56 protein-coding genes (2 of these 56 cut by a window edge) are annotated in these 54,637 nt (G+C 65.5%); 27 read left to right on the top strand and 29 right to left on the bottom strand.

The window, feature by feature from the left end; genetic code table 11:
* The 6 genes from C2862_RS13955 to C2862_RS13930 all read right to left on the bottom strand — a co-directional run.
* Positions 1-1,189, bottom strand: partial view of an oxygenase MpaB family protein gene (locus C2862_RS13955; RefSeq protein WP_229467428.1) — the 5' portion only. 239 nt of this gene lie to the left of the window's left edge; only the first 1,189 of its 1,428 coding nucleotides appear in the window; the start codon lies at positions 1,187-1,189; the stop codon falls past the left edge of the window.
* Complete coding sequence (locus C2862_RS13950; protein ID WP_136220734.1) at positions 1,189-1,995, bottom strand: carotenoid biosynthesis protein; 807 nt, start codon at positions 1,993-1,995, stop codon at positions 1,189-1,191. The genes C2862_RS13955 and C2862_RS13950 overlap by 1 nt, the downstream gene beginning before the upstream one ends.
* A gap of 13 nt (positions 1,996-2,008) precedes the next feature.
* Positions 2,009-4,264 carry a TonB-dependent receptor gene (locus tag C2862_RS13945; RefSeq protein ID WP_136220733.1) on the bottom strand — a complete coding sequence of 752 codons (2,256 nt, stop codon included), beginning with the start codon at positions 4,262-4,264 and terminating at the stop codon, positions 2,009-2,011.
* Between the two features lie 220 nt (positions 4,265-4,484).
* Positions 4,485-5,252, bottom strand: coding sequence for an alpha/beta hydrolase (locus C2862_RS13940; protein ID WP_229467427.1), 768 nt, complete (start codon positions 5,250-5,252; stop codon positions 4,485-4,487).
* A gap of 27 nt (positions 5,253-5,279) precedes the next feature.
* Entirely contained in the window at positions 5,280-5,756 is a 477-nt protein-coding gene (gene rfaE2, locus C2862_RS13935) for a D-glycero-beta-D-manno-heptose 1-phosphate adenylyltransferase (RefSeq protein WP_136220731.1), read from the bottom strand.
* A gap of 15 nt (positions 5,757-5,771) precedes the next feature.
* Positions 5,772-6,956: a PilT/PilU family type 4a pilus ATPase gene (locus tag C2862_RS13930; protein WP_136220730.1), complete on the bottom strand. Its 1,185-nt coding sequence runs from the start codon at positions 6,954-6,956 to the stop codon at positions 5,772-5,774.
* 157 nt (positions 6,957-7,113) lie between these two features.
* Here C2862_RS13930 and C2862_RS13925 point away from each other — a divergent pair, with 157 nt between their 5' ends.
* The 5 genes from C2862_RS13925 (at position 7,114) to C2862_RS13905 (ending at position 10,176) form a co-directional block, all read left to right on the top strand.
* Entirely contained in the window at positions 7,114-8,055 is a 942-nt protein-coding gene (locus C2862_RS13925) for a hydrogen peroxide-inducible genes activator (protein WP_136220729.1), read from the top strand.
* Positions 8,056-8,215: 160 nt separating this feature from the next.
* Positions 8,216-9,070 carry a 4-hydroxybenzoate octaprenyltransferase gene (ubiA, locus tag C2862_RS13920; protein WP_136220728.1) on the top strand — a complete coding sequence of 285 codons (855 nt, stop codon included), beginning with the start codon at positions 8,216-8,218 and terminating at the stop codon, positions 9,068-9,070.
* 71 nt (positions 9,071-9,141) lie between these two features.
* Positions 9,142-9,456, top strand: coding sequence for a YqjD family protein (locus C2862_RS13915; RefSeq protein ID WP_136220727.1), 315 nt, complete (start codon positions 9,142-9,144; stop codon positions 9,454-9,456).
* A gap of 2 nt (positions 9,457-9,458) precedes the next feature.
* Positions 9,459-9,836: a phage holin family protein gene (locus tag C2862_RS13910; RefSeq protein ID WP_229467433.1), complete on the top strand. Its 378-nt coding sequence runs from the start codon at positions 9,459-9,461 to the stop codon at positions 9,834-9,836.
* Positions 9,826-10,176: a YqjK family protein gene (locus tag C2862_RS13905; protein ID WP_136220726.1), complete on the top strand. Its 351-nt coding sequence runs from the start codon at positions 9,826-9,828 to the stop codon at positions 10,174-10,176. Before C2862_RS13910 ends, C2862_RS13905 begins: the two co-directional genes overlap by 11 nt.
* A 48-nt stretch (positions 10,177-10,224) precedes the next feature.
* Here C2862_RS13905 and proC read toward each other — a convergent pair whose 3' ends face one another.
* Positions 10,225-11,034 carry a pyrroline-5-carboxylate reductase gene (gene proC / locus C2862_RS13900; RefSeq protein ID WP_136220725.1) on the bottom strand — a complete coding sequence of 270 codons (810 nt, stop codon included), beginning with the start codon at positions 11,032-11,034 and terminating at the stop codon, positions 10,225-10,227.
* A gap of 9 nt (positions 11,035-11,043) precedes the next feature.
* The gene (locus C2862_RS13895) at positions 11,044-11,745 is read right to left on the bottom strand and encodes a YggS family pyridoxal phosphate-dependent enzyme (RefSeq protein ID WP_136220724.1); all 702 of its coding nucleotides are present in this window, start codon (positions 11,743-11,745) and stop codon (positions 11,044-11,046) included.
* A gap of 67 nt (positions 11,746-11,812) precedes the next feature.
* Between C2862_RS13895 and C2862_RS13890 the strand changes: the two genes are divergently transcribed.
* The 3 genes from C2862_RS13890 to C2862_RS13880 are packed head-to-tail and all read left to right on the top strand — an operon-like array spanning position 11,813 to position 14,511.
* Complete coding sequence (locus C2862_RS13890) at positions 11,813-12,856, top strand: type IV pilus twitching motility protein PilT (RefSeq protein WP_136220723.1); 1,044 nt, start codon at positions 11,813-11,815, stop codon at positions 12,854-12,856.
* Positions 12,857-12,869: 13 nt separating this feature from the next.
* Positions 12,870-14,006, top strand: coding sequence for a PilT/PilU family type 4a pilus ATPase (locus C2862_RS13885; RefSeq protein WP_136220722.1), 1,137 nt, complete (start codon positions 12,870-12,872; stop codon positions 14,004-14,006).
* A 25-nt stretch (positions 14,007-14,031) separates the two neighbouring features.
* Positions 14,032-14,511 (top strand): glutathione peroxidase, encoded by a 480-nt coding sequence (locus tag C2862_RS13880; protein WP_136220721.1) that lies wholly within the window; start codon positions 14,032-14,034, stop codon positions 14,509-14,511.
* A gap of 57 nt (positions 14,512-14,568) precedes the next feature.
* Here C2862_RS13880 and C2862_RS13875 read toward each other — a convergent pair whose 3' ends face one another.
* From C2862_RS13875 to C2862_RS13865, 3 genes are all read right to left on the bottom strand, one after another.
* Entirely contained in the window at positions 14,569-15,153 is a 585-nt protein-coding gene (locus C2862_RS13875) for a hypothetical protein (protein WP_136220720.1), read from the bottom strand.
* Positions 15,154-15,237: 84 nt separating this feature from the next.
* The gene (locus C2862_RS13870; protein ID WP_136220719.1) at positions 15,238-15,597 is read right to left on the bottom strand and encodes a hypothetical protein; all 360 of its coding nucleotides are present in this window, start codon (positions 15,595-15,597) and stop codon (positions 15,238-15,240) included.
* Between the two features lie 204 nt (positions 15,598-15,801).
* The gene (locus tag C2862_RS13865; RefSeq protein ID WP_136220718.1) at positions 15,802-17,436 is read right to left on the bottom strand and encodes a methyl-accepting chemotaxis protein; all 1,635 of its coding nucleotides are present in this window, start codon (positions 17,434-17,436) and stop codon (positions 15,802-15,804) included.
* Between the two features lie 186 nt (positions 17,437-17,622).
* Here C2862_RS13865 and C2862_RS13860 point away from each other — a divergent pair, with 186 nt between their 5' ends.
* On the top strand, positions 17,623-18,081 hold the full coding sequence (locus C2862_RS13860; protein ID WP_136220717.1) for a cache domain-containing protein: 459 nt from the start codon (positions 17,623-17,625) through the stop codon (positions 18,079-18,081).
* Between the two features lie 51 nt (positions 18,082-18,132).
* On the opposite strand, the gene C2862_RS13855 is transcribed toward C2862_RS13860, so the two are convergent.
* The 5 genes from C2862_RS13855 to C2862_RS13835 form a co-directional block, all read right to left on the bottom strand.
* Positions 18,133-18,819, bottom strand: a complete 687-nt coding sequence (locus C2862_RS13855) for a pentapeptide repeat-containing protein (RefSeq protein ID WP_136220716.1) — start codon at positions 18,817-18,819, stop codon at positions 18,133-18,135.
* Positions 18,819-19,133 (bottom strand): hypothetical protein, encoded by a 315-nt coding sequence (locus C2862_RS13850; protein ID WP_136220715.1) that lies wholly within the window; start codon positions 19,131-19,133, stop codon positions 18,819-18,821. Before C2862_RS13850 ends, C2862_RS13855 begins: the two co-directional genes overlap by 1 nt.
* Before the next feature lie 189 nt (positions 19,134-19,322).
* Positions 19,323-20,552, bottom strand: coding sequence for a glycolate oxidase subunit GlcF (glcF, locus tag C2862_RS13845; protein ID WP_136220714.1), 1,230 nt, complete (start codon positions 20,550-20,552; stop codon positions 19,323-19,325).
* A 2-nt stretch (positions 20,553-20,554) separates the two neighbouring features.
* A complete protein-coding gene (glcE, locus tag C2862_RS13840) occupies positions 20,555-21,598 on the bottom strand; it encodes a glycolate oxidase subunit GlcE (protein WP_136220713.1) in 1,044 nt (347 codons plus the stop codon).
* 3 nt (positions 21,599-21,601) lie between these two features.
* Positions 21,602-23,083, bottom strand: a complete 1,482-nt coding sequence (locus C2862_RS13835) for an FAD-linked oxidase C-terminal domain-containing protein (RefSeq protein ID WP_136220712.1) — start codon at positions 23,081-23,083, stop codon at positions 21,602-21,604.
* 75 nt (positions 23,084-23,158) lie between these two features.
* Between C2862_RS13835 and C2862_RS13830 the strand changes: the two genes are divergently transcribed.
* Together C2862_RS13830 and C2862_RS13825 are read left to right on the top strand one after the other, a co-directional pair.
* Positions 23,159-23,713, top strand: a complete 555-nt coding sequence (locus tag C2862_RS13830) for a cob(I)yrinic acid a,c-diamide adenosyltransferase (protein ID WP_136220711.1) — start codon at positions 23,159-23,161, stop codon at positions 23,711-23,713.
* Positions 23,714-23,722: 9 nt separating this feature from the next.
* Positions 23,723-24,766 (top strand): rhomboid family intramembrane serine protease, encoded by a 1,044-nt coding sequence (locus C2862_RS13825; protein ID WP_136220710.1) that lies wholly within the window; start codon positions 23,723-23,725, stop codon positions 24,764-24,766.
* Between the two features lie 67 nt (positions 24,767-24,833).
* Here C2862_RS13825 and pepA read toward each other — a convergent pair whose 3' ends face one another.
* Positions 24,834-25,703: a flocculation-associated PEP-CTERM protein PepA gene (pepA, locus tag C2862_RS13820; RefSeq protein WP_136220709.1), complete on the bottom strand. Its 870-nt coding sequence runs from the start codon at positions 25,701-25,703 to the stop codon at positions 24,834-24,836.
* Between the two features lie 377 nt (positions 25,704-26,080).
* Between pepA and C2862_RS13815 the strand changes: the two genes are divergently transcribed.
* From C2862_RS13815 to C2862_RS13800, 4 genes are all read left to right on the top strand, one after another.
* A complete protein-coding gene (locus C2862_RS13815) occupies positions 26,081-26,773 on the top strand; it encodes a hydrolase (protein WP_136220708.1) in 693 nt (230 codons plus the stop codon).
* Between the two features lie 64 nt (positions 26,774-26,837).
* A complete protein-coding gene (locus tag C2862_RS13810; protein ID WP_136220707.1) occupies positions 26,838-28,706 on the top strand; it encodes an amidohydrolase in 1,869 nt (622 codons plus the stop codon).
* Positions 28,707-28,708: 2 nt separating this feature from the next.
* On the top strand, positions 28,709-29,389 hold the full coding sequence (locus C2862_RS13805) for a YoaK family protein (RefSeq protein ID WP_136220706.1): 681 nt from the start codon (positions 28,709-28,711) through the stop codon (positions 29,387-29,389).
* Entirely contained in the window at positions 29,386-29,994 is a 609-nt protein-coding gene (locus C2862_RS13800; protein WP_136220705.1) for a TMEM175 family protein, read from the top strand. The genes C2862_RS13805 and C2862_RS13800 overlap by 4 nt, the downstream gene beginning before the upstream one ends.
* 60 nt (positions 29,995-30,054) lie before the next feature.
* Here the strand turns inward: C2862_RS13800 and C2862_RS13795 are convergent, their stop codons facing one another.
* The 3 genes from C2862_RS13795 to C2862_RS13785 form a co-directional block, all read right to left on the bottom strand.
* Positions 30,055-32,475 carry a TonB-dependent siderophore receptor gene (locus tag C2862_RS13795; RefSeq protein WP_168710061.1) on the bottom strand — a complete coding sequence of 807 codons (2,421 nt, stop codon included), beginning with the start codon at positions 32,473-32,475 and terminating at the stop codon, positions 30,055-30,057.
* A 106-nt stretch (positions 32,476-32,581) separates the two neighbouring features.
* Positions 32,582-33,469, bottom strand: a complete 888-nt coding sequence (locus tag C2862_RS13790; protein ID WP_229467426.1) for a DMT family transporter — start codon at positions 33,467-33,469, stop codon at positions 32,582-32,584.
* Positions 33,466-34,374 (bottom strand): LysR family transcriptional regulator, encoded by a 909-nt coding sequence (locus C2862_RS13785; RefSeq protein ID WP_136220704.1) that lies wholly within the window; start codon positions 34,372-34,374, stop codon positions 33,466-33,468. Before C2862_RS13785 ends, C2862_RS13790 begins: the two co-directional genes overlap by 4 nt.
* A 240-nt stretch (positions 34,375-34,614) precedes the next feature.
* Between C2862_RS13785 and C2862_RS13780 the strand changes: the two genes are divergently transcribed.
* The 9 genes from C2862_RS13780 (at position 34,615) to C2862_RS13740 (ending at position 43,450) form a co-directional block, all read left to right on the top strand.
* Positions 34,615-35,319, top strand: coding sequence for an RraA family protein (locus C2862_RS13780; RefSeq protein ID WP_136220703.1), 705 nt, complete (start codon positions 34,615-34,617; stop codon positions 35,317-35,319).
* Entirely contained in the window at positions 35,307-36,248 is a 942-nt protein-coding gene (locus C2862_RS13775) for a hydroxyacid dehydrogenase (protein WP_136220702.1), read from the top strand. Before C2862_RS13780 ends, C2862_RS13775 begins: the two co-directional genes overlap by 13 nt.
* A 62-nt stretch (positions 36,249-36,310) precedes the next feature.
* On the top strand, positions 36,311-37,282 hold the full coding sequence (locus C2862_RS13770) for a tripartite tricarboxylate transporter substrate binding protein (RefSeq protein WP_136220701.1): 972 nt from the start codon (positions 36,311-36,313) through the stop codon (positions 37,280-37,282).
* A 141-nt stretch (positions 37,283-37,423) separates the two neighbouring features.
* Positions 37,424-38,476: a porin gene (locus C2862_RS13765; RefSeq protein WP_136220700.1), complete on the top strand. Its 1,053-nt coding sequence runs from the start codon at positions 37,424-37,426 to the stop codon at positions 38,474-38,476.
* Between the two features lie 7 nt (positions 38,477-38,483).
* On the top strand, positions 38,484-38,945 hold the full coding sequence (locus tag C2862_RS13760) for a tripartite tricarboxylate transporter TctB family protein (RefSeq protein ID WP_136220699.1): 462 nt from the start codon (positions 38,484-38,486) through the stop codon (positions 38,943-38,945).
* Between the two features lie 10 nt (positions 38,946-38,955).
* The gene (locus tag C2862_RS13755; RefSeq protein ID WP_136220698.1) at positions 38,956-40,500 is read left to right on the top strand and encodes a tripartite tricarboxylate transporter permease; all 1,545 of its coding nucleotides are present in this window, start codon (positions 38,956-38,958) and stop codon (positions 40,498-40,500) included.
* Positions 40,501-40,541: 41 nt separating this feature from the next.
* The gene (locus C2862_RS13750; protein ID WP_136220697.1) at positions 40,542-42,143 is read left to right on the top strand and encodes an MFS transporter; all 1,602 of its coding nucleotides are present in this window, start codon (positions 40,542-40,544) and stop codon (positions 42,141-42,143) included.
* Between the two features lie 321 nt (positions 42,144-42,464).
* On the top strand, positions 42,465-43,103 hold the full coding sequence (locus C2862_RS13745; RefSeq protein ID WP_210735982.1) for a PEP-CTERM sorting domain-containing protein: 639 nt from the start codon (positions 42,465-42,467) through the stop codon (positions 43,101-43,103).
* A 113-nt stretch (positions 43,104-43,216) separates the two neighbouring features.
* Positions 43,217-43,450 (top strand): hypothetical protein, encoded by a 234-nt coding sequence (locus C2862_RS13740; protein ID WP_136220695.1) that lies wholly within the window; start codon positions 43,217-43,219, stop codon positions 43,448-43,450.
* A gap of 22 nt (positions 43,451-43,472) precedes the next feature.
* On the opposite strand, the gene C2862_RS13735 is transcribed toward C2862_RS13740, so the two are convergent.
* Positions 43,473-44,153: a FadR/GntR family transcriptional regulator gene (locus C2862_RS13735; protein ID WP_136220694.1), complete on the bottom strand. Its 681-nt coding sequence runs from the start codon at positions 44,151-44,153 to the stop codon at positions 43,473-43,475.
* Between the two features lie 119 nt (positions 44,154-44,272).
* On the opposite strand from C2862_RS13735, the gene C2862_RS13730 reads away from it, so the two are divergent.
* Positions 44,273-45,142 carry a fumarylacetoacetate hydrolase family protein gene (locus tag C2862_RS13730; protein WP_136220693.1) on the top strand — a complete coding sequence of 290 codons (870 nt, stop codon included), beginning with the start codon at positions 44,273-44,275 and terminating at the stop codon, positions 45,140-45,142.
* A 52-nt stretch (positions 45,143-45,194) separates the two neighbouring features.
* Positions 45,195-46,178: a tripartite tricarboxylate transporter substrate binding protein gene (locus C2862_RS13725; RefSeq protein ID WP_136220692.1), complete on the top strand. Its 984-nt coding sequence runs from the start codon at positions 45,195-45,197 to the stop codon at positions 46,176-46,178.
* A gap of 114 nt (positions 46,179-46,292) precedes the next feature.
* On the opposite strand, the gene C2862_RS13720 is transcribed toward C2862_RS13725, so the two are convergent.
* The 8 genes from C2862_RS13720 to C2862_RS13685 are packed head-to-tail and all read right to left on the bottom strand — an operon-like array spanning position 46,293 to position 54,152.
* Positions 46,293-47,219 (bottom strand): cytochrome c oxidase assembly protein, encoded by a 927-nt coding sequence (locus tag C2862_RS13720; protein ID WP_307723543.1) that lies wholly within the window; start codon positions 47,217-47,219, stop codon positions 46,293-46,295.
* Positions 47,207-47,539, bottom strand: a complete 333-nt coding sequence (locus tag C2862_RS13715; RefSeq protein ID WP_136220690.1) for a hypothetical protein — start codon at positions 47,537-47,539, stop codon at positions 47,207-47,209. Before C2862_RS13715 ends, C2862_RS13720 begins: the two co-directional genes overlap by 13 nt.
* A 16-nt stretch (positions 47,540-47,555) precedes the next feature.
* Positions 47,556-48,164, bottom strand: a complete 609-nt coding sequence (locus C2862_RS13710; protein WP_136220689.1) for a cytochrome c oxidase subunit 3 — start codon at positions 48,162-48,164, stop codon at positions 47,556-47,558.
* Entirely contained in the window at positions 48,161-50,053 is a 1,893-nt protein-coding gene (gene ctaD / locus C2862_RS13705) for a cytochrome c oxidase subunit I (protein ID WP_136220688.1), read from the bottom strand. The genes C2862_RS13710 and ctaD overlap by 4 nt, the downstream gene beginning before the upstream one ends.
* Entirely contained in the window at positions 50,050-51,072 is a 1,023-nt protein-coding gene (gene coxB / locus C2862_RS13700; RefSeq protein ID WP_136220687.1) for a cytochrome c oxidase subunit II, read from the bottom strand. Before coxB ends, ctaD begins: the two co-directional genes overlap by 4 nt.
* On the bottom strand, positions 51,069-51,611 hold the full coding sequence (locus tag C2862_RS13695; RefSeq protein WP_136220686.1) for a c-type cytochrome: 543 nt from the start codon (positions 51,609-51,611) through the stop codon (positions 51,069-51,071). Before C2862_RS13695 ends, coxB begins: the two co-directional genes overlap by 4 nt.
* Positions 51,608-52,414: a substrate-binding domain-containing protein gene (locus C2862_RS13690; RefSeq protein WP_136220685.1), complete on the bottom strand. Its 807-nt coding sequence runs from the start codon at positions 52,412-52,414 to the stop codon at positions 51,608-51,610. The genes C2862_RS13695 and C2862_RS13690 overlap by 4 nt, the downstream gene beginning before the upstream one ends.
* Complete coding sequence (locus C2862_RS13685; protein ID WP_136220684.1) at positions 52,395-54,152, bottom strand: methanol/ethanol family PQQ-dependent dehydrogenase; 1,758 nt, start codon at positions 54,150-54,152, stop codon at positions 52,395-52,397. The genes C2862_RS13690 and C2862_RS13685 overlap by 20 nt, the downstream gene beginning before the upstream one ends.
* A 380-nt stretch (positions 54,153-54,532) precedes the next feature.
* Here C2862_RS13685 and C2862_RS13680 point away from each other — a divergent pair, with 380 nt between their 5' ends.
* Positions 54,533-54,637 carry the start of a multicopper oxidase family protein gene (locus C2862_RS13680; RefSeq protein ID WP_229467425.1) on the top strand. It continues 1,569 nt past the right edge of the window, so only the first 105 of its 1,674 coding nucleotides appear in the window; it begins with the start codon at positions 54,533-54,535; its stop codon lies off the right edge, out of view.

Here is a 54,637-nt window from a genome sequence, read left to right as displayed (position 1 = left end):
GCCGCGCGGCCGTATCGACGGCGCGCGTGACGCCCATGCCGAGCGCGAACAGCACGCGTGAGAATAGTGAGACGCGCTTGTCCAGCCCGAGGTCGCGCGCAGTCTCGCGGCCGCACAGGCGGCGCGTCAGCAGCACCGGAAAGGCTTTCAATGCACGCAGCGGAATCTCCGCCTGCATCGCCCGCATCAGGGCATCGGCCAGGGCCGGACGCGGGTCAGGCTGGCCGCGGGCTGCGCCACCCTTGCGTGCCGCAGCGGCATAGCGGTTGGCGGCGATGGCGCGGCCCTCCTTCTGCAGGCGCGCGAACAGGGTCTCGGCCTCGCCCATGGTCTGCACCAGCAGGTCCTGCTCGATGCCGAGCAGGTGGCCGACCACGTTCCAGGCGTGCAGGTAGGCCCCCTCTTCCTCCTTGCTCAGGCCCAGGCCAAGACGGCGCAGGCCGCGCAGGAAGACGTAGTGGAAGGTCAGCAGCGTATAGGCCAGTTCTTCCTGGTTGACGGGCAGGCCGTTGGCGTTCACGTCCCAGCCGCGCGCGAACAGGGTCTGATACAAGCCGCGGCCCTCGGCCAGCAGGGGTTGAACCGTGGCGCCGTGGTCCAGCGCCTCGCCCGGATTGCCGCGCACGATCAGGTGGCGGATGGTCGCGTGGATCAGGCGCACTTTCAATACCTGCGCCACCCCGCCGCCGCTGGCGTCCAGCAGGCCGCCACGCAGCATGACGGGGAAGATCATCGCCGCAGTCGAGCGCACCCGGTAGTCGGTATGCTGCTCGAGCTGGCCGGCCACGTGCAGTACGTTGGCGAGATCGGCCGGCACGTAGCACTCGGGCAGGCTGGCGCAGAACAGCAGCGTGCACGACAACATGCTCATGTCGACGAAGACGGATTCGGCGCAACCGACCTTGCCCGCATCGACCCAGTCCGGCAGCTGGCGTGCACGCGCCACGTAATCTTCCAGTGCGGCGGCGATCGGTGCCGGCGTGCCGGGGCTGGCGCGCCAGTCCGCAAGTACGCCGTTGGTCTGCCAGCCGGCCAGCTCGCGGTTCACGACCGCGATCGCGTCCCAGCGAGAAAGCGCCGGCGTGCCGTCGTCCCACGTGCCGAGCACGCGCGCAATGGTGTCGTCGGCCAGCGGATCGGCGCGCAGGCGCGGATCGGCCGCTGCCAGCGGTTCGGACATGTTCGCCATCAGGCGCTCCCCGCCAGGGCTGCCGGCGTCGTTTTCCAGCGGCTCCAGCCGCACAGGGCGGCCAACAGCGGAATGCCCATCGCGAAGATGGCGATCGCCCGGGTTTCGACGGGCACGCCCAGCAGTGCCTGGAACAGCAGGTTGCCGGCATAGATTGCCAGCGGCACGGCGATGTCGCGCGGCGCGACCGGCGCACCCGGCACCGGCGGCCGGCTCTTCAGGCCGAGGCGGAACAGGAAGACGATGACGAAGGAGACGAACATCCAGCCGGCGAAGCCCTGCAGGGTCTCGCCGAACCAGCCGCCGTCAGTCTTGGTCATGATCCAGGCCTTCAACTTGAACACCATGTAGGGATCGGCGCCGAGGTCGTAGGCGGTGACGATCATCGCCGCCAGCAGCGACTGCACCAGCGTCTGCCCGAGCGGGGCCGCGCCGTCGCTCGGCACCTGCCAGACCATCAGGTTGGCGATCACGTAGCCGATGTAGGTCAGCGCGAACCACATCAGGGGAATCACGAAAGGCACGCTGCCGACGCGCGGGCCGAGCACCTCGGTGTAGGTGTAGGAGCCGAAGAACCAGCCATAACGCGATCCCATTTCCTCCGCGGCCCAGCCGAGGACGACGGCGATCAAGGCAAAGCGCAGCGCGGCGCGCGCGCCCAGCACGTGGGCGGCGCTGCTCAGGCAGCAGGCGAACATCGCGATCGACCCGGCGATCAGGAGACCGGTGGTGTCGCCCAGGCCGCGCACGAGCAAAATCCCGGCCGCCAGCGCCAGCAGGACGAAGGTGATGCGGGAGAGCGTCATCGTGAGTACCGCCTTAGAACCGGTAATCGACGCGCAGGGCCACCGCGCGCGGCTCGCTCGGCACCGTCATGCCGAAGCTGTCGATGTTCACCGGCTCGACCTTGTTCTCGAGGTTCTTCACGCGCAGCAGGACGCTCCAGGGAGAATTGCCTGGCTGGTAGCCCAGGCGCAGGTCGGTCGCGGTGCGGGCCGGAATCCGGTAGCGCAGCAGCTGGCTCGGCACGCCGATGGTCCACTCGCTGCTGCGGCGCGCGAACACGCCGGCGGTCAACAGGCCGTCGCGCAGGGCAAAGCCATGCTCGTAGCCGAGCGTGAGCACGGCGCGCGGCGCGCGGTCGAGTTTATAGCCGGCCCAGGAATGGATGCCGTCCGGGCTGTAGGCGACATAATGCGCGTCGGTCAGCGCCAGCGTGGTGCTCAGGCGTCCTTGCGGCACGGGTTTTACGGCCCCTTCCACTTCCAGGCCCTTGACGCTGGCTTCGCCCGCATTCGCCGTGACGAAGCGCGGCACGCCCTGCACCATCGCCACGCCCGACAATTGCAGGTTGTCGTAGGCATAGCGGTAGGCGCTGAGATTCAGGCTGGCGCGGTTGGCCCAGAAGCGGGTTTTCAGGCCCAGCTCATAGGCGGTGAGCGTCTCGGGCTGGTAGACCAGGGTCGATTCGGGCACGGCGATGAAGGCCGGGCAGGTGGCGCCGGCCGCGCAGCCGTCGTTGAAGCCGCCGGCCTTGTAGCCGGTCGAGACAGTGGCATAGGCCATGGTCGAGGGGTTGATGTCGACGTCGACACCGACGCGCCAGGTGGTCTTGCTCGTTGCCAGGCTGGCCGCGTTGGGCAAGGCGATGTCGGTGGCGGGATTGAACGTCGCTTCCTGCTGCAGGTTGGTCGAGCCGTAGCGCGACTTGCGGTCCTCGGTGCGGCGCGCGCCGAGGGTCAGGCGCAGGCGCTCGCTGGCGCTCCAGGTCACCTGGCCGAACAGGCCGCGGCTGTAGGAGGCCACCGGATCCGATGGGAACACGTAGTAGGGCGGCAGGCCGATCGGTTCCAGGTCGCGGAACGTGGCCAGCTGCGCCATCTGTTCGCGGAACCAGTAGAAACCGCCCTGGGCTGTAACCGGACCGCGGCCATTGGTGGCCAGGCGCAGCTCGTGCGAATCCTGCTCGAAGCTGCCTTCGTATTCCTGGCGCACGCCGAGGGCGAAGCCGGGCATGATGCGATAGTAGTAGTTGACCAGGAAGTCGTGGTCGAAGCGGCGATGCGAACCGAGGTAGTGCAGCGTGGCCGGGCCGAGATCCCAGGAGAATTCGGCGCCGAATCCCGTGCTGGCGCGGCGGCTGTGGCCCTGCTCCGGCATCGTGTTCAGGGGCACGAAGGCATTCGTCAGGCGCTGGGCCGTGCCGGCGTCGAAGGGCGTCGGGTTGCCGGTCTCGATGCCCTCATAAAAATTCGTGTCGGGGACGATGACGTCGTTGTTGTCGCGCTGGACCGTGCGGTCCAGGCGCAGCAGCAGCGACGCCGCCGGGCCGAGCGCGAACTTCGCCGACAGGCGGGCGGCATCGGCGTCGCGGTCCTGGCCGAGCGTGTGCGGCGTGCCCTGCTCGTTGCGCAGCAGGCTGTCGCGCCGGTTCGTCGACACGGCCGCGCGCAGCGCGATGCCGTCGGTGACGGGCACGTTGATCATCGCATTCGCCTTGCGGCTGCCATGGTTGCCCATCTCGGCGCCGGCTGCGCCTTCGAAGCGCGCGGTCGGCGCCTTCGAGATGACGTTCACCACGCCGGCCGTCGTATTGCGGCCGTATAGCGTGCCTTGCGGGCCGCGCAGTACCTCGACGCGCTCGACGTCGAGGAAATCCAGATTCTGGCCGTGCGGACGGGCGATGTAGACGCCGTCGAGCAGGAAGGCGGCCGAAGGCTCGCCCTTCTCGGTGGCGTCGGCGTTGGACACGCCGCGGATCGTGATGCGCAGGCCGTCGGCCGCGCCATCGATGGCCACGCCCGGCAGGCGTGCGCCGATATCGGATGGACGATCGAGACCGGCGCCGACGAGCGTTTCTCCGCTGAGGACCGACATCGCGACCGGCGTTTTCGATTCAGCGCTGGCGTTGCGCTGGGCGGTAACCACCACTTCCTGGATCTGGCCTTCGGCCTGACTTGCCGTGGCCCTTTGCGCTACCTGCGCTTCCTGTGCTGCCGCGGCAGCGCCCCAGACGCAACCCGCGACGGCGAGCGCCAGCGGCGTAAGGTTCGAACGAACCTGACGGTTGGACATGCATTCCCCTAGTTTTGTATTTAGACGCTGACGCCGCTTTTGCGCGGCGCCCGCTCACCTCGTGTGTTTGATTTAAATCAACACATCTTTTGGTTGAGCTGAATTCGAGCAGTCTATCAGTTAGTGCAACGAGGAAACAGAGCCTTGAGCGATAGCGTGGACGGGTAACAACTGTTCAGTTCGCTGAATGTGAAAGTGACAAGGGCCGGTCACGACCCTGTCATCGCGCGCCGGCAGGATGGCCAGGCGGCACCCGCAGGTAAGCCACATAGTCGGGACTGCCGGAGATCGCGTTGTGCCCCGCTCCGTCGATGACCCGCATCGACGCCACGCCTTCCCTGAAACGCGACAGCAGCAAGCGCGTACTCTGCGCGGGAACGATTTCATCCTGCCCCGCCGCGATCAAGAGCGTGGGTGCCTTGACGGCCGGGGCGTATTTTCCCGATTCGTATTTGTCGCGCAGCAGCCAACGCACCGGAAAATACGGGAACTGGCGCGCGCCGAGCGCGGCCAGGCTGTCGAAGGGCGTGACCAGTACCAGCCGGCTCACGGGGCGCTTGGCTGCGACCTGGATCGCCACGCCGCTGCCCAGGCTGCGCCCTATGACGACGATGTCTAGGTGCTCAAGCGCCGCCCGGTCGAACAGCGCCAGCGCATCGGCCACCAGCGCCTGCTCCGTCGGCTTGCCGGAACTGCCCAGGTAGCCGCGGTAATGCATGAGATACAGGGCGTGCGCGGGAAAGGCCTCGTCCAGCAGCGGCAGGCTGGCCGTCACATCCTCGGCATTGCCACCGAAGTAGAGAACGGCTTGCGGGCCCTGGCGCGGCCGCTCCGACACCCTGACCTCGGCGCCGGGCAGCGCCAGCGTCGTGGTCCTGGGCGCCGTCACCATAGGCACGGGCGGTGGAAAATAAATGTAGGAACGCTGGAACGCGAACAAGGCCAGGCAGGCGGCCAGGTAGCCGGCCAGGGCGATCAGGAGCAGCATGCGCAGCGCCTTCCGCATCGGCGGCCCTCAGCCGGCGCGCACCTTGGTCAGCAGCTTGGTCGTCGAGCGGTCATGCTCGAAGTCGATCGCGACCGCTTTGCCGCCGTAGGCCAGCACCGCCTGCCCTTCCGGAATCGCATCCATCTGATAGTCGCCGCCCTTGGCGTAGATGTCGGGCCGCGCTTCGAGCACCGTTTCCAGGGCCGTGTCCTCGTCGAATTCGACCACCAGGCTGACCGATTCCAGCGCCGCCAGCACCGCCATGCGGTCCGCCAGCGTGTTCAGGGGACGGTCGTCGCCCTTCCCCAGGCGCTTCACGGATGCGTCGGTATTCGCCGCGACGACCAGCGAGGCGCCCAGTTCGCGCGCCTGCGCCAGGTAGGTGACATGGCCGCGGTGCAGGATGTCGAACACGCCGTTGGTCAGCACGACGGGTTTTGGCAGGGCGGCGACACGCGCCTTGAGCTCGGCGCGCGAGCAGATCTTGTTCTCGAAATTCGGCATGGAGTTCAACTGGGATTAACTTGGATTGGCAGGGTCTTGCGGTTCTTCTTCGAGCATCATGGACAGCGGCGAGCTCTTGCCGCCGCCCTCCTCGCCTTCGCGCCGTTCGCCCGACAGTTTGATCTGCAGGCGCAGGCCGTTGGCCGAGTCGGCATTGCGGATCGCTTCGTCGTAGCTGATGTAGCCCTTGTTGTAGAGCTCGAACAGCGCCTGGTCGAAGGTGCACATGCCCAGTTCGCGCGACTTGTGCATGATCTCCTTGATGCTATGAAAATTCCCCTTCAGGATCATCTCGCCGATGGTCGGCGTGTTCAGCAGGATCTCGATGGCGGCTTTGCGGCCCTTGCCGTCCTCGGTGCGCACCAGGCGTTGCGAGACGATCGCACGCAGGTTGGCGGACAGGTCCATCAATAACTGGTTGCGGCGCTCTTCCGGGAAGAAGTTGATGATGCGGTCCATCGTCTGGTTCGCATTGTTCGCGTGCAGGGTACCCAGGCACAGGTGACCCGTTTCGGCGAAGGCGATCGCGTGTTCCATCGTCTCGGTGTCGCGGATTTCTCCGATCAGGATCACGTCCGGCGCCTGGCGCAGCGTGTTCTTGAGGGCGTTGTGCCAGGAGTGGGTATCGACACCGACCTCGCGGTGCGTGACCAGGCAGTTCTTGTTCTTGTGGACGTATTCGACCGGATCTTCCACCGTGATGATGTGGCCGGCCGAGTTGCTGTTACGGTAGTCGATCATCGCGGCGAGCGTGGTCGACTTGCCGGAACCCGTGCCGCCGACGACCAGCACCAGGCCGCGCTTGGTCATGACCACGTCCTTCAGCACTTCCGGCAGGTCGAGCTTTTCGAAATTCGGGATTTCCGAGGCGATGGTACGCACCACCATGCCCACGCTCTGCTGCTGCACGAAGACATTCACGCGGAAGCGGCAGACGTTCGGCAGCGAGATCGCGAAATTGCACTCCATCTCGGCTTCGAACTCGGCGCGCTGGCGCTCGTTCATCAGCGACAGGGCCAGCGCACGCGTGACTTCGCCGCTCAGGCGCTGCTGGCTCATCGGCTTCATCGCGCCCTGGTGCTTCATGCTGGGCGGGAAATCGGCGGAAATGAAGAGGTCGGAACCGCCCTGCTGGTGCATGACGGTCAGCAGCTTCTGGATATAGGCGAGGGCTTCGGCCGGGCCAAAGGTGGAGGACATGCGTGCCTTTCTAAGAGGTCGGGCGATGAATCTGCATCGATCTCACCCAGAGGGCATTATATCGACTAAGATTCTGGTTAAATTACTATTCTGGCTGACCACGCCGGGCCATGGCAGGATTATTATTGCACCACTGCAATTCGACTGACCATACTCTATGACACTCACCGAGCTGAAATACATCGTCGCCGTTGCGCGTGCCAAACACTTCGGCCATGCCGCCGAGTCCTGTTTCGTGGCGCAGCCCACCCTCTCGGTCGCCATCAAGAAACTTGAAGACGAGCTCGGCGTTACCCTGTTCGAGCGCGGCGGTTCGGAAGTGTCGGTCACGCCGGTCGGCGCCCAGATCGTGGCGCAGGCCGAGCGCGTGCTGGAACAGACCGCCGCCATCAAGGAGCTGGCCAAGCAGAACAAGGACCCGCTGGCCGGCCCGCTGCGACTGGGCGTGATCTACACGATCGGCCCTTATTTGCTGCCGCCGCTGGTGAAAAACCTGATCGACAACGTGCCGCAGATGCCGCTCGTGCTGCAGGAAAATTTTACGGTCAAGCTGCTGGAGCTGCTGCGCCAGGGCGAACTCGACGCCGCCATCATGGCTCTGCCCCTGCCCGACCACGGCATGCTGATGCAGACCCTGTACGACGAACCCTTCGTCGTCGCCACGCCGCGCACCCATCCCTGGTCGAAGCGCCGCGAGATCCCGGCCGACGATTTGAAAGCGGAAACCATGCTGCTGCTGGGCAGCGGCCACTGCTTCCGCGACCAGGTGCTGGAAGTCTGCCCGGAGATGGCGCGCTTCTCTTCGCCCGGCAACGGCATGCAGCGCACCTTCGAGGGTTCGTCGCTGGAGACGATCCGCCACATGGTGGCCAGCGGCATCGGCCTCACGGTGCTGCCGCGCGCTTCGGTGCGCGACATGGAAGATCCGAACGGCATGCTCTCCTTCGTTCCCTTTGCCAACCCGGCACCATCGCGCCGCGTAGTCATCGTCTGGCGCAAGAGTTTTACGCGGCGCGCGGCGATCGAGGCGGTGTGCAATGCGGTGGCGCAGTGCGATTTGCCGGGGGTCGACATGCTGGCGCTGGAAAAGGCGGCCTGAACTTTCGTCACGCGGCTGAGCGGTGGGCACGGGGCGCCCACCCTACACCCGTCGATGCCGTTGCCACATAGTAGGGTGGGCGCCCCGTGCCCACCAAACCGGCAATCCGGTAAAATCGCTGTCTTGTACACAATATTCTTGCGCGACAAGAAGCGAATCCATGAACAAGCTGGCGCTCTACTTCCGGCTGGTCCGCGCTGACAAGCCGATCGGCATCCTCCTCCTGCTGTGGCCCACGCTGTGGGCATTGTGGATGGCGTCCGGCGGCAAACCCGATCCGATGGTGGTCGTGATCTTCGTGCTCGGTACGGCACTGATGCGCTCGGCCGGCTGCGCGATCAACGACTATGCCGACCGCGATTTCGACAAGCACGTCAAGCGCACCGTCGACCGCCCGCTGACCTCGGGCCGCATCAAGGGCTGGGAAGCCGTGATGGTGGCGGCCGTGCTGGCGATTATTTCCTTCCTGCTGATCCTGCCGCTGAACACGCTGACCAAGCAGCTGTCGGTGGTGGCCGTGATCGTCGCCGGCTCCTACCCCTATTTCAAGCGCTTCTTCGCGATCCCGCAGGCCTATCTCGGCATCGCCTTCGGCTTCGGCATCCCGATGGCCTTTGCCGCCGTGCTGGGCAGCGTGCCTGCGGTGGCCTGGTGGCTGCTGCTGGCAAACATTTTCTGGGCCGTGGCCTACGACACCGAATATGCGATGGTCGACCGCGACGACGATTTGAAGATCGGCATCCGCACCTCGGCCATTACCTTCGGCCGCTTCGACGTCGCCGCCGTGATGCTGTGCTATGGCGTGGCGCTCGCCATCGACCTGGTCTGCGGCTGGATGCTGGGCCTGCGCTGGTGGTTCGTGGCCGGCGTCGTGGTCGCGGCAGGCATCGCGCTCTACCACTACACCCTGATCCGTGACCGCGACCGCATGCGCTGCTTTGCGGCCTTCCGGCACAACAATTGGTTGGGTGCGGCACTTTTCATCGGTGTCGCGTTAGACTATGCATTAGGATAATATTGTCCGAAATGCACCAACCGTTGCGATCATCGGATCGCAACCCACATTCCGATGAAGAGGACCTCCCCATGATGGAAAAAATCCCGACCCAGACCGGCGCCCGCGATCAACTGCTGGCCGACCTGAAGACCGTCATCCAGGACGCCGAAGCCTGGCTGCGCCACGGCAGCTCGCTGACCGGCGAGGAACTGACCAAGGCCAAAGCCAAGTTCGAAGGCGCCATCGCCGGCGCCAAGGAAAGCCTGGTGAACCTGGAAGTGGTCGAGAAGTCGAAAGCCGCTGCCAAGGCCACCGACACCTACGTCAAGGACAATCCCTGGAAGGCAGTCGGCATCGGCGCCGCGGTCGGCGTCGTGCTGGGCATGCTGATCAATCGTCGTTGATCGTGTTTACCGAGACGGTCGGCCGCATCGGGTCGACACTCGTATCCATGGCGCGCACGCGCCTGGAACTGGCCGCCGTCGAGGCGCAGGAGGAAGCACAGTCGCTGCTGGGCTACGCGGCCTGGACGCTGCTGGCCGCCTTCCTCGGCGCCTTCGCCTTCATGCTGGTCGCCCTGTTCGTCATCGTGCTGTTCTGGGACGAGCACCGGCTGCTCGCGATCGGCGTCATGGCCGGCGTGTTCGCGCTGGCCGCGGTGCTGATCCTGGCCAGGGTGCGCGCCGGCTTCGCCGCACGCGGGCCGATGCTGGCCGCGACGCGTGCGGAACTGGGCAAGGACATTGCCTTCATCAAGGGCACGGGGGTGGCGCATGAACAGTGAACAGACGCCGCTGGCGGTGCGCCGCGCGCACCTGGTCGCCGAATGCGCACGCCAGCGCGGCGACATGGCGCACCAGCTGAATTTGCTGAAGGCTCCTGTGGAACGTGTCCAGGGCGCGGCGGGATTCATCGGCGAGCATCGCAAGACCCTGCTGGCGGGTGCCGGCGTGGCCGTCGGCATGATGATCGCGCGGCCCAAGCCGGTGCTGGCCGTGATCGCGGCGGGCGCGTCCTTGTGGCAGCTTGCGCAGCGCGTGGTGCCGGTCGTGCAGAGGATGCTGCCGACGGTGCAGCGGGTGCTGCCGATCGTGCGCGCGCGAATTGGCGGGCATCTCGAATAAGAGACTGGTGGGGTCATTGAGGCCATTGGCCTCAATGACCCCACCGTTTTAATCCTTCCCTAATTCCTCACCCAACTCGCGCCCACGCGCGGCCGCAGCCTTCATTGCCGCGACAATCGCTTCCTTCACGCCTGCCGCTTCCATGCTCGTGATCGCCGCATGCGTCGTGCCGCCCTTCGAGGTCACGCGCTGACGGAGAACCTCCAGGGATTCATCCGACTGCGCGGCCAGTTGCGTCGCGCCGCTGAAGGTCGCCAGCGCCAGTGCCCTGCCCTGCTCGCTGCTCAAGCCCATCTCCTGGGCCGCCGCGACCATCGCTTCCAGGAAGTAGAAAACGTAGGCCGGTCCGCTGCCCGACACCGCCGTCACCGGATCGATCAGGGCTTCGTCGTCCAGCCACACGGTCTGGCCGACCGCGCGCATGACCTGGTCCGCCGCCGCACGCTGTGCCTCGCTCACGCCTTGCAAGGCTACCAGCCCGGTGATGCCCTGCTTGATCAGCGCCGGTGTATTCGGCATCGTGCGCACGATGGCGCTGTAGCCGCCCAGCCAGCGCGACAAATCGGCGCCACGGATGCCTGCCGCGATCGACAACACCAGCGGACCGCCTGTCAGATGTGGCGCCAGTGCGCCGGCGACTTCGCGCATCTGCTGCGGCTTCACGGCCAGCACGATCACATCGCCCGATGCCACCATGGCATCGACGCTGCCCGCGGTGGTCACGCCGTACTGCGCCGCCAGCTGCGCCAGGGCTTCCGGCTTGGGGTCGACGACGTGCACCTGCACGCCCGGTCCTTTTACCAGGCCGGCGATAAGCGCGGTGGCCATATTCCCGCCACCGATAAAACTGATCTTCATATGTGTCCTTTAATCGTAATGGCGTGAGCCGAAAATGGCGCTGCCCACGCGCACGATGGTTGCGCCCTCCAGAATCGCGGACGCCATGTCGCCCGACATGCCCATCGACAGCGTATCGAGAGCGAGGCCACCGGCGCGCAGGCTGTCGGCCAGCTGGCGCAGCCTGGCAAAGGCGGCGCGCTGCAGCGCCGGGTCGGCCTGCGCTTCGGGAATCGCCATCAGGCCGCGCAGCTTCAAATTCGGCAAGGCCGCCACCTGGCGCGCCAGCTCGGGCAGTTCGGCGGGCGTGGCGCCGCTCTTGGTGGCCTCGCCGCTGATGTTCACCTGCAGGCAGATGTTGAGAGGACCAAGTTCAGGTGGACGCTGTTCCGACAGGCGCTGGGCGATCTTCAGGCGTTCGACGGTGTGCACCCAGGCGAAGTTGGCCGCGATCGGGCGCGTCTTGTTGCTTTGGATCGGACCGATGAAATGCCACTCGAGCGGCGTATCCGGTTGCGCCGATGCCACGGCCGCGATCTTTTCGACGCCCTCTTGCAAGTAGTTTTCACCGAAGGCGCGCTGCCCTGCGGCCACCGCTTCGAGCACGGCTTCCATCGGAAAAGTCTTCGATACGGCCAGCAGCTGGACGCTGGAAGCGGGCCGGTTGGCGGCTTGCGCGGCGCTGGCGATTGTCGCTTCGACAGCTTGCAAGTTGGCGGCGATTGTGGACATAATTGTTTTCTATGGGAAATTTTCGAGCGGTTTGCCGGAGCTCCCCTTCACTGCACAGGGATTATAAATGGACATCTCAGAACTCCTCGCCTTCTCGGTGAAGAACAAGGCTTCCGACCTGCACCTCTCGGCCGGCCTGCCGCCGATGATCCGCGTGCATGGCGACGTGCGCCGCATTAACCTGCCGCCGCTCGAGCACAAGGACGTGCACGCCATGATCTATGACATCATGAACGACGGCCAGCGCAAGCAGTACGAGGAAGTGCTGGAGTGCGACTTCTCGTTCGCGATCCCCGGCCTGGCCCGTTTCCGCGTGAATGCCTTCAACCAGGAACGCGGCGCCGCCGCCGTGCTGCGTACCATCCCCTCGAAAATCCTGACGCTGGAAGAACTCAACGCGCCGAAGATCTTCGGCGAACTGGCCCTGAAGCCGCGCGGCCTGGTGCTGGTCACCGGCCCGACCGGCTCCGGTAAATCGACCACGCTGGCGGCGATGATCAACCACCTGAACGAAACCGAGTACGGCCACATCCTGACGATCGAAGACCCGATCGAATTCGTGCACGACTCGAAGAAGTGCCTGATCAACCAGCGCGAAGTCGGCCCGCACACGCTCTCCTTCAGCAACTCGCTGCGCTCGGCGCTGCGCGAAGACCCGGACGCCATTCTGGTCGGCGAACTGCGCGACCTCGAGACCATCCGTCTTGCCTTGTCGGCCGCCGAAACCGGTCACCTCGTGTTCGGCACCCTGCACACCTCCTCGGCCGCGAAGACCATCGACCGTATCGTCGACGTCTTCCCGGCCGAAGAAAAAGAGATGGTGCGCGCGATGCTGTCGGAATCGCTGCAGGCCGTGATCTCGCAGACGCTCCTCAAAACGAAGGACGGCTCGGGCCGCGTCGCCGCGCACGAGATCATGATCGGCACCCCGGCGATCCGTAACCTGATCCGCGAAGCGAAGATCGCGCAGATGTATTCAAGCATCCAGACGGGCAGCAACGTCGGCATGCAGACCCTGGACCAGAACCTGACGGACCTGGTGCGCCGCAACGTGATCTCCAGCGCGGCCGCACGCTCCGCTGCGAAAATCCCTGAAAACTTCCCGGGTTAAGGACAAAAAGAAAATGGAACGCGACCAGGCATCCAAATTCATGTTCGACCTGCTGCGCCTGATGGTCAGCAAGGGCGGCTCGGACCTCTTCATCACCGCCGGCTTCCCGCCCGCGATCAAGATCGACGGCAAGATGACGCCGGTCTCGAGCCAGCCGCTGACCGCCGCGCACACGGCGGATCTCGCGCGTTCGATCATGAACGACAAGCAGACCGCCGGCTTCGAACTGACGAAGGAGGCGAACTTCGCGATCAGCCCGGGCGACCTGGGCCGTTTCCGCGTCTCCGCCTTCGTCCAGATGAGCAGCGTCGGCATGGTGCTGCGCACGATCACGACCCAGATCCCGAAGTTCGAGGACCTCGCGCTGCCGAACGTGCTGAAGGACGTGATCATGTCCAAGCGCGGCCTGGTGATCATGGTCGGCGCGACCGGCTCGGGTAAATCGACGACCCTCGCCGCGATGGTCGGCTACCGCAACGAAAACAGCTACGGCCACATCATCACGATCGAGGACCCGGTCGAATTCGTCCACCCGCATAAAAACTGCGTGATCACCCAGCGCGAAGTCGGCGTCGACACCGACAGCTTCGAAGCGGCCCTGAAGAACTCCCTGCGCCAAGCCCCGGACGTGATCCAGATCGGAGAAATCCGCGACCGCGAGACCATGGAACACGCGATCGCGTTTGCCGAAACCGGTCACCTGTGCCTGGCCACCCTGCACGCCAACAGCGCCAACCAGGCCCTGGACCGCATCATCAACTTCTTCCCCGAAGAGCGCCGCCAGCAGTTGCTGATGGATCTTTCCCTGAACCTGCGCGGCCTGATCTCGCAGCGCCTGGTGCCGAAGAAGGAAGACAAGGGCCGCGTGGTGGCGATGGAAATCATGCTCAATTCCCCGCTGATCTCGGACCTGATCTTCAAGGGCGAAGTCCACGAGATCAAGGAGATCATGAAGAAGTCGCGCGAGCTCGGCATGCAGACCTTCGACCAGGCCCTGTTCGACCTCTACGAGCTTGACAAGATCTCGTACGAAGACGCGCTGCGCAACGCCGACTCGGTGAACGACCTGCGCCTGAACATCAAGCTCAACAGCAAGAATTCGAAAGACCGCGATTTCTCGGCCGGGACCGAGCACCTCGGCCTCGTCTGACAATTGGCGGGTGTATGATCCCGCCATGAACGTTTTCGACTTCGACGCGGTCGCCCTCGACGGCACCCCTACCGACCTGTCGCGCTACCGCGGCAAGGTGCTCCTGATCGTCAACACCGCCAGCGCCTGCGGCTTCACGCCCCAGTACAAGGGGCTGGAAAGCGTGTATCGCCAGTTCCAGCAACGCGGCGTCGAAGTGCTGGGCTTCCCCTGCAACCAGTTCGGCAAGCAGGAATCCGGCAGCGAAGCCGAGATCGGCGCCTTCTGCGAAAAGAACTACGGAGTCACTTTCCCCCTGTTCGCCAAGGTCGAGGTCAACGGGCCGAACGCCCATCCGCTGTTCCGGCACCTGAAGCGCGAAGCGCGCGGCGCGCTGGGCACGCAGGCCATCAAATGGAACTTCACCAAGTTCCTCGTCGCTCCGGATGGCAGGGTCGTCAAGCGCTACGGTCCCGCGACGAAGCCGGAACAGATCCTCGGCGATATCGAAGCTCTGCTCAAGTAAGACAACGCAAAAACAAAAAGCCCGCATCTGCGGGCTTTTTGTTTTGTGCGACCGAGCTTACTTCTGGATCGGCGCGACCGGGACGCTGGCCGGAGTCGGCGACGCGGCTGGCGCCACGCCGGCATCGACTTGCGGCGCGACCGGCGTGGTGGCCGGGGTCGTGGTCAGGGTCGGTGCTGCGGCGCTGCCGGCATCGGTCGCTGCGCCCGACTGGACCGGGGCTGCCGTGGTGCCGGTCGTGGCCTGCACGTCGGCCGAGGTCGCGGTCGTGCCCGACGCTGCGCTCGAACCCGAGGTCGTCGTCGAGGTCGAAGTCGATGCCGATGCGTCAGTGGACTCCGTCTTCGCAGGCTCCTTGCTTTCCTTGTGCTTGGCCTTGGTCTTGGCCGTATGCTTGGCCTTGGCAGTGTCCTTCTTGACTGCAGGCTTGGCATCCGCCTTGGTGTCCGCCTGGGCCGAAGCGGCAGCGGCAGGCGCGGCAGATGCGGTGCTCACGGTCGACTTGACGTCCTTGTTGTCGACCAGGACGGCCGTTTTCGAATCCATCTTGCCGGTATTGGCTTTGGCGACAGGCGCCGGGCTTTGGGCAAAAGCGGCGCTTGCGAACAGGCCGGCGATCAGGGTGGCGGTGATTTTCTTCATGGTGTGGCTCCTTGGTATGGCCGTCGCCCGTGCGACAGGCAAGGGAAGCCCGCGCTGACGCGGGCTCGGTCGACTGAGGGGTGCTTACTTGGTTTTTGCGGTGGCCGAGACATCGGCGCCATGGGTGCCGGTGTGGCCGGTGGCGCTCACTTCTGCTGGCGGGTGAATGCTCGACTTGCCGGCGGTGGTCTTGGCGTCCTTGGCATCGGCCTTGATGGCTGCCTTGGCGTCCTTGGTGTCGGCCTTGATGGTGTCCTTGGCTTGCTTGGTATCGGCCTTCAGCGTGGCCTTGGCGTCCTTGGCGTCGGCCTTCACCTCGGCTTTCGCTTCCTTGGTGTCGGCCTTGACTTCCGCCTTGGTCGGCGCCGGCGCAGTCGTGGTGGTCTGCGCGAAGGCGGCAGTGGCGAACAGGCCGGCGATCAGGGTAGCGGTGATTTTCTTCATGGTCGAGCTCCTTGTTGGTTGTCTTGTCAGTGCATGTATTGCATGTCACTGAGCTATCAACGGGGCGTGGTCGACCGTTGTTGACGAACTTAACAATCCCTTACATTCGTGGCATTTGCTTACATCTCATGCAACAAGCCTTACCTCACGGGCGAAAAAAGGGCTGCACTTGGCAGCCCTTAGTTTCGGCAACATGTTGGGGGATCAGACCTCGGCCCACTCCTCGCCGCCTAGCAGCGGCTCGCGCACATTCCTGGTCGCAACGCGTGCCGGCATGGCGGGCGCCGTCAGCGCCGTGCCCAGTTTGAACACCGACACCAGGCGAGCCAGGCCGGCTGCCTGATCCTGCAGCGACTCGGCCGAGGCGGCCGCCTCTTCCACCAGCGCGGCGTTCTGCTGCGTGGCCTGGTCCATCTGGCTAATGGCCTGGTTGATCTCTTCAATGCCGGCGCTCTGCTCGGCGCTGGCAGAGCGGATCTCGGCGATGATGGCCGACACGCGCTGCACGCTCGAGACGATGTCGTCCATCGTCTTGCCCGCTTCGGCCACCAGGGTGGTGCCGACGCCGACCTTCGACACCGAATCGTCGATCAGCGCCTTGATTTCCTTCGCCGCGCCGGCCGAGCGCTGGGCCAGGCTGCGCACTTCCGATGCCACGACGGCGAAGCCGCGGCCCTGTTCGCCGGCACGCGCCGCTTCCACGGCGGCATTCAGCGCCAGGATATTGGTCTGGAAGGCGATGCCGTCGATGACCCCGATGATGTCGACGATCTTCTTGGACGAGGCGTCGATCGAATCCATGGTGCTCACCACCTGCGCCACCACCTCGCCGCCGCGGCGCGCCACGCTTGACGCCGATTCGGCCAGCGCGTTGGCCTGCTGCGCGTTGTCGGCGTTCTGGCGCACGGTCGCGGTCAGCTCTTCCATCGAGGACGCGGTTTCCTCGAGCGAGCCGGCCTGCTGTTCGGTACGGCTGGACAGATCGAGGTTGCCCGCGGCGATCTCGCGCGAAGCGGTGCCGATGCTGTCGGTACCACTGCGCACGTTGCCGACCATGGTGGCCAGGCTGTCGTTCATCTTGCGCAGGGCGGCATACAGGCGGGTGACTTCGTCGCGGCCGCTGGCCTCGATCTGCGAGGTCAGGTCGCCGCCGGCCACGCGCTCGGCCACGGCCACTGCTTCGTGCAAGGGACCGGCGATGGAGCGGGTGATCAGCCAGGCGAACAGTGCGCCGGCGGCGATCGCCAGGCCGCTGACCAGGAAGGTGATCTGTTTCAGCTGGCGGTCGTGGCCGGCCGCGGTCGTCATCACGGCGGCGGTGGCCGCGTTCGCCTGCTCGACCAGTTTATCCATTTCGGCCAGGGCGGCCTGGTTCAGCGGATCGATCTGCGTCACGATGGTCTTGATCGCGCCTTCGCCGTCGAAGGCCAGTGCCTGGCCCAGCGCTTCCTTGAAGGGTTTTTCCAGGGCGGCATCGAGGCGGGCGATCTCGGCCAGGCGCTGCTTCTCGCCGACGTCCAGGTCCAGCGCCAGCAAGGTTTCACGTGCCTTACTGTAGCGTTGGCGCAACTCCTTGATGCGCTGCTCTTCTTTTTGCATTGCAGCAACGTCGCTTTGCAAGCCAATGTTACGGATCGCGATGCCGCTTTGCAGCTGCACGCTCTTCATCGTGTCCACCAGCACCGTCTTCTGGCTGGCCGCCTCGATACCGGCGGTGAGACGATCCCGGTTGGCATTACTCAATACGGTATTAATCAATACGACGACGGCAAGCAAGAGCAGCAGCGTGCCGAAACCGGCCGCGAGACGCGTGCCGATCCGTAGATTGCGCAAGTTCATTTTGTTTTGCCTCAAAGAAAATTTAAATGTATTCTAGCTTGGCGAAGCGGTAAAATCACAACTGCCGTCGAGCAGCCTAAATTATCTAAAAGAAGTGTTGCGATTCGGCGACTTGCCCTTCAGCAACAGCGATCCGTGCCGATAGACACTACACGCGATGACGCGTGACATTTACTGAGGATGAGTATGAAAGCATTATTCCGTACGCTGACCGTGTCGGCAGCGCTGATCATGGCGGCACCAAGCTTCGCAGCCGAGAACGGCACCCAGGAAGAGGCCAGTGCCATGGTCAAGAAGGCCGTCGCCTACCTGAAGGCCAACGGCAAGGACAAGACCCTGGCCGAAGTCTCGAACAACAAGGGCCAGTTCGTCGACCGCGACCTGTACATCTCCGTGTACGACATGAACGGCAACGTGCTGGCACACGGAACCAACGCCAAGCTGATCGGCAAGGACGTCTCGGCCCTGAAGGATGCCGACGGCAAGGAATTCATCAAGGACATCCTGGGCAAGGCCAAGGCGGCCGGCAAGGGCACGTCCGACTACAAGTGGCCGAACCCGACCACCAAGGAAATCCAGGCGAAAACCGTTTACTTCGAAAAGGCTAACGACATGGTCTTCTCGAGCGGCTACTACAAGAAGTAATCCTGTTGGCGGGATAAGCAAAGGGCGGCATGCGTGCCGCCCTTTTTCTTTTTACGCGACGTTCAGGCCCATCGCGCGCACCAGCTCCGCCGCCTGGCGCGGCGAGATGGTCGCGCCGGCAAACAACTTGGCATTCACCAGCTTCAGTCCGCCGAGGTCCGCCTCGCGCAAGTCGGCGCCATCGAAGCGCGTGTCCTTGATATGGGCGTCGCGCAGGCTGCCGCCCTCAAGAACGGCATCGCGGAAATCGCAGCCCGACAGATCGGCATCGGCGAAGTCGAGGCCGACCAGGGTCTGCTTGCGGAAAGACATGCGGCGCAGGTCGGCGCCGATCAGCAGGCTGTCCTCGAAGGACAGGCCGAGGTAGCTCACTTCCTCGAAGGCGGCGCCGGTCAGCTTGCAGCTGCGGAAGCTGCAGGAGGCCAGCTTGGCGCGGCGCCAGCTCGTGTTGTTCAGGTCACTGGATTCGAAACGCGCGTCGACCAGGTCACCCGACTCGAAGTCGGCATGCCCTGCCCGGCAGCGCTGCCAGCGCGTGCGCGCCAGGTTGGCGGCGTAGAACGAGGTGTCGAGCAGCGCGCAGTTGCGCAACACGCTGTCCTGCAGGTTCAGGCGCGACAGGTCGGCGCCTGAAAGATCGCAGTCGTCGAAGACGAGCAGCGCGTCTTCCTGCAGCAGCTGTTCGATGCGGGTGCGGTCGAGCGATTCGCCGCTGACGGTGATGGTGGAACGCGGCATCAGCGGCTCTGGATCTCGGCCGAGCCGTGGATCACGCAGCCGCGGTTGACGTTTTCCAGGAAGCGGATCGCTTCGCCCATCGAGGCGGACGATGGCACCAGGCGGTTCAGTCCGGGTTCGCTGGAGACGCGGTCGAGGCCATAGGCGATCGCACGCGAGACGTCGCGGGCGCGCTTGCCGTCGCTGTTGTAGAGGGCATCGTAGACGCCGACTTCTTCCCACAGAGGGACGAAGCCGGGGGTGGTGGAATCCTCGAAGACGACGACGGGTTCAAGGCCTCCTTCGTCGCGCACGAGGCGGAATACGGAACTCATGGGGTACTCGTGTGGTGATTGGGAGGGAATGCTAGCATGGGTGCGGCTACGGTGTCGGCCGGGTATTCACGGGCACGAAAACGCGTGGGCATGCCCACCCTACGTTACGCGACGGCCACGTACCCTTGCATGGGCGTAGGGTGGGCATGCCCACGCGTTTTTCGTACCGCGGCCTGCCCGATCCTTAATTCACGCCTGTAACGCCCGATCCACCAACTCGATCCAATGCGTCACCGGGGTGTCGGTCCCCGACTGCAAATGCGTCATGCACCCAATATTTGCCGAGACGATCTCCTTCGCCCCGGTTGCTTCCAGGTTGGCCAGCTTGCGGTCGCGCAGTTCGTGGGCGATCTCGGGGTGCAGCACCGAATAGGTACCGGCCGAGCCGCAGCACAGGTGGCTGTCGGCGCACAGGACGACGTCGACGCCGGCCGCGCGCAGCACGCCTTCGACCTTGCCGCGGATTTGCTGGCCGTGCTGCAGTGTGCACGGCGGGTGGAAAGCGACGCGTTCCTTGATCTTCCCGCGCATGGCGACTGCCAGTTCTTCCTCGAAGGCCGGCATGATCTCGGAGAGGTCGCGCGTGAGCATCGAGATGCGCCCCGCTTTCGCCGCGTAGTCCGGATCGTGCGCCAGCAGGTGGCCATATTCCTTGACCGTCACGCCGCAGCCGGAGGCCGTCATCACGATCGCCTCGACCTGTTCGTTCTCGACATAGGGCCACCAGGCGTCGATGTTGCGGCGCATGTCGTCCAGCCCCGCTTCCTGGTCGTTCAGGTGGTAGCGTACGGCGCCGCAGCAGCCGGCCTTTGGCGCCACGACCAGCTGCACGCCCAGCGCATCGAGCACCCGCGCGGTGGCGGCGTTGATGTTCGGCGCCATCGCCGGCTGCACGCAGCCATCGAGCACCAGCATCTTGCGCGCGTGGGCGCGGGTCGGCCAATGACCGGCGCTGCGCGGACGCTGCACCTTGTCCTGCAGTTCCTTGGATAACAGCGGGCGCAGCGCCGTGCCGACGCCATACGCCGGCTTGAACAGGCTCGTTCGCGGCAGGAATTCCTTGAGCATGGTGCGCTTGACGCGGTCCTTCGGCGGACGCGGCACGCGTTCCTCGACCACGCGGCGGCCGATGTCGACCAGGCGGCCGTACTTGACGCCCGACGGACAGGTCGATTCGCAGTTGCGGCAGGTGAGGCAGCGGTCCAGGTGCAATTGCGTCTTGCGCGTCGGTTCCGCGCCTTCCAGCACCTGCTTGATCAGGTAAATGCGTCCGCGCGGACCATCGAGCTCGTCGCCCAGCACCTGGTAAGTGGGGCAGGTGGCGGTACAGAAGCCGCAGTGCACGCAGGCGCGCAGGATGGCTTCGGCTTCGTTGCCTTCCGCGGTGCCCTTGATGAAGTCGGCCAGGTTCGTTTGCATGCTTAAAACATCCGTCCAGGATTGAAAATGTGCGATGGGTCGAAGGCGGCCTTGAGGCGCTCGTGGATGCGCGCAACGGCTGGCGCCAGCGGCTGGAACACGCCGGCGCTTTTATCGCCGCCGCGGAACAGGGTCGCGTGGCCGCCAACGGCGCGCACCGCGCTGCGGATCGTCTCCGCCGCGTTCGACGAGGCGCGCAGCCAGCGCTGCGCCCCGCCCCACTCGATCAGCTGTTCGCCGTCCAGCACGATCGCGCCCGTGGTCGAGGGCACCGACAAACGCCACAACGGCGCTTCGCCCGTAAAGAAGGCGTGGCGCTGTTCGCGCAGGTCATTCCAGAAGCCGTCGGCATCCGGCACCACCTGCCCGCCCAGCGATTTGACGGCCGCGTCCACCGCCGCCTGCGCGCCCGCCAGACGCAGCATCAGCACGCCCTGGTACCAGCAGCTGGCGGACAGCGGCAGCGGCTGGCCGCCCCACACGTTGAGCATGCGGATCGCTTCGATCTCGCTCGTCTCGAAGCGCAGCGTGGCATCCAGCAAGGCACGCGGCAGCACTTTGACGGACAACTCCGTGATCAGCCCGAGCGTGCCGAGCGAGCCCGCCAGCAGGCGCGAGACGTCGTAGCCGGCCACGTTCTTCATGACCTGGCCACCGAAGTTGAGCAGCTCGCCCTTCCCGTCCATCAGCTGGGCACCCAGCACGAAGTCGCGCACGGCGCCGCTGTTGGCGCGGCGCGGGCCGGAGAGGCCGGCGGCAATCGCACCGCCGAAGGTCGCGCCTTCGCCGAAATGCGGCGGCTCGAAGGCCAGCATCTGGTTCTGCTGCGCCAGCACGGCTTCGATCTCGGCGAGCGGCGTGCCGCAGCGCGCCGTGATCACCAGTTCCGTCGGCTCGTAGTCGACGATGCCGCTAAAGCCGCGCGTGTCGAGGATCTCGCCCGCCAGCGCGCCGCCATACCAGTCCTTGGTGCCGCCGCCGCGTATGCGCAGTACCCGTTGCTGAGCTGCGGCCGCGCGTATCTGTTCCTTGAATTGTTCAATCATTTTCTAAAAGCGCGGGAGGTCTGGGAAAGGCACTTCGCCGTGGTGCACGTGCAGCTTGCCGAATTCGGCGCAGCGGTGCGGTGTCGGGATGGCCTTGTCCGGGTTGAGCAGCATCGGCACGTCGAAAGCGCGCTTGACGGCGAAGAAGGCGTCGAGCTCGGCGCGTTCGAACTGCACGCACATCGAATTGATCTTCTCCATGCCGACGCCGTGTTCGCCCGTGATGGTGCCGCCCACTTCCACGCACAGCGCGAGAATGGCGGCGCCGAAGGCTTCGGCACGCTCGAATTCGCCCGGCTGGTTCGCATCGAACAGGATCAGCGGATGCATGTTGCCGTCGCCCGCATGGAACACGTTCGCGCAGCGCAGCCCGTAGGTGGTTTCCATCTGCTCGATGCTGCTGAGTACATGGGCCAGCTGCTTGCGCGGGATGGTGCCGTCCATGCAGTAGTAATCCGGCGAGATGCGTCCCGCCGCCGGGAAGGCATTCTTGCGGCCGGACCAGAACTTCATCCGCTCCGCTTCGTTTTGCGAGACCGCGATCGCGCTGGCGCCCGCGCGCTCGAGCACGTCGGCCATGCGTGCGATTTCCTCGGCCACCTCCAGCGGCGTGCCGTCGGCCTCGCACAGCAGGATGGCGGCGGCGTCGGTGTCGTAGCCGGCGTGTACAAAGGGCTCGACCATGCGCGCCGAGGTGCGGTCCATCATTTCCAGGCCCGCCGGGATGATGCCGGCCGCGATCACGCTGGCTACGGCATTGCCGCCGGTGACGACGTCGTCGAAGGACGCCATGATCACCTGGGCCGCGATCGGCTTCGGCACCAGTTTTACCGTCACCTCGGTGACGATGCCGAGCATGCCTTCCGAACCGATGAAGACGGCGAGCAGATCCAGGCCCGGAGCGTCCAGCGCCTCGCTGCCCAGTTCGATGATCTCGCCGTCGATGGTGGCCACGCGCACGCGCAGCACGTTGTGGACGGTGAGGCCGTATTTCAGGCAGTGCACGCCGCCCGAATTCTCGGCCACGTTGCCGCCGATGGTGCAGGCGATCTGCGAGGACGGGTCCGGCGCGTAGTACAGGCCGTATTGCGCTGCCGCCTCGGAAATGGCGAGATTGCGCACGCCCGGCTGGACCACGGCGGTGCGCGCATACTCGTCGACGCGCACGATGCGATTCAAGCGCGCCGTGGACAGCACCACGCCGTCATGGATCGGCAGCGCCCCGCCCGACAGGCCGGTACCGGCGCCGCGCGGCACGATCGGCACGTTCAGCTCGCGGCAGACGTTCAGGATCGCCAGTACCTGCTCTTCGTTGGCTGGCAGGGTGACGATCATCGGCAGCTCGCGGTAAGCGGCCAGGCCGTCGCATTCGTAGGGCCGGGTGTCTTCCGGATCGGAGAGGACGGCGCCATCGGGGAGCCTTGCCTTCAGGGCTGCTGCAACCTGCTGGCGGCGTTCGAGAGAGACTTGGAGAGAGGCGGACATGCCTTCGATTGTAGCCACAATCGCATCGTTTTGTCGTATGCTCGGGCTATCTTTTTTTAGGGGCAGGACATCATCATGGGTAATCGACTTTCCAAAATCGCCACACGCACCGGGGACGACGGCAGCACCGGCCTCGGCGACGGCAGCCGCACCGGCAAGGACAGCGCCCGCATCCACGCCCTGGGCGAAGTCGACGAGCTCAATTCCTTCGTCGGCCTGCTGCTGTGCGAAGACATGCCGCCCGAGATGCGCGACGAGCTGGTCTCGATCCAGCACGACCTGTTCGACCTGGGCGGCGAGCTGTGCATCCCCGGCTACCAGATGATCAAGGACGAGCACGTGGCGCGCCTGGACGGCCTGCTCGAGAAATACAATGCCGACCTGCCGATCCTGAAGGAATTCATCCTGCCGGCCGGCTCGCGCGCGGCCTCCACCGCCCACGTCTGCCGCACCGTCTGCCGCCGCGCCGAGCGCGCCATCGTTGCCTTGTCCAAGACGGACACGCTTAACCCGCAGCCGCGCCAGTACGTGAACCGTTTATCCGACCTGATGTTCGTGCTGGCGCGCGTGCTGAATCGCTACGCCGGCGGCAGCGACGTGCTCTGGAATCACGAGCGCAAGCGCGGTTAAGAGGTGTCGATGGCCGGCAGTACGCTGTTCGACGTCCGTTTCTACACGGCCGGGGCCAACTGGCCGAGCAATCCCTACCGCCTGCGCGGCAAGGGGACGCTCGAAGTCCAGGACGATTTCGTGATCGTGCGCGGCACCAGCCAGCGCTCCTTCCGCATGCCCAAGCGCGAGGAACACCGCCTGCGCCGGGTCGACATCGTCAACGCCTGGGCCAACGGCCAGGACGTGCGCTTCGACGTACTCGGCGTGAAGGGCGACGTGACGGTCGGTTTCAGCGTGGCCGACCGCGAAACGGCCGCGCGCATCGTCGCCCTGCTCCCCACCCGCCAGACCGAGCAGTTCGTGCAGGAGCACGAGGAAAACGCCGTCTTCCACGACCGCATCGACTACTGGAGTCCGTCGACGCCGGTGATCTGGGGCCTGCTGACGGCGAACATCGGCATCTTCGTCCTGATGTGGCTGGCGCGCCAGACCTACCAGAACGCCCTGGAGGGACCGCTGCGCCAGCTGTTCGCGCTGAACCCGAACGTTTCCGCCCTGCTGCACGCCCAGCAGCTGGTGGAATGGGGGTCGAACGTGGGCCGCCTGACCTTGAACGGACAATGGTGGCGCCTGGTCAGCTCGATGTTCCTGCATGGGAGCATCTGGCACCTGGGCTTCAATATGCTGGCGCTGTGGCAGGTCGGACGACTCACCGAACGCATCTTCGGCAGCAGCCGTTTCGTGGCCCTCTACCTGCTGGCCGGACTCTCCGGCAGCCTCGCCAGCGTACTGTGGAACCCGCACGTGAACAGCGTCGGCGCCTCGGGTGCGATCTTCGGCATCATCGGCGGCCTGTTCGCCTTCCTCAGCCGTTCGAACAGCGGCGTGCCGCCGACCGTGGTGAGCGAGCTGCGCTCTTCCCTCCTGCCCTTCCTGCTGTTCAGCCTATGGATGGGCTTCGTGTACCCGCACACCGATAACGCCGCGCATATCGGCGGGCTGGTCGGGGGCTGGCTGGCCGGCTTCCTGCTGGCGCGTTCGATTCATCTGCCGGAGCAAAAGCAGGTGTAAGCAGGCGCCTTACGGACGAAAAAAGAGCGGGCATGTGCCCGCTCTTTTGCATTGCGGCGAACCGCGCTTACACCTTGGCGGCGCGCTTGCGAACAACGACGCCGGCGCCCAGCATCGCGATGCCGAACAGGGCCAGCGAACCTGGCTCAGGCACTTCGTTCAGTTTGAACTGGCCATTGTTCGAAATGAAGAGGTGCTCGCCGGCCACGTTTGCATACGCGTCACCGTTGCAGCCAACGCCGGTGAAGCCGGCAAACTGGCAGGCGACTTCGTCGACCAGGGTCTCGTCAGGGTCGGAAACCGTATTGGCATTGGTAAAGGCGAACGCCATGATCGACTCGGTCGACAGATCCTGGCCGTTTTCACGGAAGAAGTAGCCCGCGTCCAGACTGCCGGCAGCGGCCGAGGCGAACACCGTCACTTGACCATTGGACACAGGGTTACCGCTGGCATCGACGCTGCCGCCACCGCCCGCCATGACAGTGAACTCGGCGATCTGGTTGCCGAGGTTGGCACCGTAGAAGCCTTCCGTCGAAGCGTATTGGCCATTGACCGGATTCTGGTACATGCGGATGGTGCCACCGCTGAAGGTAAAGTTGCCACTGAAATTACCGGTCCCAGTCCCTTCGAACGTGGCAGTGATATTGCCGCCTGGGAAGTTTACCGGGAACAGCCTGCCATTGCTGTCAGCCTGGACAATGTTGAACACTGCGTGCTCGGTGAACGAGAAACTGGTGCCGCCCGTTGACGTGAGATCGATGAACGCATTGCCGTTTACGTCGAGATACTCGTTGATCGTCTGGCCGCCGGCGAAACCGCCGCCGGACGGGTTGAAGACCCAGTTATTCAACACGGTGGCAGCGTTTGCGCCTCCCGCGAGCGACATTGCAACTGCAGAAGCACAAGCCAATTTCTTAAGAAATTTCATGATCGTCATCCTCTGTTCGTGGTTGATCGGGCAATGGCACAGCACTTCACTACTAGCAACCACCGTACCAGCGTACGGACGACCTTACAGATCAATCACTTACATACTTTCGTTATCTCATCAATAAGAAAATTGTAAAAAAATCCGACGAATAAGTTGCAGATATTTAATGATTCTGGGAAGGATTTATTTCCAGTATTCCACTCCAATAATGTTCGAAAAAATCGATTAAATATCCGCAAATATTCCGTTTTTCACATCATCGCTGGCCGCGCATAATGGCTCCATCGCAGCGAACATGAGGCGAAACGCAGCAAAGAACGGCAGAGCCAGGCATCGAAGCCTTCGATGCTTAGGCCGCGACCAATCACACTGAGGAGAACACCATGAACAGCCCAAAACTCGAAGTCCTGACCCCACATAACTCGCAGCTGATCATCATCGATCACCAGCCACAGATGGCCTTCGGCGTGCAGTCGATCGACCGCCAGACCCTGAAGAACAACGTGGTGGGCCTGGCCAAGGCGGCAAAAGCCTTCGGCATCCCGACCATCATCACCACCGTCGAGACGGATTCCTTCTCCGGCAAGACCTACCCCGAAATCCTGGACGTGTTCCCGGACCACGTCATCCTCGAGCGCACCTCGATGAATTCCTGGGATGACCAGAAAGTGCGCGATGCCCTGGCAAAGAACGGCAAGAAGAAAATCATCGTCGCCGGCCTCTGGACCGAAGTGTGCAACACCACCTTCGCCCTGTCCGCCATGCTGGAAGGCGACTACGAGATCTACATGGTGGCCGACGCTTCCGGCGGCACCTCGAAGGATGCCCACGACTTCGCCATGCAGCGCATGGTGCAGGCCGGGGTGGTGCCGGTGACCTGGCAGCAGGTGCTGCTGGAGTGGCAGCGCGACTGGAAGAACCGCGACACCTATGATGCGGTCATGAAGATCGTGACCGAACACTCGGGCGCCTACGGCATGGGCGTCGACTACGCCTACACGATGGTGCACAAGGCGCAAGCCCGCAACCAGAGCCACAACGAGGTGCTGGCGCCCGTCGCTGCGCCAGTCCGCTAAACGTACTTACGGTCCGCCGCGGCGGACCGCTTACCATCACAGCGCATCATTCGGGAGACAGACCATGCAGGCACAGGCCAACGCGAGCGCGACGCTCATCCTCACCAACGGCGTCTTCGCCACCCTCGACCGCGAGAACCCGCAAGCCAGCGCGGTCGCCATCCGCGACGGCCGCTTCCTCGCCGTCGGCGACGCCGAACAGGTCATGCGCCACCGCGGCGCCGCTACCTGCGTCATCGACCTGGACGGCCGCACCGTGATCCCCGGCCTGAATGATTCGCACATCCACCTGATCCGCGGTGGCCTGAACTACAACCTGGAACTGCGCTGGGAAGGCGTGCCTTCGCTGGCCGACGCGCTGCGCATGTTGAAGAACCAGGCCGACCGCACCCCCCACCCGCAGTGGGTGCGCGTGGTCGGCGGCTGGAGCGAATTCCAGTTCGCCGAAAAGCGCATGCCGACGCTCGAGGAGATCAACGCCGCCGCGCCCGATACCCCCGTCTTCATCCTGCACCTGTACGACCGCGCCCTGCTCAACCGCGCCGCACTGCGCGCCGTCGGCTATACCAGGGACACGCCGAATCCGCCGGGCGGCGAAATCCAGCGCGATGCCGCGGGCAATCCGACCGGCATGCTGATCGCCCGCCCGAATGCAATGATCCTGTACGCCACCCTGGCCAAGGGCCCGACGCTGCCCTACGACCTGCAGGTGAACTCCACGCGCCAGTTCATGCGCGAACTGAACCGCCTGGGCCTCACCAGCGCGATCGACGCCGGCGGCGGCTTCCAGAACTACCCGGACGACTATGCCGTCATCGAGGAACTCGATCGCAACAAGCAGCTCACCATTCGCATCGCCTATAACCTGTTCACCCAGAACAAGGGCCAGGAACTGGAAGACTTCCAGCGCTGGACCGGCATGGTCAAACCGGGCGAAGGCAGCGACTACTACCGCCACAACGGCGCCGGCGAGATGCTGGTGTTCTCGGCGGCCGACTTCGAAGACTTCCTGGAGCCGCGCCCGGAGCTGGCGGCCGGCATGGAAGACGAACTGGAAAAGGTCGTGCGCCACCTGGTCGAGAACCGCTGGCCGTTCCGCCTGCACGCGACCTACGACGAATCGATCACGCGCATGCTGGACGTCTTCGAGAAGGTCAACCGCGACATCCCCTTCAACGGCCTGCACTGGATGTTCGACCATTGCGAGACCATCAGCGAGCGCAATATCGAGCGCGTGAAAGTGCTGGGTGGCGGCATCGCGATCCAGCACCGCATGGCCTTCCAGGGCGAGTACTTCGTCGACCGCTACGGCAAGCAGGCCGCCAGCGCCACGCCGCCCGTAAAACACATGCTGGAGTCCGGCGTGCCGGTCGGCGCCGGCACCGACGCCACCCGCGTGGCCAGCTACAACCCGTGGACGGCGCTGTACTGGCTGGTCTCGGGTCGCACGGTCGGCGGCCTGCCGCTGTACGGAGACAATGGCCTGCTGCCGCGTACGACGGCGCTGGAACTCTGGACCTCGGGCAGCGCCTGGTTCTCGAACGAGCAGGGGCGCAAGGGCCAGATCAGGGAAGGCATGCTGGCCGATGTGGCGGTGCTGTCGCAGGATTTCTTTACGGTGGACGAAGAAGCCATCAAGTCGATCGAATCGGTGCTGACGGTGGTCGGCGGGAACGTCGTCTACGGTGCGGCCGAATTCACCAGCCTGGGACCGCCGCCGATCCCGGTGCTGCCGGAGTGGTCGCCGGTGAGTAAAGTGCCGGGCCACTGGCGCAAGGCCCCCCCGCAAGCACAGGTCGCCCTGCCCCATCAGTGTAGCGGTCCCTGCGGCGTGCACGCCCACAGCCACGACCGCGCGCGCAAATCGAGCGTGCCGGTGTCGAATTTCGGCGGCTTCTGGGGCGCCCTCGGTTGCAGCTGCTTCGCGTTCTGATCATGAAGACGGCTCAATTTCAACGCGCCCAAGGTGTCGGCATGGGCTTCCTGGCCGGCTATGTCGACACCCTCGGCTTCATCGCCCTGTTCGGTCTTTTTACCGCCCACGTCACCGGCAACTTCGTGCTGATCGCGGCGGCCCTGGCCGATCCGGCGCAGACGCCCTCGCTGTTGAAGCTGCTGGCCTTCCCCGCCTTTATCCTCGGCGTGGCGGCGGCCCGCCTGCTGGTGGCCAACTGCGAACGGCGCGGCGCGCCGGCCACCAAGCCGGTCTATTTGCTGCAGCTGGTGCTGCTGCTGGGCTTCATGGTGTGCGGCATGCTGGGCGAGCCGGTGCAACGCAGCGTGGGTGGATTCGCCTTCACCGCCGGCCTGCTGGGCGCGGCCGCAATGGGCGCCCACAGCGCGGCCAGCAAGCTGCTCCTGAGCCACCTGGCGCCGACCTCGATGATGACCGGGAACGTGACCCAGCTCGTGATCGACACCGTCGACCGCCTGCGCGGTGCCGCCGACGCCGCGACCAAGGCGCGCTGCGCCAAGTTCTTCTGGCCGGTGCTGGCCTTTGCGCTGGGCTGTGCCGCGGCGGCCTTCGCCTACCGCGCCTTCGGCTTCGTCGCGCTGATCGTGCCGAACGCGATACTATGCCTGCACCTGTGGCTGCCCGAACCGGAGCAAACATGAACAAGAACCGCCTGGAAGCCTTCAGCGACGGCGTCATCGCCATCATCATCACGATCATGGTGCTGGAACTGAAGGTCCCGCACAACGCCAGCTTCAACGCCCTGCTGCCGCTGTGGCCCGTCTTCATGAGCTACGTGCTGAGTTTCATCTACGTCGGCATCTACTGGAGCAACCACCATCACATGATGCATGCGGTGGACGAGGTCAGCGGCGGCGTGTTGTGGGCCAACCTGCATTTGCTGTTCTGGCTGTCGCTGGTCCCTTTTGTGACTGCGTGGACGGGCGAAAACCATTTCGAGACCGGGCCGACCGTCGCCTACGGCTTCGTGCTGTTCATGGCCGCCACCGCGTATTCGCTGCTGGTGCGCAGGCTGATCGCCCATCACGACAAGAACACGACCCTGGCCGACGCCATCGGCGAGGATCGCAAGGGCAAGATCTCGCTCGTGCTCTATTTGGCAGGGATCGTTCTCTCCTGGTTCGCGGCCTGGGCGGGCTTCCTGGTGTATGTGGGCGTGGCGGTGATGTGGCTGATTCCGGACCGGCGGATCGAGAAGAAGGTGGTCGAGGAAGAACAGAAGGAAGGGGAAGGAGCGCCGTCCTGACCGGCGCTCCCGATACCCCCGTAAGGGGCGGTGCGATGCGGCGCGCGCCGCATCGGGCTGTTACCAGGTATAGCCGGCCTTCAGGTAGAAGTAGCGGCCGTTGAAGCCGTTCGGCGCCCACACGCTGTACGGCTGGGTGCCGTTCACGTTCAGGTTGGCGAGCGAGGTCACCTGCGCCGGGTAGCGGTTGGTGACGTTGTCGATGCCGGCCGTCAGGCGCCACTGGCGGGCGACGCGCACGCTGGCGGCCAGGTCGAGCACCCATTGCGGATCGTAGTTCTGGTCCAGCGCCGGATCGTTCTGCGGCACCGTGAAGCTGCCGTAGCGCGTGACGACGGCGCGGCCGTTCCAGATGCCTTGCGTGTAGTCGCCCGCCAGGCTCAGCTTGTCCTTCGGCGAACCGACGGTCAGGCGGTTGACGGTCTGGCGGTCGACCAGGCGCAGGCCCTGTGCGGACAGCACGGCCGGCGAGTCCGACACGCGCTGCACTTCGTTGTCGTTGTGGTTGTAGGCCAGCGTCAGGTCGGCACGCGCGCCCTGCTGCAGGTTCAGGCGATAGGTGCTGACGACGTCCACGCCCTTGGTACGGGTATCGACCGCGTTGGTGAAGTAACGCGCGGCGCCCACGTACACGCCCTGCGCGGCCAGTGCGCTGGCCAGTGCCGGCGCATTCGCCAGTTGCAGGTTCGACGAGAAGACGATGCGGTCGTCGATGTCGATGCGGTACAGGTCGACCGTCGTGGTCCAGTTGCGGGTCGGCTGCCATTGCGCGCCGATGCTCAGGTTGCGTGCCTTTTCCGCCTGCAGCGGCTGGGCGCCGAGCGCGCGCGCCGCGGCGCTGCCGACCGGGAAGGTACCTGTTTCGACCAGGGCGCTGGCGCCGTTCACCAGCAGCGTATTGGTCGTCGTGATGGTATAGAAGGACTGGGCCAGCGAAGGCGCGCGGAAGCCGCTCGATGCCGTGCCGCGCAGCGCGAAGGTCGGCGTGAAGGCATAGCGGGCCGATGCCTTGGCCGAGCTGGTGCTGCCGAAATCGCTGTAGCGCTCATGGCGCAGCGCCAGGGCGCCGGACAGGTCCTTCGTGATGTCGCCTTCCAGGTTCAGGTACACCGACTTGTTGTTGCGGCTGTTCTTGCCGGCGTTCTCAGGACGGAAGCCCGAGTAGCCCTGGGCGCCCGAGCCGAAGTACGAATTCGGTTCGCCCGCGCCGATCTCGTACGATTCGTGGCGTGCTTCCAGGCCCAGTGCCACCGTCAGCGGGCCGCTCATGAAGGACACGGGGAACTCGCGCGCCACGTCCAGGTTGGCCAGGCTCTGGGTCGAGGTCAGCTCGCCGGCATAGAAGCGGGTCGGGCTGGTAGCGCCCAGGCTGTAGTTGACCGAATTGTCGACGTCCAGCGAGAAGCGGTTGCGGCCATGGTTCAGGCTCGCGTCCCAGCGCCAGCCGGCCAGCTCGCCGCGCAGGCCGGTCACCAGCGAGGCGTCCGTGGAGGTGCTGTCGAGCAGCGGCTGGAAGCCTTCCGGATACAGGCTGGAACGCAGCGTGGTGCGGTCATTGCTGGTGTAGGCGGTACGGAATACGGCAGCCGACGAGGTCTTGCGCTCGCCGTAGTTGGCGAAGGCGTACCAGTCGATCGCGTCGTTGACCTTGACCTGGCTGTTGACGAACAGCGTGCGCGGACGGCTATCCGGATCGCCGTAGCGCTGGGTCACGGTGCCCTGGCGTGGACCGGCGGAGGCACGCGGATCGGCGAACGCACGGTTGGTGGCATTGCGATCGGCCGCTTCGACGGCCACGCGCACCCAGCCATCCTGGCCGAGGTTAAAACCGGCGGAGCCGCGCACGGTGGCCTGCTCGCCGTCGCCCTTGTCGAACTGGCCGTAGACGACTTCGGCTTCGCCGCCTTCCGCGCCCTTCTTGAGGATGATGTTGACGACGCCGGCGATGGCATCCGAACCGTATTGGGCTGCCGCGCCGTCGCGCAGTACCTCGATGCGCTCGATCGCCGCCAGCGGGATCGCATTCAGGTCGACCGGAGCCGAGCCGCGGCCGAGGGTGCCGTTGACGTTGACGACGGCGGAAGTGTGGCGGCGCTTGCCGTTGACCAGCACCAGGGTCTGGTCAGGCGACAGGCCGCGCAATTGCGCCGGACGCACCGCGTCGCTGGCGTCGGCGCCGCTCGGGCGCGGGAAGTTCATCGACGGCAGCAGGCGCGCCAGCACGGTTGCCAGTTCGCCGGAACCGGTGCTCAGCAATTCCTTGCTGCCGATGACGTCGACCGGCGATTCGGAATCGAGGGTGCGGCGGTTCAGCGAGCGGGTGCCGGTGACGACGACCGACTGCATCGGTGCGGCGGCGGGGTCCTGTTGTTGCGGTTGTTGCGTGTCCTGGGCGAAGGCGACGGTCGGGGCCAGCGAGGCGACCAGGCTGAGGACGAAGACGGCGCGGGCCGGATTGGTGTGGGGGTGCTTGCAGCTCATGGGTTTTCTCTGTGTTCTTGCATGGTTGCGGCGGCGCTGCGGCAGCCGGGGGGAAGCAAGCTTAACAGTGGCGGAATGTGGGCGCCAATAACGAATACGCTTATGCTTATGCACCGGATCGGGGAGAGCGCAGCGCCAGCGCGACACCGGCACAGGTCAAGCCCATCGCCAGGAGCTCTTTCGCACCGAGCGCTTCGCCCAGGCTGAAGGCGGCGGCCAGGACGCCGACCACCGGCGTCAGCAAGGTGGCAATCGATGCCAGTGCAGGCGGCAGGCGGCGCAGCGCGGCGAACCAGGTGACGTAACACAGGCCCATCGGCACCAGCGTCATGTACACCATGGCCGCCAGCCCCTTGCCGCTGAGTGCATGTGGATCGGGATGTTCGACCAGCAGGCCGAACAGGAACATCGGCAGGCAGCCCAGCGCCAGCTGCCACACGACCGCGGCCAGCGGCGCAATCGGAAGCGGCTTCAGGACGATGGTCCCGAGTGCGAACAGCAAGGCCGCGCCCAGCGCGAACAGGACGCCGGGAAGCTGGTCCGGCCGGATGCCGCTGTCCGCGCCTGCGAACAACAGTGCAATCCCCGACAGGCAGAGCACCAGTCCGGCCAGGCTCGCCGCGGCCGGCCGCTTGCCGAGCACGGGCCAGGCCAGCAGGGTCGCCCAGACCGGCATCGTATAGACCAGCAGCGCGCCCTGCCCCGCGCTGAGCCAGCTGATGGAGAGCGTCGCGAAACCCATCCAGGCGAAGATGTTGAGGAAGGCGGCCAGTGCCAGCTTGCCCCACAAGGCGCGCGGCACGCTCAAACGCTGGCCGGCCTGGAGCGCGACCAGGGCGATCAGCAGCGCCGCGCACAGGCCGGACGTGCCCCGCGCGAACAGGGGCGGCCACTCCTGCAGCAGGAACTTCATCGCCGGCCAGTTCAGGCCCCACCCGACCGAGGTCACGAGCAGGCATAGCAGGCCGATGGAGCGGGCGTTCGAAGTGCTCACACTTCGCCCTCCCCGTCGCCCGACAGGTCCCCGCCCCGTGCACGCAGGATGGCGGACAGGCGCTGCATGACCGGCGAGATATACCCGGTGCGCCGAAAGGTCAGGCCAAGGCGGCGGCGCATCGTCGTCTCGGGCAGCGCGACCTCGCGTACGTTCGCGCGGCCCGAAAGCAGGTTGAAACGGGTCATGAAGCCGAGCAGCGGGGTCTTTTCCAGGATCGGCAGGATCATGTTCAGGACGTTCGATTCGACCTGGACCTGCGGGCGCGGCAAGCCGTTGCGCTCGAAGGTCTGGTCCAGGAACTGGCGCGAGGCCACGCCGGTGGCCGGCAAGATCCACTTGTAGGCCTGCAGGTCGCGCAGCGTGTATTCGCCGGCGAAGATGGGGTGCTCGCCCGACGCCATTACGACGACCACGTCTTCGGCGAACTGTTCGGACTCCAGCTCCTCATCGTTGTCGACCACCGGCCCCACCACCAGGTCGAGCTGTCCTTCGCGCAGCGCGCGCAGGATCGGGTCATTCATCGCCACCATCAGGTCGAGCTTGACCTCGGGCGCCTCGGCCAGCAGATCCTGCAGCACGGCCGGCATCAGGTGCTCGGCCAGGGTCGGCACGCAGCCGACGCGGATCGTGCCGCGCAGGCCGCTGGCATGCTCCTGCAGCTCGCGCGAGGTGTCCTCGACCATGATCGCCAGCCGCTTCGCGCGCGCCAGCAGCGCCGTCCCGGCCGCCGTCAGGCGCATGTGGCGCCCGCTTTTTTCGAACAGCTGCGCGCCCAGGTCGGCTTCCAGGCGGTCGATGCATTTGGTGAGCGCGGGCTGGGTGCGGAACAGGCGCTCGGCGGCACGTCCCAGGTTGCCTTCGGCGGCGATCACTTCGAAGTAGCGCAGGTCGCGGAAGTCCATGAACTATTCCTGAAAGTTTAGGAATTTAAAAAATAAGTGAATATACATTATAGATTGCCCTTCCTATACTCGGATCCATACAAACCACGTGCCGCCAACGAGCAAGACACGGGAGCAGGACCGGAGACACGCATTACCCCCAGCATTGCACCAATCGGTACGGCTGTTTCCTGTCGATGCGCCCGTGCGCAGTACCTGCCGCTGCGGTACGCCGCATCACTCCATCGACAAGGATCCAGCATGAGCCAGTTTTCCCTCCCTGAAGTCATCCGCGATTTCGATCGCGTCGACCCTGCCCTGGTCAAGGCCGCAGCCAACTACCAGGCCTCGATCCTGGCCGACGTGGCCGGCCGCCGCGGCACCCTGAGCAGCCGCGTCGCGCCGCTGTCCCCGGGCATGCGCATCGCCGGCCCGGCGCTGACGGTCGAAGTGCGCCCCGGCGACAACCTCATGATCCACGCCGCGATGTCGATCGCCAAACCGGGCGACGTGCTGGTCATCGACGGCAAGGGCGACGAGACCTGCGCGCTGATGGGCGAGATCATGGTGTCGCAGTGCATGGCCCTGGGCCTGGCCGGCGTCGTCATCTACGGCTCGGTGCGCGACACCGAAGCCATCCGCGAACTCGGCTTCCCGGTGTTCGCCGTCGGCGCCAATCCGAATGGCCCGACGAAAATGGTGCCGGGCCGCGTCAACTGGCCGATCTCGGTCGGCGGCGCGGTCGTCCATCCGGGTGACCTGATCGTCGCCGACGCCGACGGCGTGGTCGTGGTCGAGACCAGCAAGGCCGGCGTGGTGGTCGAGCTGGCAGCCAAGAAGGTCGCCGACGAGACGGCGCGCCTGGAAGGCATCCGCAGCGGCGCCCAGCTGCGCCCGACCTGGCTCGACGACGCCCTGCGCAAGGCCGGCGTGGTGATGGAAGGAGCCGCATCGTGCGCATCGTAACTAAGGACGTCATCCTCGTTACCGGCGCCGACCTGGCTCCGCAAGCGCTCGCCTTGCTGACCGATTTCGACGTGGTCTACGCGGGTACCGGCAACGAATGCACCGAGGACGCGCTCGAAGCCCTGTGCCGCCAGCACGAACCGGTGGCGATCATCGTGCGCTACGGTAAGGTCTCGGCGCGCGTCATCGGCGCCTCGCCCAAGCTGCGCGTAATCTCGAAGCACGGCACCGGCATCGACAACATCGATTCAAACTTCGCCAAGTCGCACGGCATCGTGGTACGCGCCGCCACCGGCGCGAATGCAGCGGCCGTGGCCGAACACACCTGGGCCCTGATCCTGGCCTGCGCCAAGAACGTGGTGCAGCTCGACGGCCGCATGCGCGACGGCCACTGGGACAAGGCCACCCATAAGAGCCTGGAACTGAAGGGCCGCACCCTGGGCCTGGTCGGCCTGGGCGCGATCGGCCGCCGCGTGGCCGACGTCGGCATCGCGCTGGGCATGCGCGTGGTCGCATTCGATCCGTATGCCGCCAGCGTCCCGGAATCGATCGAGCGGCGCGCACTGAACGAGGTGATCGCAGAGTCCGACGTCCTGTCCCTGCACTGCCCGCTCACCGCGGACAACGCCAACATGATCAATGCGCAGAGCCTGGCGAGCATGCGCGACGGCGCGCTCGTCGTGAACACCGCCCGCGGCGGCCTGATCGACGAGGCCGCGCTGGCCGAAGCCCTGAAAAGCGGCAAGCTGCGAGCGGCGGGTCTGGACAGCTTCCAGGTCGAGCCCTTCGTCGCAGGGGGGCACGCCTTCACCGGCCTGCATAATGCGATCCTGTCGCCGCACATCGGCGGCGTGACATCGGACGCGTATGTGGGCATGGGCACGGCGGCCGCACGCAACATCCTGGACGAGCTGGCCGTGACGGCCTGACGTAACGCGCCCGCATTGCGTCCGGCGCGCTGCGGGAAGATATTGATAATAAAGGAGACCCCATGAACGCACTGACCCGCAGCATCCTCGCCCTTGCCCTGGCTGGCGCCAGCACGCTGGCCTCGGCCGAAACGGCCTGGCCGAAACAGCCGATCCGCCTGATCGTGCCCTTCCCGCCAGGCGGCGGCACCGACATCATCGCCCGCGTCGTCAGCAACAAGCTGACCGAAACGCGCAAATGGGTGATCGTGGTCGACAACCGTCCCGGCGCCGGCGGCAACATCGGCATGGACCTGGTCGCCAAGTCGAAACCCGACGGCTACACCATCGGCCTCGGCCAGACCTCCAACCTGGCCGTGAATCCGACCCTGTACGCCAAGCTGCCCTACGATCCGGTGAAGGATTTCACTCCGATCGGCACCGTGGCCGACGCGCCGCTGGTGCTGGTGGTAGCCAGCAGCTCGCCGTACAAGACGCTGGCCGACGTGGTCGCCGCCGCCAAGGCCAAGCCTGGCGTCGTGACCCTGGCCACCCCCGGCAACGGCACGGTGGCGCACCTGACCGGAGAACTGTTCCAGAAGGCGGCCCACATCGACCTCCAGCACGTGCCTTATAAGGGCTCGGCGCAGGCGATCACCGACCTGCTGGGCGGCTCGGTACAGGTCTTCATGTCCTCGATCCCGACCGCGCTGTCGCAGATCCGCGCCGGCACCATGCGCCCGCTGGCGGTGACCTCGTCGAAACGCGCGGACGACCTGCCGAACGTCCCGACCATCAACGAATCCGGCTACGCGGGCTTCGACGCCCGCACCTGGTTCGGCCTGGTCGCTCCGGCCGGCACCCCGGCGCCCGTGGTGGCCCAGCTGAACGCCGAGATCAACAAGGTGCTGGCGATGCCGGAGATCCGCAAGAAGATCACCGTCGAAGGCGGCGACGTCATGGGCGGCAGCCCCGAGCAGTTCGGCACGCTGATCAAGACCGAAATCCCGCGCTGGGGCAAGGTCGTCAAGGATTCCGGCGCCCGCGTCGACTGATCCGGTTTCATCCCCCGTCCGCCATCGCGCGGACTCGCTTCCTGACATAAAAATTTATCCGCGCCTGAACGCGGAGGACCCGTGCCGTCCGTCGCTTCACGCGGCGGAGCGGCAGGGGTCACCACACACGGAGATAACACAATGAAGAAGACTCACATCGCGCTCGCCCTGGCCTTGCTGGCCGCCGCCAACGTCCACGCCCAGACCAGCGTCACGGTCTACGGCTCGATCGATGCGAGCGTGCGCTACCAGACCAATGTGGACGCCGAAGGCAACGGCCTGGCCAGCGTCGCATCGGGCCAATACTATTCGAACCGCCTGGGCTTTCGCGGCGTGGAAGACCTGGGTGGCGGCCTGAAGGCCCGCTTCACCCTCGAGAGCGGCTTCGGCAGCGATACCGGCGCCCTCGACAACACGAACAACGTGCTGTTCAACCGTACGGCTTCCGTCGGCCTCGGCGGCGCCTGGGGCAATGTCGACATCGGCCGCATCTACACGATCGCCTTCCGCACCGAAAAATTCCTCGACCCCTTCGACCATCACTACACTCCGATCGTGCCGCTGTCCTCGGGCGCCGGCACCACCCTGCCGGCCGCGGCCAGGACCGCCGGCCTCGGCGCGGGCGCCTCGGCCGGCACCCGCTTCAACAACGACATCCAGTACTCCCTCGCGAAGGGGCCGCTGACCCTGCGCGCCGAGTACGCGCCAGGCGAGGTCGCGGGCGACGCCGGCCGCGGTTCGGCGCGCGCCGTCGGCGTCCAATACGACAACAAGTCCCTGCTGGCGGCCGGCGTCTACACCCAGCGCGAAACCACTACCGGCTTCAAGAACCGCGCCTATGTGATCGGCGCCGGCTTCGTCGCCGCCGGCACCACGGTCAAGGTCGGCCATTCGCGCGAAAAACAGGACGCCGCCGGCACCGACTACCGCAACCAGGTCAGCTGGGCCGGCGCCAGCCGCGACGTGGCGCCCGCCTTGGAGGCGACCGTCGCCTTCTATCGCTCGCGCTACAACGGTCCCGCCGCCGCCGAAGGCAAGCGCGACCTGCTCCTCTTTGGCCTCAGCTACGCGTTCTCGAAGCGCACCAACCTGTACGCCGAACTGGACCTGAACCGCTACGACGGTGCGCTGATCCCGTCCAGCGGCCAGGAGCGCCAGCGCGGCACCTCGTTCGGCATCAACCACCTGTTCTGAGGCCGCTATGCAGATCAGAAACCAGAAGGACTTCTGGGCCGGCCTGATGTACGTCGCCTTCGGCGCCGGCTTCGCGCTGGTCGGCAGGGGCTACGCGCTGGGCACGGCCGAGCGCATGGGTCCCGGCTACTTCCCGGCCATCGTCGGCATGGTACTTGTCGTGATCGGCATCGGCGTCGCCTTCGGTGCCCTCGCCAAAACGGCGGCCGTGGAAAAGGTGGGCAAATTCGCCTGGTCGACCCTGCTGCTGATCGTCGGTCCGGTGGTGCTGTTCGGCCTCGTGCTCGAACCATTGGGGCTGGTCGCCAGCCTGGTGCTGCTGGTCTGCATCTCCAGCTATGCCAGCCATGAATTCGGCTGGAAGGCCGCGCTCGGGAACGCGGCCGCGCTGGTGGCGCTCTCGCTGTTCGTGTTCGTCTACCTGCTGGACCTGCAGTTCCCGCTGTGGCCGGCTTTTGTGACCGCCTGAGGAGACCATCATGGACGCATTCCTTTACCACCTCTCGATCGGTTTCTCGGCGGTGCTGGCCATGGAGCCGGTCACGCTGTTCGGCATCACCGCGAACATCCCGGTGAATCTGCTCTACTGCTTCATCGGCGCCGTGATCGGCACGCTGATCGGCGTGCTGCCGGGCCTCGGCCCGGTCGCCACCATCGCCATGCTGCTGCCGGCCACCTATGCGCTGCCGCCGCTCGGCGGCCTGATCATGCTGGCCGGGATTTATTACGGCGCCCAGTACGGCGGCTCGACCACGGCGATTCTCGTCAACCTGCCTGGCGAGACCTCCTCGGTCGTGACCTGCATCGACGGCTACCAGATGGCGCGGCGCGGACGGGCCGGGGTGGCCCTCAGTACCGCGGCGATCGGCTCCTTCCTGGCCGGCTGCGCCGGCATCCTGCTGCTGGCCGCCTTCGCGGTGCCGCTGGCGAAGGTCGCCTTCAAGTTCGGGCCGGCGGAGTACTTCTCGCTGATGGTGCTGGGCCTGATCGGCGCGGTCGTGCTGGCCTCGGGCAACCTGCTGAAAGCGATCGGCATGATCTGCCTGGGCCTCCTCGGCGGAATCGTCGGCACCGACGTCAACTCGGGCGTGGCGCGCTTCACCTTCGACGTGCCGGAACTCTCGGACGGCATCGGCTTCGTCGCCGTGGCGATGGGCGTGTTCGGCTTCGCCGAGGTGATCCGCAACCTCGAACAGAAGGAGCACCGCGAAGTCTTCACCAACAAGGTGACCAGCATGTTCCCGACGCGCGAAGACGTCAAGCGCATGATTGCGCCGATGCTGCGCGGTACCTTGCTCGGCTCCGCGCTGGGCGTGCTGCCCGGCGGCGGCGCGTCATTGTCCGCCTTCGGGGCCTACTCGCTCGAAAAGAAGATGAGCCGCAACCGCGCCGAATTCGGCAAGGGTGCGATCGAGGGCGTGGCCGCGCCGGAATCGGCGAACAACGCCGCGGCCCAGACCTCCTTCATTCCCCTGCTGACGCTCGGCATTCCGCCGAACCCGGTAATGGCTTTGATGGTGGGCGCGATGACGATCCATAACATCCAGCCCGGCCCGCAGGTGATGACGACCAGCCCGACCCTGTTCTGGGGCCTGATCGTCTCGATGTGGTTCGGTAACCTGATGCTGATCATCCTGAACCTGCCGCTGGTCGGCATCTGGGTCAAGCTGCTGAAGGTGCCGTACAAGCTGCTGTATCCTGCAATCCTGGTGTTCTGCTGCATCGGCGTGTATTCGGTGAATAATACGGTGTTCGATGTCTTCATGACGGCGGGCTTCGGCATCCTGGGCTACGTGTTCGCCAAACTCGGTTGCGAGGGCGCGCCCCTGATGCTGGGATTCGTGCTCGGGCCCATGATGGAGGAGAATTTCAGGCGTTCGCTGCTGCTGTCGCATGGCGACTTCAGCGTGTTCTTCAGCCGTCCGCTGTCGCTCGCCCTGCTGTGCGCGACGGCCCTGCTGATCGTGCTGGTCGCCCTTCCGGCGGTGAAGAAGAAGCGTACGGAGGCGTTCCAGGAAGAGTAATCACAGAGGGCGTGCCTGGCACGCCCATACTTCGCTTGCCCATGTCCGCTTCCGCCTCGCCCGATTCGCCTACTCCTTCCGTGCCGGCCTCGCTGGCACCCCTGCTCCACCCGACCTTCCGCATGCTGTGGGGCGCCTGGCTCGTCGCCAACCTGTGCATGTGGATGAACGACGTCGCCGCCGCCTGGATGATGACCTCGCTGACCCGCGAGCCCGTCTGGATCGCGCTGGTGCAGACCGCCTCCACCCTCCCCGTCTTCCTGCTCGGCCTGCCCAGCGGCGCCCTGGCCGACAACGTCGACCGCCGCCGCTACTTCATCCTGACCCAGTTCTGGGTCGCCGCCGTCGCCATCCTCACCTGCGTGGTGGTGCTGGCTGGCGCCATGACGGCGCCGCTCCTGCTGCTGCTCACCTTCGCCAACGGCATCGGCCTGGCGATGCGCTGGCCGGTGTTCGCCGCCATCGTGCCGGAACTGGTAACGCGCGCCCAGCTGCCGGCGGCGCTGGCCCTGAACGGCGTCGCCATGAATGCATCGCGCATCGCCGGCCCGCTGATCGCCGGCAGCGTCATCGCCAGCCTCGGCACGGTCTACGTGTTCGTGTTGAACGCCGTGCTCTCGGTGGCGACAGGCTGCGTGATCATGCGCTGGCGCCGCGAGCACATCCCGAATCCGCTGGGACGCGAACCGCTGCGCAGCGCGATCCGCGTCGGCGTGCAGTTCGTGTTTCAATCAGCGCGCGTAAAGGCGGTGCTGGCGCGGATCGCCGTGTTCTTCTTCCATTCCACCGCCGTGCTGGCCCTGCTGCCCCTGGTCGCGCGCGACCTGGACGGCAGCGCCGCCACCTTTACCATGCTGCTGGCCGCGATGGGCAGCGGCGCCATCGTCGCCGTGCTGTTCCTGCCGCGCCTGCGCCAGGCGATGACGCGCGACACGCTGGTACGCAACGGCGCCCTGCTGCATGCGGCCATGACCCTGGTCGTCGCGCTGAGCGGCAACTTGCTCCTCTCGATGCTCGCCATGTTCTTGTCGGGCACGGCCTGGATCACGACCGCCAATTCCTTGAGCGTCTCGATCCAGCTGGCCCTGCCCGACTGGGTGCGTGCACGCGGCATGGCGATCTACCAGATGGCCCTGATGGGCGCCAGCGCGCTGGGCGCCGCGGCCTGGGGTCAGTGGGCCAGCGTCGACAGCGTGCAGTACAGCCTGATCGTCGCGGCATTGACGGGCGCGATTGCGATGCCGGTCGTGCTGCGCCTGGTGCGCGACCCGGGCCAGGTCGAGAACCTGACTCCCGCCGCGCCCCTCAGCGTGCCGGTTGCCGAACGCACGCCGGAACAGGGCCGCATCGTCATCGCCATCACCTACCGCATCGATCCCGCCCGCGCCGACGAGTTCCTGGCCCTGATGCAGGAGAGCCGGCGCAGCCGCCTGGCGCAAGGCGCGCTGCGCTGGGAGCTGCTGCAGGACCTGAACGAGCCGGGGGTGTATGTCGAGCGCATCGTCGACGAGTCGTGGACCGAGCATCTGCGGCGGGTGCATCGGGTGACGGAGGCGGACGTGGCGCTCAGGGAGAGGAAGCTGGCCTTGCATATTGGGGAGGAGGTGCCGAGGTTGACGCGGCGGGTGATGGTGGCGCCGTGAGCAGATTTCTCATCCGGCGACGGGGCGAAAAGGAAATTTATTTTGCCGGAAGTTATCGTTAATTCCGCCGGGTTTACACGAAGAAGAGCGTTTACTGTCGAGTTTTTTTACACCATCCGTACGCTATCGAACATAGGTTTTTGTAAACTTATGATTACAAAAGAAATGTAACTCTGGCATGCAAAATGCATAGTGAGCTCTGCCGTAAATACGGCCTTATCAACTCACTAGGGGAAAAAAATGCATCGCTTGCTTCGCGCACTTGTGTTGCCCGTCTTGTTGGGAATGTCTGCCCTCCCTGCACACGCCACGATCGTAACCGTGTTCGGTTCCTTGTCGGATGGCGTGAACAACTACAACAATGTCGTCAATGCCGCCGGCGCTATCGCCAGTCACGACAAACTGGATAGTATTCCGCCCGGCACCAGCATCGTGCGGCCCGACTATACGATTACCCGCAACGGCGGCGGCTTTCTCTCGCCTACCACATATGGAAACCTGTCCGGCCAGGTCATCGATATTTCGCCTTTCGGATCGACCGGAGTCGGCGCCATCGACAGCGGCGTTACGCTGACTTTCAGTTCCGCCGTCAATGCGATCGGCTTCGAAGTGGGCGACTGGGGTACCTGCTGCCAGCCGTCGACCCTGTTCATCTCCTTTGACGATGGCGCGCCGATCCAGGTCGGCCGTTCGGAAGTCTTCGGCGATGTGTTCTTCGATGGCCTTGCCGAAGTATTTGTCGGCGCCTTCGACGATACCTCCTCGTTCAGCAAAGTGCAGTTCTGGGGCGACGGCATCGGTGAATTCCTGGTCTTCGGAGGCACGATCCATTACGCCCTGCTTGACCAGGGCAGCCTGCCGCCACCCAACGACGTACCGGAACCTGCTTCGCTGGCCTTGCTCGGCCTTGGCGCGATGGGAATCGCTGGCGCGCGCCGCCGTGCACGCCGCAACGGATGACGGACGCCGGCTGATCATCGAACACGGTGCCATCCCGCAGATGTCGGGAGCACCGTGACCTGGAAAGGCCGCGCCTGGCGTGGCCTTTTGCCTGAATCGAAAAGGGAAAACGGATGCCTTACCTGGAGCGACACGATGCGGGCCTGCGGGACATCGTTCAACGGGGTCTTGTTCTCGACGCCGAACGCGGCACCCTCAAGGCCTGGATCTACATGAAGGAGCATGGCGTCAGCGACACCGTGATGCTGCGTGTCCTGACGCGTCCGGACCAGCGGCGCCTGTCCGACACATCCGCATTGCGCAGCGCGCGCAGCGACGGACTGCCGCTGCGCTACCGGGAGGGATGACGACAGTCCGTTGATGGGCTGTCTAGTATCCGAGCAGGTTATGCCGGATCCTGACCAGGTGCTCCATGATCAGCCCCCGCGCCCTTTCCTCGTCGCGGTCCTTGAGCGCATTCACCAGCGCCCGGTGCTCCTGCTCATAAGCCCGGCGCCGCTCCGGCGTCAGGCTCCGCATTTTTAAAGCCCCCCAATCCCCTTGCTCGCGCACCCGGTTCATCAACTGGAACACCTGCTTGATGAAGGTGTTATGCGTCGCATCCGCAATCGCCTGGTGCAGCGCGCCATCCCACACCTCGAACTCCGGCATCGAGACCGCGTTCTCGCCGCGCGTGCAGCACTCCTCCATGCGCAGGAAGTCGGCGCTGGTGCCGTTGCGGACGATGAGGTTGGCGATCATCGGTTCGATGAGGATGCGCGCCTCCATCAGCTCGGCCGGGCTGGTGTGCATGCCGGACGCTTCGCTGTCGTCGGCTTCCAGCAGGGCCGCGGCTTCCTTCGACACATAGGTGCCGCTGCCGACCAGCTGCGTGATCAGCCCGCGCTCCTTGGCTTCGGCCAGCACCTGGCGCACCGCCGCGCGGCCGATCTGGTAGGTCTCGCTCAATTCGCGTTCGGTGGGGAGCTTGTCGCCGGCGCGCCAGTGGCCGGAGCGCATGTTGGCCAGCAATGCGGCCCGCAGCGCGACAGCGCCGTTCTGGTGTTTCATTCGTCTGCCTTGCAAGATAAATTGGTTTCATTTTAAACCAATTTTATCTTTGACTGAGGCTTTCAGCTGCGGTAAATTGGTTTTGGAGACAAACCATTTAAAACCAAAGCGAGGACCACATGCGCATTGCAACAATCGAAGTCCAGGGCGCTTCACGCGTCGTCATCGTCGACGAGGCCGGTGAGCGGTACTGGGATATCGCCGATGTCGTGCCCGGATTTGCGGGAGACATGCTCGACCTGATCAAGGCCACGCCCCATCCGGCACAGCAACTGAAGCCTGCGGGCCCCGGACAGCCGCTGGCCGGCGCGCGCCTGAAGGCGCCCTTGAACCGGCTGGACCGCAACCTGTTCCTGGTCGGGAAGAACTACCACGAGCACGCCAAGGAATTCAGCGGCTCCGGCTTCGACTCGTCGGCCCAGGTGGTGCCCTCGGCGCCGAACGTGTTCACCAAGCCGGCCAGCACCATCGTCGGGCCGCATGACGCGATCGAATCGCATCCGGCGGTGACGCAGCAGATGGACTACGAGGCCGAGCTGGCCGTCGTCATCGGCAAGGGCGGGCGTGGCATCCGCAAGGAAGACGCCTACGCCCACGTCTGGGGCTACACGGTCGTCAACGACGTCACCGCGCGCGACCTGCAGAAGCAGCACGGCCAGTGGTTCCTGGGTAAGTCGCTCGACACCTTCTGCCCGATGGGGCCGTGGATCGTCACCGCCGACGCGATCGATCCGGCCAACACCCGCGTGCAGTGCTGGGTCAACGAGGAGCTGCGCCAGGATGCCAACACGGCCGACCTGATCTTCGACATCCCGACCCTGATCGCCACCATCTCCGCCGGCATCGAGCTGAAGCCGGGCGACGTGATCGTCACCGGCACGCCGGTCGGCGTCGGCATCGGCTTCAAGCCGCCGAAGTTCCTGAAGGCCGGCGACGTGGTGCGCATCGCGATCGAGAACATCGGCACGATCGAGAACCGCGTCCGCTGAGCCTCGGCACCGCCGAGGACGTCATCCACCGAATTCAGAGCGAGTGAACACGATGAACATGCAATTCCTGAAACTGCCTCTCCTGGCCGCGGGACTGATCTGCGGCTCCGTTGCGAACCTGGTCCACGCGGCCGACGCCTACCCTTCCAAAGTCATCACGATGGTCGTCCCCTTCCCGCCCGGCGGGGTCGCCGATACCGTGGCGCGGCCGGTCGCCGCCGCCATGGAAAAGCACCTGAAGGGCAGCATCATCATCGAGAACAAGGGCGGCGCCGGCGGCGCCATCGGCATGGGGCAAGTGGCACGCGCCGCGCCGGACGGCTATACGGTGCTGATGGCGCTGTCCTCCATTTCCATCATTCCAGAAGCCGACAAGGTCACCGGCCGCAAGCCGCTGTACCAGATGGCGCAGCTGAAACCGGTCGCGCGCTTCACCGCCGACCCGACCGTGCTGGTGGTGCGCGCCGACAGCCCGTGGAAGACGCTGGCTGAATTCGTCGCGGCCGTGCGCAGTAAACCAGGCGCCTACAGCTTCGGCTCATCGGGCAACTACGGCACCATGCACGTGCCGATGGAAATGCTGAAGTCCGAGGCCAAGCTGCACCTGCTGCACGTTCCCTATACCGGCGCGGCGCCGGCTGTCATGGCCTTGCTGAGCGACCAGGTAACGGCCCTGTCGACCGGGCCGGCCAGCGTGGCGCAGCATGTCAAGGCGGGCAAGCTGCGCGTGCTGGCGCACTGGGGCAGCCAGCCGCTGGCGGCCTTCCCGGGCGTGCCGAGCCTGAAGGAAGCGGGGTATCCGGTGGAGTTCGCGCAGTGGTCGGGGCTGTTCGTCCCAAGCGAGACGCCGGATGCGGTGGTGGCCAAGCTGCGTGAAGCGGCGAAAGCGGCAGCCAACGATCCGCAGGTGCGGCAGGTGATGAACGGTGCGGGCAGCCCGCTGCAGTATCTGGATACGCCGGAGTTCCAGGCGTATATCGCGGAGGATTCCAAGAAGTTGAAGGAAGCCGTGCACAGGATCGGGAAGGTGGAATAGTTATTTGTTGGCTGTGGCGTAACGTAGGGCGGGCATGCCCGCGCGGTAGGTACTGGCTCCGATGTCGCACTCGACGATCTTAAGGGTACGTATCACCGCGCGGGCATGCCCGCCCTACGGTGCACGTCTGCCTGAGGCGAGATCACCCGCCGTGGCCGGCGTATGTCCGAGCCACTTCCCCACCAGCGCCAGGCCGGCAATCAGGTAGGCTAATCCACCCGGCACCCACATGATCAAGCCGCCGAGCTGCTGGTCTTCCAGCGCATCCATCCCGAACGCCTCGCCGGCGCCGAGGTAGCTCGGATACCAGACGATCCCCGACCAGGTCAGCAGCGCGCCCAGTGCGCCCGTATGCGCCATGGTCGTGAAGATGTAGAGCATGGATAGCCCACGCTGCGGCCGGAAGCTGCCGTCGCCCAGCACGGCCCACCAGAACAGCAGCGCCGAGCCGAGGAAGCTCACGTGCTGCAGGGTGTGGATGGCGTTGCTGTGCAGCGCCGCCTCGAAGAACAGCGGCGCATGCCACAGCCACAGCACGGCCGCATGGAAGATCCAGGCGAACAGGGGCAAGGTGAGCACTGTCCATGCCGTTTGCACCGGCCCCGTACGCACGGCCGCGCCGACCGGACGGCGCCAGCCCGGCGGCAGGCCCCACATCCACAGAGCGAACGGACGCGCCAGCACCAGCAGCGGCGCGGCCACGATCATCATCGCCTCGTGCTGCAGCATGTGGGCCGAGAACAGGCGCGTGCCCAGCGCGTCCAGCGGCGAGACCAGCGCCGCCACCAGGGATAACCAGCCGACCAGGAAGCACCATGCCTGCAGCCGCAGGCGCGCGCGCCCTTCCCCCGACTTGCGCCACAGGCGCACCAGGCCGACGCCGTAGAGCAGCGCGGACAGGCCGAGGCAGATCACGACCCAGGGTTCGAAACTCCAGCCCAGCTGCGGCGTCACGGGCGCGGCGACGTCGTGCGCCTGCGCCGCGCCCGCGCTCAACAATACGATCAACAATGCGGGCAGCGCCCGGATCATGCGATACATGGCGACACCATGAACACCGGCAGCCATTCGGCCAGCACCACCAGCGTCGACAGCAGCCCGCACAGGGTCGCGACCTGGCTCAGGAAGCGGCGCCGCGCCTGTTCCGGCGCTTCCTGCGGCCCGGCCAGCGTGCGCGCCCGTTGCCAGTTCAGGTACGCACCGAAGGTGACCATCAGGCAGGCCAGCAGGCTGGCGATCGAGACGAGGTGCAGCGTCGTCACGTCCTGCTGCGCGCAGCTGGGCGTGACCAGCGCATAGGCGACGGCGGCATTGCCGAGGGCGATCGAAGGGGAAAGCAGCAGTGCGGGCCAGTTCGGCATGGCGGTCCCTCCGCGCCTACAGGCGCGCTCCCCAGTAGATGACGGCATAGATCGGCAGCCAGCTGCCGACCACGAAGTACCAATACAGGGCGTTCTCGCTGACGTCGACGAAGCGCTTGCCCTCGAGCGGTCCCGTGAACATCAGCACGGCCAGCACCGCGGTGTCGATCGTGTCCGTGATCAGGTGGGTGGTGTGCAGCGCCAGCAGCATCCAGACGACGGAGCCGTAGGCATTCGCATCCCAGCGCGTGTTCAGCGTGGCGAACTCGAAGATGCGCACCACGAGGAAGGCCAGCGCGAAGCCCAGGCAGGCCAGCAGCCACCAGCGTGCATGCTGCCTGCGTTCGCGCTCGGCGGCGCGCTTGGCCAGCTGGTTCGGCACCATGCTGGCCAGCAGGATCACGGTGTTGATGCTGCCCCACAGCAGGTCGGGCGGCGGATCGACGGGCCAGGTCGGCGAGTGGCTGCGCAGGTAGAAATATACGACCACGGTGATGGCGAAGACGGTCCCTTCGATCAGCATCAGCCCCATGGTCCCCCACCACATCATGCTGTGCGCGCCGAACACATAGGTCGGCAGGCGCCCCACATTGATGTCCTGGCTCGGGATGCGGGTGTCGTTCATGGCTTGACCTCGCGTTCGAGGTTCATCTGCGTCGCCTTGCGTTTGGGCCAGAACCAGACAATCAGCGGCGGCGTGCAGAGCACGGCGCCCCAGACCACGGCCCAGGGCGTGAAGATCGAGCCGACGAACAGCACCGTGACCGCGACCGCCGACACGAAGGGCCAGATGCTCGACTCCGGCATCACCGCGCGGTGGTTCGGCACGGCGTCGAGCACGCTCGTGACCAGCACTTCGCGGCGGTCGTCGGCCAGGCCGCGCACGACGCCGGCCACGCCGCCCGGGCTCCACAACGGGAAGCGCGAGGCCACCACGACAGGCTGGGCGAAGTTGCCGGGTGCGGGCGGCGAGGCCGTGGCCCACTCGAGCGTGCCGGCTCCCCACGGATCCGCGCCGGCGACCTCGCCGCGGCGCCGGCTCACCAGCACGTTGATCACGAATAGCAGGATGCCGACCGCAAGGATAACGGCGCCGATGCTCGATATCAGGTTCAGCATGTTCCAGCCCATCTCGGCCGGATAGGTGTAGACGCGGCGCGGCATGCCGCGCAAGCCGGCGATGTGCATCGGGAAGAAGGCGACGTTGAAACCCACGAACATCAGCCAGAAGTTCCATTTACCCAGGCGCTCGCTCATCAGGCGCCCCGTAAATTTCGGGAACCAGTAATAAAAGGCGCCGAACAGCGGGAACACGGCGCCACCGATCAGCACGTAGTGCAGGTGGGCGACGACGAAGAAGGTATCGTGCACCTGCAGGTCGAGCGAGACGGATGCGAGCATGATGCCGGTCAGGCCGCCGATCGTCAGGATGAAGAAGAAGGACAGCGCGAACAGCATCGGCGTGCGGAAGTTCAAACGGCCCGCCCACAGGGTCGCGATCCAGCAGAAGATCTGGGCCGCGGTCGGGATCGCGATCATGGCGCTGGCGGCAGTGAAGAAGCTTTTGCCGAGTTCCGGCACGTTGGTCGCGAACATGTGGTGCACCCACAGGCTGAAGGCGAGGAAGGCGGTGGCGATCACCGCCAGCACCATGACCGGATAGCCGTAGATCGGGCGCCGCGCGAAAGTGGCGATGATCGAGGACATGAAGCCGAGCGGCGGGATGAAGATCAGGTAGACCTCGGGGTGGCCGAAGAACCAGAACAGGTGCTGCCACAGCAGGACGTCGCCGCCTTCAGCCGGATTGTAGAAGTGCGTGCCCACCAGGCGGTCCGTGATCAGCGCGGTACTGGCCAGCATCACCGAAGGCATGGCGAACATGACCATGAAGGAGGTCACCAGCATGGTCCACACGAAGAGCGGCATGCGGTTCAGGGTCATGCCGGGCGTGCGCATCTTAAAAATGGTGGTGATCAGGATCACCGCTTCCAGCAGGCCGGAGAGTTCGGTGTAGGTGATCAGCTGGGCCCAGAAGTCCATGCGCTTGCCGGGCGAGTACTCGGGTCCGGCCAGCGGCGGATAGGCGAACCAGCCGGCGTCGGGGCCGATGTCGAGGATGAAGGCGATGTACAGCATCAGGCCGCCGAACAGGAAGATCCAGTAGGCGAAGGCGTTCATGCGCGGGAAGGCGATGCCGCGCGAGCCGATCATCAGCGGCACCAGGTAGGTCGCCACCGCCTGCATCACCGGCACGGCGAACAGGAACATCATGGTGGTGCCGTGCATGGTGAACAGCTGGTTGTAGAAGTCCGGGCCCACCAGCTTGTTCTCGGGGCGCGCCAGCTGCAGGCGGATGATCATCGCCAGTACCCCGCCTGCGGCGAAGAAGCCCATGGTCGTAAGCATGAAGCGGATGCTGATGGTCTTGTGGTTGATCGCGGACAGCCAGCCGATCAGGCCCGGCGGGTCGCTCCAGCTGCGGTCCAGCACGGGATTGTTCGCGTCGGCGCTCATTTCAGCGTCTCCAGGTAAGCCATCAGCGCATTCAGGTCCTGTGCCGACAGGGGCGTGGGGGGCATGTTCGCGCCTTTCTTGAAGCGTTGCGGATCAAGGATCCAGGCGGCCAGGTATTGCCGCGTGTTGGGCAGCGTGCCGGACGCGATCATGCTGCGGCTGGCAAGGTGGGTCAGGTCGGGACCGAGCCGGGCGCCGGCCTCGGTGCCGGCGATGGTGTGGCACATGGCGCAGGTGCTGCGCATGAAGACGGCCAGGCCCTGCTTCTGCAGCTCGGTGACGGGGGCCGGTGCCGGCTGGCGCTGGCGCGCGGCCCAGGCTTCATAAACCTCGGGCGGATCGGCGACGACGGTGAAGGCCATCAGCGCGTGCTCGAAGCCGCAGAACTCGGCGCACTGGCCGCGATAGACGCCCGGCTTGTCGGCCCGGAAGTGCAGCAGCGCCGTGCGGCCGGGGATCAGGTCCTTCTTGCCGTGCAGGCTGGGCGCCCAGAAGCTGTGGATCACGTCGGCGCTGTTCAGTTTGAGGATCACCGGCTTGCCGGCCGGGACGTGGATCTCGTTGGCGGTGCTGAACATGCGCGAGGGCTCGTCGTCGAGGTAGCGCACGCCCCACCACCACAGGTGGCCGGTGACTTCGATGCGCACCGCGTCTTTCAAGGGCAGGTGCGCCAGTCTCCGCTCGGTGACGAAGTCGGCGACGATCAGCACGACCAGCAGGATCGTCGACACGGCCACGCCGATCACGACCGGGCGGCGCAGCTTCGGCTCGGGCTGGTCGAGCACGGCCACGTCGGGCGCCGTCCGCTCCTTGCTGCGCGGGGCGCGCCAGATCGCATACAGGAAGGCGGCCAGCACGGCCGCGAACACCAGTGTGCAGACCAGCAGCGTCAGGCGCCACAGGTCGTGGATCGCCAGCGCCTGCACGCCGTGGGGCTCGAGCGCATTCTGCGCCGGCGCCGCGGCCAGCGCGCTCGATGCCGCCAATAACAGAAGAGAAGCGAGTGCGCGCACGGTCATCCCTTCGGCGCGGCCGCCGCATCGGACGCGTCCTTCGGTTCTTCCTTCTCGCGCCGGCCTTCCGGCGGCGTGCTCTGGAACTCGTCGCTGCGCGAGGGTGCGGCATCGACGCCGACCTGCCCGCTCATCGAACGCACATAGGCCACCAGCTGCCATACCTGCTCGTTGGTGAGATGGCCGCCGAAGGCCGGCATGCCGTTCGGGCGGCCCTGCACGATGGTGGCGTAGATGTTTTCCGGCTCGCTGCCGTAGTTCCACTTGTCGTCCATCAGGGCCGGCCCCATGCCGCCCCCGCCCTGCCCGTGGCAACCGCTGCAGTTGAATTTGCGGAACAGCGTCTTGCCTTGCGAGAGCGCGTAGGCGTTCTCTTCGTACTGGTTCGAGACGCCGGGCGGCGCCGCTTTCTGGCCCGGCTCGATCTCGCTCAGGCGCACATTCGACTCCGTCGGTGGCGACGGCGGCGCCGGGTCGGGGCGTTCCTCGCGATAGCAGCCGGCCAGGCTTGCCAGCAGCAGCATCGATAGCACGGTCGTCTTCATCGCCCCTCCCCTGCCGCCGCATCGGTGCGCGGCACGTGGTAGGCGGCCAGGATGGCGTCGATGTCGCGCCGCCGGCGTTCCAGCACGCCGTCGAGTTCGGCCAGCAGCGCCTGGTTGCCGCGCTTGACGCCCAGCGCCACGGAAAATTCGAAGGGTTCCGGCGTGCCGGCGGGCGCGCGCGCGATGCTGATTGCCAGCGGTTGATGAGCGCGCGCGGCGAAGTAGCCGGCTTGCGGTCCCCATACCAGCGCGGCATCGATGGCGCCGGCGTCCAGCGCGTCGACCATGAGCTGCGCGGCAGGACCGTCGCCGAAGATGGTGAAGCCGGTGACGTTGGCGGTGGCCCCGGCACGCGCCAGCGCGTGGCCGGCCGGCGTGGCCGCCATGTCGTTGCCGATCAGCTGGACGCCGATGCGGCGCTGGCGGATGGCGGGGTCGGCGAAACCGGGCACCGCTTCGCCGGCGCGCGTCACGAACACGTAGCTGGATCGGTAGTAAGGCCGCGTGGTGCTGACGCGCTCAAAATCGGCCGGCACGCCGATCAGGACGTCGCACATGCCGGCGCCCAGCGTGCGGCGCACGAAGCCGCGGCGCTGCGGCCACCAGTCGTAGGCGAGTTTGGCATGCAGGTCCTGCGCGATCAATTCGGCGATCTTGTTCTCGAAGCCGGCGCCCGCCTCGTTCGAATACGGTAAATTGTCGGGGTCGGCGCAGACGCGCAGCAGGCGCTCCTCGGCCTGTGCGCCGCCGGCCAGCGCCAGCACGGCGGCCAGCAGCACCAGCTTACGGCAGGGCGAAGACATACAGCATCCCTCCCTTGGCGGTGTACTTCGGCAGGTCCTTCGTCAGGTTGACCATGCCGTTGGCGCCCGTGCCGTCGCGCGGATCGATCTCGCCCGAGACGATGGTGCCGGCCCAGCCGCCGATCCCCGACAGCACCGCGACGTACTGCTTGCCGTCCGGCCCGCGGTAGGACACCGGTTGGCCGATGATGCCCGAGCCGACCTTGTACTGCCACAGCAGCTTGCCGGTCTTCGCGTCGAGGCCCTTGAACCAGCCGTCCATGGTGCCGTAGAAGACGACGTCGCCGGCGGTGGCAAGCGCGCCGCTCCAGACCGGGAAGTTCTCCTTGATGCTCCACACCTTCTTTTGCGCGACCGGGTCCCAGGCCGCGAACTCGCCGCGGTGGCCGCCCGGCCCGGCGTACTGTTCGAGGCTGGCGCCCACATAGGGCGTGCCGGAGATGTAGCTGGTCTCGAAGGTCTGCGCATCCTGGCAGATGTTCTGCATCGGCAGGTAGAGCAGCTTCGTGCGCGGCGACCAGCTCGACGGCTGCCAGTCCTTGGCGCCCGAGGAGGCCGGACAGATGTCGCGCACCGTCTTGCCCGCAGTGGGGTCCTTGGCCGGGTTGTAGACCAGTTTGCCGGTCTCGAGGTCGACGCGGGTGCTGGTCGTGATCGCCGCATACGGCGTGGCCGAGAGCACCTGGCCGCTGGCGCGATCGAGCACGTACAGGTAGCCGTTACGGTCCGGGTGCAGGATCACCTTGCGCTGCCTGCCTTTGATGGGAATCTCGGCCAGCACGTTCTCGTTGACGCCGTCGTAGTCGTGCAGGTCGTGCGGGCTCCACTGGTAGTACCAGACAGCCTCGCCGGTGTCGGGTTTACGGGCGAAGATCCCGGAAGTCCACTTGTTGTCGCCGGGGCGCTGCTCGGGATTCCAGGGTCCCGGGTTGCCGGTGCCGTAGTAGACGAGATCGGTCTCGGGATCGTAGGTAATGAAACCCCAGACGGTGCCGCCGCCGATCTTCCAGCCGTCGCCGGGCCAGCTGCGCATACCGAGGTCCTTGCCGCGGTCCTGAGCATAGAAGGGCTTGAAGGCGGGGCCGATCAGCACGTCCTTGTCGGGACCGGTACTCCAGGCACGCCAGGCAATCTTGCCCGTGGCGGCATCCAGCGCCGTGAGCCAGCCGCGCACACCCAACTCTCCGCCGCTGTTCCCGACCAGGACCTTGCCCTTGACGACGATCGGCGCCATGGTCATGGTCTCGCCTTTCTCGATGCTGCCGAGCTTCGTGCGCCACAGCTCCTTGCCGGTCCTGGCGTCGAGCGCGATGGTGTTCATGTCGAGCGTGTTGAAGAACAGCTTGCCGTCGGAGTAGACCACGCCGCGGTTGACCACGTCGCAGCAGGCCACGCCCTGGCTGCTGGCGGCCGGCTTGGGATCGAACTTCCACTTCTGTGGCGCGCCCGGCTTGGTGAGGTCGAGCGCGTAGACCAGGTTCGGATACGGAGTCACGATGAACATCGTGTTGTCCGCCACCACCGGCGCCGCTTCATGGCCGCGCAGCACACCGGTCGAGAAGGTGAAGGCGAGGCTGAGCTTGGGGAGGTTGGCCGGGGTGATCTCGCCCAGCGGACTGAAACGCGTGTTGCCGTAATCGCGCGCCGCCATGTGCCATTCGCCTTCGGGCTCGGCGGCCGGGACAGGCGCCGGCATCAGGTTCGATACAAGAAAAACGGCTGCAAGAAACGGCTTCATTACCTGCCCTGTCGGTGGTTCGTTAGATGTCTTTACAGGAAATTGTAATGAGGTGTAGGGGCGCTCAATGTGCGCTACTTAACTCTGCCGTAGCGAAACTTGCACATCATATACAGGTTTTCTATCGGTGCATGAAAGGCGATTTCAGGGACAGTATCCGCGGGCGCCCCCAGCAAAGGAGAGGACCGGCGGCGCCGGTGTAGCTCGTCCCGCTTTTTTTCTACATGAGAGATCGTTAGCGGCCTTTTCAATACCAAAAGTCGCACTAGGATGGACATTGTGATTAGCGCTCGAGGCCGTCAACACACTGCGCACTACACGATGAGCGCAAGCACATGGGGAGCAGCACCAATATCAAGAACTTGCTGAAGGAAATGCTCATGAACCTCTCGCTGTTGACCGGCACGCCCAATCCAGCCCGCCGGATGCTACTCAAGGGCGGCAGCGCCGCCGGCGCACTGACCCTTGCCCACGATGCCCTGATG

This window comes from Massilia sp. Mn16-1_5, assembly GCF_004798585.1.
Taxonomy (GTDB): Bacteria; Pseudomonadota; Gammaproteobacteria; order Burkholderiales; family Burkholderiaceae_D; genus Telluria.
Note: the sequence above shows the minus strand (reverse complement) of the source record. Positions and strands in the feature narration are given on the sequence as shown.

What these genes read in the sequence shown, in the direction of transcription:
- C2862_RS13810 (WP_136220707.1), top strand. Translation starts at nt 26,838, where the DNA reads ATGCAGGCACAGGCCAACGCGAGCGCGACGCTCATCCTCACCAACGGC.
- C2862_RS13735 (WP_136220694.1), bottom strand. Translation starts at nt 44,153, where the DNA reads ATGAAACACCAGAACGGCGCTGTCGCGCTGCGGGCCGCATTGCTGGCC.
- C2862_RS13685 (WP_136220684.1), bottom strand. Translation starts at nt 54,152, where the DNA reads ATGAAGCCGTTTCTTGCAGCCGTTTTTCTTGTATCGAACCTGATGCCG.
- C2862_RS13765 (WP_136220700.1), top strand. Translation starts at nt 37,424, where the DNA reads ATGAAGAAGACTCACATCGCGCTCGCCCTGGCCTTGCTGGCCGCCGCC.
- ctaD (WP_136220688.1), bottom strand. Translation starts at nt 50,053, where the DNA reads ATGAGCGCCGACGCGAACAATCCCGTGCTGGACCGCAGCTGGAGCGAC.
- C2862_RS13695 (WP_136220686.1), bottom strand. Translation starts at nt 51,611, where the DNA reads ATGAAGACGACCGTGCTATCGATGCTGCTGCTGGCAAGCCTGGCCGGC.
- C2862_RS13930 (WP_136220730.1), bottom strand. Translation starts at nt 6,956, where the DNA reads ATGTCCTCCACCTTTGGCCCGGCCGAAGCCCTCGCCTATATCCAGAAG.
- C2862_RS13740 (WP_136220695.1), top strand. Translation starts at nt 43,217, where the DNA reads ATGCCTTACCTGGAGCGACACGATGCGGGCCTGCGGGACATCGTTCAA.
- C2862_RS13800 (WP_136220705.1), top strand. Translation starts at nt 29,386, where the DNA reads ATGAACAAGAACCGCCTGGAAGCCTTCAGCGACGGCGTCATCGCCATC.
- C2862_RS13925 (WP_136220729.1), top strand. Translation starts at nt 7,114, where the DNA reads ATGACACTCACCGAGCTGAAATACATCGTCGCCGTTGCGCGTGCCAAA.
- rfaE2 (WP_136220731.1), bottom strand. Translation starts at nt 5,756, where the DNA reads ATGCCGAATTTCGAGAACAAGATCTGCTCGCGCGCCGAGCTCAAGGCG.
- pepA (WP_136220709.1), bottom strand. Translation starts at nt 25,703, where the DNA reads ATGACGATCATGAAATTTCTTAAGAAATTGGCTTGTGCTTCTGCAGTT.
- C2862_RS13855 (WP_136220716.1), bottom strand. Translation starts at nt 18,819, where the DNA reads ATGCCGCGTTCCACCATCACCGTCAGCGGCGAATCGCTCGACCGCACC.
- C2862_RS13805 (WP_136220706.1), top strand. Translation starts at nt 28,709, where the DNA reads ATGAAGACGGCTCAATTTCAACGCGCCCAAGGTGTCGGCATGGGCTTC.
- C2862_RS13950 (WP_136220734.1), bottom strand. Translation starts at nt 1,995, where the DNA reads ATGACGCTCTCCCGCATCACCTTCGTCCTGCTGGCGCTGGCGGCCGGG.
- C2862_RS13890 (WP_136220723.1), top strand. Translation starts at nt 11,813, where the DNA reads ATGGACATCTCAGAACTCCTCGCCTTCTCGGTGAAGAACAAGGCTTCC.
- C2862_RS13760 (WP_136220699.1), top strand. Translation starts at nt 38,484, where the DNA reads ATGCAGATCAGAAACCAGAAGGACTTCTGGGCCGGCCTGATGTACGTC.
- C2862_RS13770 (WP_136220701.1), top strand. Translation starts at nt 36,311, where the DNA reads ATGAACGCACTGACCCGCAGCATCCTCGCCCTTGCCCTGGCTGGCGCC.
- C2862_RS13750 (WP_136220697.1), top strand. Translation starts at nt 40,542, where the DNA reads ATGTCCGCTTCCGCCTCGCCCGATTCGCCTACTCCTTCCGTGCCGGCC.
- C2862_RS13690 (WP_136220685.1), bottom strand. Translation starts at nt 52,414, where the DNA reads ATGTCTTCGCCCTGCCGTAAGCTGGTGCTGCTGGCCGCCGTGCTGGCG.
- C2862_RS13830 (WP_136220711.1), top strand. Translation starts at nt 23,159, where the DNA reads ATGGGTAATCGACTTTCCAAAATCGCCACACGCACCGGGGACGACGGC.
- C2862_RS13725 (WP_136220692.1), top strand. Translation starts at nt 45,195, where the DNA reads ATGAACATGCAATTCCTGAAACTGCCTCTCCTGGCCGCGGGACTGATC.
- C2862_RS13715 (WP_136220690.1), bottom strand. Translation starts at nt 47,539, where the DNA reads ATGCCGAACTGGCCCGCACTGCTGCTTTCCCCTTCGATCGCCCTCGGC.
- C2862_RS13850 (WP_136220715.1), bottom strand. Translation starts at nt 19,133, where the DNA reads ATGAGTTCCGTATTCCGCCTCGTGCGCGACGAAGGAGGCCTTGAACCC.
- C2862_RS13860 (WP_136220717.1), top strand. Translation starts at nt 17,623, where the DNA reads ATGAAAGCATTATTCCGTACGCTGACCGTGTCGGCAGCGCTGATCATG.
- C2862_RS13795 (WP_168710061.1), bottom strand. Translation starts at nt 32,475, where the DNA reads ATGAGCTGCAAGCACCCCCACACCAATCCGGCCCGCGCCGTCTTCGTC.
- C2862_RS13755 (WP_136220698.1), top strand. Translation starts at nt 38,956, where the DNA reads ATGGACGCATTCCTTTACCACCTCTCGATCGGTTTCTCGGCGGTGCTG.
- proC (WP_136220725.1), bottom strand. Translation starts at nt 11,034, where the DNA reads ATGAAGATCAGTTTTATCGGTGGCGGGAATATGGCCACCGCGCTTATC.
- C2862_RS13905 (WP_136220726.1), top strand. Translation starts at nt 9,826, where the DNA reads ATGAACAGTGAACAGACGCCGCTGGCGGTGCGCCGCGCGCACCTGGTC.
- C2862_RS13870 (WP_136220719.1), bottom strand. Translation starts at nt 15,597, where the DNA reads ATGAAGAAAATCACCGCTACCCTGATCGCCGGCCTGTTCGCCACTGCC.
- C2862_RS13875 (WP_136220720.1), bottom strand. Translation starts at nt 15,153, where the DNA reads ATGAAGAAAATCACCGCCACCCTGATCGCCGGCCTGTTCGCAAGCGCC.
- C2862_RS13885 (WP_136220722.1), top strand. Translation starts at nt 12,870, where the DNA reads ATGGAACGCGACCAGGCATCCAAATTCATGTTCGACCTGCTGCGCCTG.
- C2862_RS13895 (WP_136220724.1), bottom strand. Translation starts at nt 11,745, where the DNA reads ATGTCCACAATCGCCGCCAACTTGCAAGCTGTCGAAGCGACAATCGCC.
- C2862_RS13915 (WP_136220727.1), top strand. Translation starts at nt 9,142, where the DNA reads ATGATGGAAAAAATCCCGACCCAGACCGGCGCCCGCGATCAACTGCTG.
- C2862_RS13785 (WP_136220704.1), bottom strand. Translation starts at nt 34,374, where the DNA reads ATGGACTTCCGCGACCTGCGCTACTTCGAAGTGATCGCCGCCGAAGGC.
- C2862_RS13730 (WP_136220693.1), top strand. Translation starts at nt 44,273, where the DNA reads ATGCGCATTGCAACAATCGAAGTCCAGGGCGCTTCACGCGTCGTCATC.
- C2862_RS13825 (WP_136220710.1), top strand. Translation starts at nt 23,723, where the DNA reads ATGGCCGGCAGTACGCTGTTCGACGTCCGTTTCTACACGGCCGGGGCC.
- C2862_RS13780 (WP_136220703.1), top strand. Translation starts at nt 34,615, where the DNA reads ATGAGCCAGTTTTCCCTCCCTGAAGTCATCCGCGATTTCGATCGCGTC.
- C2862_RS13865 (WP_136220718.1), bottom strand. Translation starts at nt 17,436, where the DNA reads ATGAACTTGCGCAATCTACGGATCGGCACGCGTCTCGCGGCCGGTTTC.
- C2862_RS13815 (WP_136220708.1), top strand. Translation starts at nt 26,081, where the DNA reads ATGAACAGCCCAAAACTCGAAGTCCTGACCCCACATAACTCGCAGCTG.
- C2862_RS13720 (WP_307723543.1), bottom strand. Translation starts at nt 47,219, where the DNA reads ATGTATCGCATGATCCGGGCGCTGCCCGCATTGTTGATCGTATTGTTG.
- C2862_RS13835 (WP_136220712.1), bottom strand. Translation starts at nt 23,083, where the DNA reads ATGTCCGCCTCTCTCCAAGTCTCTCTCGAACGCCGCCAGCAGGTTGCA.
- C2862_RS13710 (WP_136220689.1), bottom strand. Translation starts at nt 48,164, where the DNA reads ATGAACGACACCCGCATCCCGAGCCAGGACATCAATGTGGGGCGCCTG.
- C2862_RS13940 (WP_229467427.1), bottom strand. Translation starts at nt 5,252, where the DNA reads ATGCTGCTCCTGATCGCCCTGGCCGGCTACCTGGCCGCCTGCCTGGCC.
- glcE (WP_136220713.1), bottom strand. Translation starts at nt 21,598, where the DNA reads ATGATTGAACAATTCAAGGAACAGATACGCGCGGCCGCAGCTCAGCAA.
- glcF (WP_136220714.1), bottom strand. Translation starts at nt 20,552, where the DNA reads ATGCAAACGAACCTGGCCGACTTCATCAAGGGCACCGCGGAAGGCAAC.
- coxB (WP_136220687.1), bottom strand. Translation starts at nt 51,072, where the DNA reads ATGACCGTGCGCGCACTCGCTTCTCTTCTGTTATTGGCGGCATCGAGC.
- C2862_RS13880 (WP_136220721.1), top strand. Translation starts at nt 14,032, where the DNA reads ATGAACGTTTTCGACTTCGACGCGGTCGCCCTCGACGGCACCCCTACC.
- ubiA (WP_136220728.1), top strand. Translation starts at nt 8,216, where the DNA reads ATGAACAAGCTGGCGCTCTACTTCCGGCTGGTCCGCGCTGACAAGCCG.
- C2862_RS13945 (WP_136220733.1), bottom strand. Translation starts at nt 4,264, where the DNA reads ATGTCCAACCGTCAGGTTCGTTCGAACCTTACGCCGCTGGCGCTCGCC.